Origin of the sequence: Comamonas sp. 17RB (genome assembly GCF_030056555.1) — a bacterium.
Taxonomy (GTDB): domain Bacteria; phylum Pseudomonadota; class Gammaproteobacteria; order Burkholderiales; family Burkholderiaceae_C; genus Comamonas; species Comamonas terrigena.
Genome location: NZ_JASHHY010000001.1, coordinates 287,713 through 345,383, shown reverse-complemented (window position 1 = coordinate 345,383; position 57,671 = coordinate 287,713). Strand labels below are relative to the sequence as shown.

Genomic DNA, 57,671 nt, shown 5'->3' with positions numbered 1-57,671 from the left:
CAGCGGCTCGGTGCTGGGTATCAATGCCGACAACGGCAATCTGGTGTGGAACTTCCAGACCACGCACTACGACGTGTGGGACTATGACGTGGCGTCCCAGCCCAGCCTGCTGGACCTGAAGATCCAGGGTGAGACCGTGCCCGTGCTGGTGCAGCCCACCAAGCGCGGCCAGAACTTTGTGCTGGACCGCCGCACCGGCAAGCCGGTGTTCGACGTTCAGGAGCTGCCGGCGCCGCAGGGCGGGGTGGAAGACCCGTCCCGCCTGTCCAAGACCCAGCCGCATTCCACCGGCATGCCCACGTTCGCCGGCCTGGATGCCGAGGAAACCTATGGCGTGGGCGAGAAGGACATGTGGGGCATGACCATGCTGGACCAGCTGTGGTGCCGCATCCAGTTCAAGAAGGCGCGCTGGGAAGGTCCGATGACCCCGGCCGGCACCGATACCGTGTTCTTCTTCCCCGGCTCGCTGGGGGGATCGAACTGGGGCAGCGTGTCGTTCGACCCGGAACGCCAGATCATGGTGGGCAACTGGAACCGCGTGCCCATGCTGCTCAAGCTGATCGACCGGGAGGAGGCCAACCGGCGCGGCCTGAAGGCAGCCGATGGCTCACCCGGCACCTCGGTGGGTGGCGCCGTGCCCCAGGAAGGCGTGCCGTATGCCGCTGACCTGAAGCCTTTCCTGTCGCCCATGGGTGCGCCGTGCATCGCACCGCCGTTCGCCCTGGTGACGGCCGTGGACCTGAACACCCAGAAGGTGATCTGGGAGCGCCGCAGCGGCACGGCGGAAGACTCCGGCGTGGCCGGTATCCGCACCCGCCTGCCCATCCCCATGGGCGTGCCGGGCCTGGGTGGTTCCATCACCACCAAGGGCGGTCTGGTGTTTGTGGCCGCGTCCGGCGAACAGTCGCTGCGCGCCATGGACCTGAAGACCGGCGATGTGCTGTGGAAAGGCCGTCTGCCTGCCGGCGGCAATGCCACGCCCATGACCTATGTGTCCAGGGACAGCGGCCGCCAGTTTGTGGTGATCGCCGCCGGCGGCCACAACCTGATGCAGACCCAGCCGGGCGACTACCTGGTGGGCTACGCCCTGCCCAAGACCAAGCCCTGATCCCACAGGCCGCGGTCCCTGGCGCACAGCGCGGGTGCCAGGCGCAGGCCTTGCGCCTGACGCTTGTCTCTGTATTTGCCGCCCACCCCGAAGGCCTTTCGCGGTGGGCGGTTTGCTGTGCGCTCCCGCTTTCATCGGCCGTATTCCATGCCGGTGGCTCTCATACGCGTTGGGCCATGGCGAGCCCCTTGGGTGCGCGCCAGCGCGGGAGGATCGGGAGAAGGTCGAGGCGCAGGGGCAGGGCCTGCCACAGAAAAGCCCGCAGGGTGCGGGCTTGGTGGCGATCTACGAGCTATCGCAGCGGTCAACTGCGGCAGTAGTCCTTGGCCGCTTCGTCCACGACGGACAGCAATTGGTTGGCATTGGCCAGAATGAGGCCAGACTCGGCTCCTGAAAAAGCCCCGAACGAGTAGTTGCCAAATGAGATGCGCAATTCAGGGAGTCTGACGTTGAACTGGCCTTCGATGCACTCCGCATTCTCAAAATGAAGCGTGACCGAAATCAGCGGCAGGTTCGGGTAGCTGAACTTGAGAAGGAACGATGCGTAGTCGTGGTTGGATCCAGGGTCGGCCGTGATGACGGTGTCGCTGTATTTGAATGCGCTGGAGCCATCCAGGTTGACGGCCAGTGCTTTCTGGAGATGACCCAAAAGTCCCTTCAAGGTTTTGACGTGGTGTTCCATATGGGCAATCCGCTGGTGGGTGATGACACATCCTATGGCCAATTGCCTTCAGGCTCTACCGCAGGGCAAGCCTGTTGCAAAAAAGCTGCCCAGCGTGGGAGATGGGTCTGCCTCGCCGTGCCGGTTCGGGCTCCGGAGGCGTAGCGGACCACGCCCGCAGTGCCGCCGTAGGTTGCGCGGCGCAGGCGATGGAGCAGGTGACGGAGCAGGCGTGGGTGCTGCCTCTGGTACTGCTTCTGGTGCTGCCGGTGGCGCTATGGCTACGGTGACGGCTGGGACTGCCCGGCCACCAGGGCCTGGGCCAGCAGCGCGATGGAGCGTGGGGCGCAGCCTTCGGCATCGTTGCTGATGGTGACGAAGGCGGGCTGGCCCGCGCCGGTGATGCCGGCGATGGTCGTGGCCAGCACGCCGCGGGTGTGCAGATCTTCGGAGCGGATTTCGTTGAAGGGGTCGTGCTTTTTCTGTGCGTCTGGGTAGCCGTAGGCGCCGAAGCAGCGGTTCAGGCTCCAGCGGCAGACCAGGGGCCCGGGCCACAGCGCGCGCAGCAGGGGCAGCTGGGCTTCGATGGGCGGCATCTTGCCGTGCAGGCCCAGGCAGTAGGTGCAGCCCTGGGCCTTCAGCACGCGGGCCAGTTCCGGGGTCAGCAGCTCGGGGTCGCGCACTTCCACGGCCACAATCACCTGCGGGTGGGCGGCCAGGGCCAGGCGCACGGCGGCCAGCATCTGCGCCAGCCGTTCCAGCAGCGCGCTGCTGCGGCGCAGCCAGTCCCAGGGCAGGGGGCTGAGCTGGAACACCAGCACGCCCAGCTTGCCTGCCAGGCCATCCAGCGCGGGCTGGACGAACTGTTGCACGGCCAGCTCCGGCGCCAGGAAGGCCGGGTTGGGGGACTGGCCCTTGCCGTCTTCGCTGCGCACCTGGGCATCGGTGACCACATTGGGGCACTTGACCAGAAAGCGGAAGTCCGGCGGCACCTGCACGGCCATCTGGGCGTACTGCTCGGTGGTCAGGGGGCGCCAGAAGCTGCGGTCCACGCTGACGGTGCGCAGCAGCGGGTGCTGGCTGTAGGCGGTCAGCCCCTTTTTGGAGAGGGTGCTGGCGTCGTACACGCCGTCCCACACCAGGCCGTCCCAGCCGGGGTAGGACCAGGTGGACACGCCCATGCGCAGAGCCGCAGGCAGCTGCGCCGCCAGGGCGCGCCAGCTTTCCCCGTCCGGGGCGGGCAGCACGCCGCGCGCGGCCTTGCGGGGGGCCGCAGGCGCCGCGGGCGTGGAGGCAGCGGGCGAGGGAGCTGCCGCTGGGAGGGAAGGGGGTGGCGGCGCGGGCGGGGCGCCAAACAAATCGTCTTGCATGCCGTCTTGCTGAAATGGCCTGTGGACTGTAGCGGGATTCACAAGCCCGCAAACAGACTGCCCTCATCCAGCAGGGCATGGGCGATCTCGGGGCGCTGCTCCATGCAGCGGCGCACGGCTTCGGGCAGGGCCTTGCGGGTTTTGCGGCACAGGCCGGGCATGGGCTCGAGCTCGATCTCCAGCCCGCGCAGGCCTTGCGTGCCCTGGCGACCGGGGGCGATGTGCAGCTGCAGGCCCAGCTGGTCGACCATGCGCTGCTGCAGCTGGCGCAGCTCGGCCAGGGTCTGGGCCTGTTCCAGCCGCTCGGCCAGTTTGGCTTCTTCTTCCCGCGTCAGCAGCAGGATGCGGTGGTCACCCTGGCCGGACTCCAGCAGCGCCGCATGCCCGCAGATGCAGGCCCCGGGCGGGCAGGGCACACGCAGGGGGAACAGCTGCAGGGTCTGGAAGGGCGGCCGGGGGGCGGGCATGGCTGCATTCTAGAAAGGCGCGGTAGGCCGTCGATCCGTATTTGCATTCGGTCACAGCCTGGGCGGCGCGGGGACGGCGGTGGGCCCGGATGCTTGTGGCACACTCGTTTGTTTCCCAATTACAGCGCCATGGGGCGCCCGATTGCATGCAAAAGATCATTGGCCAGATTGCCCAGGAACTGAATGTCAAGCCGCAGCAGGTGAGCGCGGCGGTGGAACTGCTCGACGGCGGCGCCACGGTTCCGTTCGTGGCGCGTTACCGCAAGGAGGTCACGGGCGGCCTGGACGATACCCAGCTGCGCACGCTGGACGAACGCCTGACCTATCTGCGCGAGTTGGAAGACCGCCGCGAGACCGTGCTCAAGGCCATCGACGAGCAGGGCAAGCTGACCGATGTGCTGCGTCTGGCCATTGCCCAGGCGCCGACCAAGCAGGAGCTGGAAGACATTTACCTGCCTTTCAAGCAAAAGCGCCGCACCAAGGGCCAGATTGCCAAGGAATTCGGCATCGAGCCGCTGGCCGACAAGCTGTTTGCCGACCCTACGCTGGACCCGCACAAGGAGGCCGAGGCCTTCTGCCAGCCCGCGACCACGCTGGACGATGGCAAGCCGGGCCCTGATTTCTCGACCACCTTCGCGGTGCTGGACGGGGTGCGCGACATCCTGTCCGAGCGCTGGGCCGAAGACCCGACCCTGGTGCAGAAGCTGCGCGAATGGCTGTGGGCGGAAGGTCTGCTGCGCTCCAAGAAGGTGGAGAGCAAGAACGAGGACGACCCCGAGGTCGCCAAGTTCCGCGACTATTTTGACTACGACGAGCCCATTGGCCGCGTGCCCTCGCACCGCGCGCTGGCCGTGTTCCGGGGGCGGGCCCTGGAAGTGCTGGAAGCCAAGCTGGTGCAGCCGCTGGAGCCGGAACCCGGCCAGCCCAGCCTGGCCGAAGGCCGGATTGCCCTGCACCTGGGCTGGAGCCACGCCAAGCGCGCGTCCGACGACCTGCTGCGCAAGTGTGTGGCCTGGACCTGGCGCGTCAAGCTGAGTCTGTCGACCGAGCGCGACCTGTTCAGCCGCCTGCGCGAAGACGCGGAAAAAGTGGCCATCAAGGTGTTTGGCGACAACCTGCGCGATCTGCTGCTGGCCGCCCCGGCCGGGCAGCGCACCGTGATCGGCCTGGACCCGGGCATCCGCACCGGCGTGAAGGTGGCGGTGGTGGACAGCACCGGCAAGCTGGTGGACACCTCCACCATCTACCCGCACGAGCCGCGCCGCGACTGGGACGGTTCGCTGGCGGTGCTGGCGCGCCTGGTGGAAAAGCATGGCGTGAACCTGATTGCCATCGGCAACGGCACGGCCAGCCGCGAAACCGACAAGCTGGCGGCCGATCTGATCAAGATTGCGGCCAAGGCCGACAAGGCCATCGAGAAGGTGGTGGTCAGCGAGGCCGGTGCCTCGGTGTATTCGGCCAGCGAATTTGCGGCGCTGGAGATGCCCGATGTGGACGTGAGTCTGCGCGGTGCGGCCTCGATTGCGCGCCGCCTGCAGGATCCGCTGGCCGAGCTGGTGAAGATCGACCCCAAGAGCATCGGCGTGGGCCAGTACCAGCACGATGTGAACCAGAGCGAGCTGGCCCGCCAGCTGGACGCCGTGGTCGAAGATTGCGTGAACTCCGTGGGCGTGGACCTGAACACCGCGTCGGCCCCGTTGCTGAGCCGTGTCTCGGGCCTGTCGGGCGCGGTCGCCAAGTCCGTGGTGCGCTGGCGCGATGCCAATGGCTCGTTCCAGAACCGCAAGCAGCTGATGGAGGTGGCCGGCCTGGGCGCCAAGACCTTCGAGCAGGCGGCCGGTTTCCTGCGCATCCGCGGTGGCGACAATCCGCTGGACATCACCGGCGTGCACCCCGAAACCTATGCCGTGGTGGAGCAGATCATTGTGGCCACGGGCAAGCCGGTGGACCAGATCATGGGCCGCGCCGAGGTGCTCAAGGGCCTCAAGCCCGAGCAGTTCGCCAGCGAGAAGTTCGGTGCCGTGACCATCAAGGACATCCTGGGCGAACTGGAAAAGCCCGGCCGCGATCCGCGCCCCGACTTTGTGGTGGCCCGCTTCAACGACGGGGTGGAGGACATCAAGGACCTGAAGGAAGGCATGACGCTGGAAGGCACGGTGAGCAACGTGGCCCAGTTCGGCGCCTTTGTGGACCTGGGCGTGCACCAGGACGGCCTGGTCCACGTGAGCCAGATGAGCCACAAGTTCGTGGAGGATGCGCGCGAGGTGGTCAAGACCGGCCAGATCGTCAAGGTCAAGGTGCTGGAAGTGGACGTGGCCCGCAAGCGCATCAGCCTGAGCATGAAGCTGGACGCGGCACCCGCACGCCGCGACGGCCCGCGCGACAACCGCTTTGAAAGCGCCGGCCGTGGCAACAGCTATGGCGGCGGTGGCAACCGCGGCGGCTATGCCCAGCCCCAGCGCGGCAACCAGCCGGAACAGCAGAACGCCATGGCATCGGCGTTTGCCAAGCTGCAGAGCCTGAAGAAATAAGCCCTGCACAGGCACAAGGCGACCACGTAGCCGCAAGGCCTTGTTGCACTAACCAGAAAAAGCGGCCCAGTGGGCCGCTTTTCTCATGGTGCTCAGCACTTCTATCTGATGGGCCTCGGCGTGCTTGGCTGGACCGAAGCCTAGGTCGCCAAGGGCGCAGCGTCGTGGTGCTCTGGTAACGGCAACCCCTCGCACCTCCTTACAAATGCCGCCGAGGTGCTGTGTCTGATCAATGCAGCAAGGCCGCACGCACATTCAGCCCTTTTCCCGCAGGCGTTGTCGCAGCCTCTTGACATAGGTCGAGTCGACGACCTTGTCCGGGGCAAGCCCCAACGCACAGCTCATCAGGATGGCAATGCTGCGGTCAGTGAGGTCGAAGGAGCTGGGCAAGACGCCGTGGTTCCACACGCTCGACTTTTCAAGAGCCTCGAAGAATGCCCTGAAACTGTCAGCTAGTCCGGCGCGGTTCCCTTCGGTGCCGGCTTCAGTCACCGGATCGTGCGGCAGTGGGGTTGCTTGCGCAGCGTCGTCGGCGATAGCTTGAACAATGTTGGCTAACGAAGGCCAGTATTTGAGGTCGAAATCTGCAGTGAGGTTCTCCAGCTGCTTCTTCACCCAACGCTCATAGCTGTAGTTCCTCTCCGCAGCAGCGTGCATCGCGTAGATAGGGTGATAGAGCGTGTCACAGGAGAACCCGGAATGGTTTTTCAGCTCGGTGCGTTCGTCGAGCAGGGCCGCAAGCGCAGTTGCTGCCTCAACGATTTCGCGATTGACTGCGATAAGCCTTGACTTGCCTTTGCGGGCCTCTTGGTTCGCTTCAGGGTTCCAGAACGCACCAACACTCTGCAATTGGTCGAAAAACACCTTCAGCGCTCGTGGGCTGTTGCTGAGCTTGCTGTGCAGTTCTTGATATGCAGCCTCCAACTCAAGGCCGCGTTCCAGGAGTCGATCGATGACCTCGACCTCACTCGGGAGAATCGACTTTTCGATCTTGTTGCTCCGATCGGATTTCAGCAACGCCTCGCAGATTTCGCGAGCGGCTTTGGCTGAAAGAGTGCGTGTTGCCATGGTGGCTCCTGAATGCGATGTCGCAAGAGTACCGAGGTATCAAACGAATGTCGGTACCCGAACATGCGGATTTTTCAAGGCTCTCAGGTACCTCACCATGCCGCGTAGACAGGAGGAGACTATTCCGCATGGCTCAAACAGTTCGCCATGTATTTAAAGCAGAATCGTGGAGAGATCGCGCTCGTGGTCTCGGCTGGCTTGAGCAGATCAGCGGGCCTAACAATAAGTCAGGATGAGACACTGTGGCACGGACAATTTACGACAAACCGACGAGAACGCTGCTGAAGGAGATGCTTGCCGAATGGGACCTCAAGTCGGGTGAGACGTTTTTAGCCCAACGTGCGATTGACTGGTTCGCACACCATTATCCCAAGCTCAAGGCCGGAAGCATTCATGCACATCTTGTGCAGGCATCGACAAACGACCGAAGCCGGCTACACCATCCAGCTACCAACGCGACGGATGACCTGTTGTTCAAGGTTGGGTCGCGGGAATACAGGCGCTTCGAGCCCTCTACAGATCCGGCACCACTACACCAACCGGCCAAGGTCCAGATTGCAAACGCCGACGGCAAAGTGATCTCGGTAACAGAGGAAGATGACGATGCTAGTGTTACAGCCGATACCGCACTGGCCGGATCCTCTCAATTTGCTCTCGAGAAGGATCTTCAGCGCTACTTGGCTGACAACCTTCAGTTGATCGAGCCTGGGCTGATGCTCTTTCAAGACGAGGAGATCACGGGCTTCGAGTATCCCGCTGGCGGCGGTCGGCGGATCGATATTTTGGCCAAGGATAAGGCGGGTGGCTTTGTCGTTCTGGAACTCAAGGTTGAGAAGGGATACGACCGCGTAGTAGGTCAGTTGCTCCGCTATGTCAATTGGGTTCGTAAGGAACTGGCAGAGCCCGGTCAACGTGTACGCGGCATCATCGTGTGCAGGTCTATGTCAGAGGACCTGATCCTCGCGTGTTCGGGCATCAAGGACGTTGAACTGTTTGAATATCGTCTGCAGGTGACCGTGTCAAAGGTGCCGTTGTTTGAACTCTCATGATGGAGCGGGTGATCGGGACGAATTGCCAGGGCAGCTAAAAATGGATTCATATCAGAGCTATTGGGGTTGCTCAGCATTCCTATGGCGCTGGTACACACGCATGTGCCTGACGCTGTCAGCCAATCGGACGCTCACGAGTCAGCCACAACATTAGGCGGAGGCCTTAGGAGTCCGGTGTAGTCGCGGTTTTTCGGCATGTCCCGATGGTTTCAGAGTCATCGGGATCCATGCAGGACATGAGATAGATATTGCGGATGGCGGGCGCGGCGTGTTCAGTTGCGCCACTTGGGGGCGATGTAGTCCCACAGCGGTGTGGGGTCGCGGGTCAGGCTGGTGGGGGCGGTCGGTGCCGTCAGCGGGATGGCGCCGTCCTGGGTGACGTCCATATAGGCGAGCTGCTGCATCCACCCGATATCGATGCCGCCGGCGGGCGTGGGGCGGGAGTAGATCAGGGCCAGCATGCGCTTGGCCGGCTCGCTGCCCATGTCGGAGGCGCGCTTGTACAGTCGGATCGCCTCGGTGTAGTTGGCGGGCACGCCTTCGCCGCGGTGGTAGACCCGGGCCTGCTTGAAGGTCTGCCAGGCACCCCCGGCCTGGCCGGCGTTGCCGGACGGGCGGGATTTGAAGGTGCCTTTCTGGTCGCTGAGCACGTTCAGATTGTGTTTGGCGGCTTCCGAGCCTTTGGCGGCGCTGCGGAACTGTTCCATGGCTTCGTTGGTCTTGCCCTGGGAGGCTAGCTCCATGCCCAGTTCCACCCGGGCGTAGGGGTCACCGGCGTCTGCGGCCTGGCGCAGCAGCTGCCGTTTGCGCCCGGCCGTGTCGATGCCTTCACGCCGGGCGGTGGAGGGGACGGCGGCGTCCAGCGGCGCCACGTCGTCGAGCAACAGCCACTCCAGATAGGTGGCGCGGCCCGGGGCGGTCTTGCGCAGTGCCTGTATCCATTGCCGTGCGGCCTCGGGCTCGGGGCGCTGGCCGCAGCCATCGATGGCGCACCAGGCCAGGCCGGCGGCGGCCAGGGGGTGGCCCAGTGCCTGGGCGCGCTCAAAGCTTTGCTGGGCCTGCACCGGTTGCAGCGGCGTGTGCAGGCCATGCAGCTGCAGCAGCCCCCATTGCCAGGCGGCTTCGCGCAGGGCGCGGGTGTTGGCTTCGGTGCGCTCGCCCTTGGGCAGCGGGGCCGTGGCCTGTGCCTGCAGCTGCTGGATGGCGGTGGACTTGCCGAGCTGGTCGGCTTCCAGCTGCACGGCAGGGCGGCGGCCGCGCAGCTGGTCCGCATCGATGCGGGGCGGCGTCTGCGCTTCCTGGAAGGTGATGGTGGGGCTGGGGGTTTGGCGGGGCTGTGCGAAGGCAGGGCTGCACAGCAGGGCGAGCCCCAGCCCGAGCGGCACGCAGAGCCTGGAGGTGTTCCAGGCCCCGCCGCCGACAGGCTGTCCATGGGCGGTGGGTGGGTGGCGCATGGCGGTCCTTCAGTTGCCCGGGGCGGTGGGGCGCTTGGGCGTGACCTCCCATTGCAGCTGGGCCAGGCCGATGGTGGCGCCGGTGCCGGCGGCTTCACGCATCTGCGTGGCAATCTGCTCCATGCTGGTGATGCCGGGCAGCGGCTGGAAGGCCGGTTTCTGCAGCGATTCCGGCAGTTGCGTGCTGACGTTCTTGTCGCTGGCAAAGCAGCCCACAGTCTCCTGGCCCGGCAGGCCGGCGTCCATCACAAAGCCCGGGGTGGGGCTCATCCAGTCCGGAATGCGCACCGCCTGGTTGCCCGGCACCCAGCCGGATTTGTTGGTGGCATTGGGCAGGATGCGGATGACTTCGTTGCGCGCATTGCGCATGTAGCAGGACAGGTAGGAAGAGCGGGAGACGGTGGCCGACAGGAAGATCTGTTCACCCTGCTCGAAGCCGGAGCGGCCCAGCATGATGTTTTCCACCTGCAGGTCCACTTCGGGCGGCTGGCCCTGCTTGTCGGTGGTGGCTGCGGTGGTGGCGCCGGCCGTTTGGTTGGGTGCCGCTTCCCAGCCTATGCGCTGCAGGTGGCCGTCGGGCGACAGGGTGACGAAATTGCGCAGGCTGCGTTCATAGGTGGGGAAGTCCACCACACCGGTGACGACCATGCGCTCATCGGTCTGAAAGCGCGCCAGGGCTGCGTGCAGGGTGGCGTCGTCGGGGTTCTCGGTGGGCAGATAGCCGCGGCGCAGCAGGGAGCGGCGCACCAGCTGACCCCGGGTGGCCGGGCTGGCGTCTTCATACCATTCGCGCATCTGGCGCATGAATTCCGGGTGGGTCTGCTCCAGGGTCAGGCACTGCCAGTAGGGCACGCGCGCCCATTTGCCCAGCAGCTCGATCATGGCCAGCTCCACCAGGGTGCGGATGGCCGGGCCTGAGCCCTGGGTGTAGTCGCGGCCCACATTGAACTGCACGCCGTAGTTGCCGATGCGGCCCGACAGGTCCAGGCCCTGGCCGCCGCTGCCGATGACGATTTCATTGGCCGAGTCCAGGCCGGGAATGATGGTGCGGCTGCGGAAATCGCCCAGGTGCAGCTCCATGCCGATGACCGAGGAGCGGCGGCTCTGGCTGTAGCCGGTTTCCAGGCGGGAGGCCGAGGTGCCCATGTCGACGTTGTTGGCGATGACCTGCTGGTCCACAAAGGCCACGGCGCCGGACACATACAGGGCGGGGCGCTGCAGGCGGATCTGGTTGTTGTTCAGCAGCAGGGTGGTCAGGTTCTGCACCGTGTCCTGCTGCGCGATGTTGACTTCGTAGTCCACAAAGCGGAAGGCGTTGCTGACGCGGGACATCTGCGACAGTGCCGTGACGATCATCTCCTTGGTGGCCACAGCGATCTTGCCGGAGTAGTCAGGGATGGACTTGCTGGTGATGAGCACGGTGCTCATGCCGGTTTCGCGGAACAGGTGGTCCATGCACATCAGCGAGTCGGAGAAACTGGAGAGCGAGCGCGTGGGGCGCACGACAGGCCGGTTGATTTCGGTGGCCTGCGCGTGGTAGCCCGCATCCTTGGCGGGGTTCATGGGGGCACAGCCCGTCAGCAGGCCTGCTGCGCTGAGCAGGCTGGTGATGGCGAGCAGGCGAGGACGACGCAGGTTCGTGGGTGCGAAGGTGGTGCGCATGATTCCCTCTCGATGTTTTCCATGTGGCGGCCCTGGTGCTCGGGCGCTTCTTGGCTTTTAGCGGCAGATGTTCACCAGGTCGCCGCGCAGCACCACGATCTGCTGCTGTCCGGTGCCGGTGCGGGTGGCGCCTGTGGCATTGGTGTTGCTGCCCACATCCTGGATGCAGGTCTTGCGGTTGGCTTGTGCACTGACGATGCGGTTCACATCGCCATCGGTGTAGATGCCACTGGTCTGGTCGTTGAAGGTCTGCGCTTCATAGCGCGCGATCTTGGCCCGCAGGTGCATGGGCACCCCGTCCGAGTCGCTGCCCAGGCCTTGGGGCTTGGTGTTGCTGCCCATGGGCAGTTGCAGATGCTCCACCGGGTTCTGCAGCTGGATGGTGTCTTCGCCCGGTGCCGCCACGGTGAGACCGGTCACGCCAAGGCCGCCGGCCAGCATGAGGCTGCGCAAAAGAAGGGAAGCAGACATGGGAACCTCCGGGTGGCGATGAGAGGGACAGGCGTGGAGTCAGCCTTCGCCGGCTGGGGACTCCACGCACTGACAGCTGCCTGCCGCAACCGGGGTTGCGGCAGGGACTTGCCTTACTGGCAGGTCTGGCAGCCGTTGTTGGTGGAGATGTTCTGCACCGCCGAGGAGCCGCTGGAAGCGCGGTTCATCACGGCCGAACCCTTCAGTGCCACCACCTGGGTCAGCTGCTTGGCGATGTCGACCTTGCCCACGTTGGTGGCCAGGTTCTGGCGTGCATCGCCGCCCGAGTCCGCCTTGTTGCTGATGTAGGCCAGCTTGCCCGCCGTGACCTGGGTCAGTGCAGCACCCACGTTCACGTTGCCGGTGTTGGACGAAATGTTCTGGCGGGCATCGCCACCGGATTCGGCCTTGTTGCTGACAGCACTCCAGCTCAGCGAAGTCACTTGCACGGTCTTGCCATCCAGGTAGATGGCGGGGCCGGTTTCCTTGTCATCGTCCTTGCCACCACCGGGGTAACCGGGCTTGCCAGCGAAGGCAGAGGCAGCAAGCAGGCTCAGGGAAACGACTGCGATTACTTTTTTCATGGTTGCGCTCCTAGAAGATTTCGTGACGTCCATCCGTTGACTCGCAGAGCCCATCTCTGCGGGTCGGCCTGTGGGTGCTGGTCCGCTTGGTTGGCAACACTTGCTGGCCTGGTTGAAAGTGTCCGTTTGCGTTCTTTGACAACCAATCCCGTAATTTTGGTAAGCGGGTACTACGCCTGCGTGCTCCGGGTAAACGCGCGCATTCCGAGGGAAATGACAGAGGGGTCGAGGCATCTGCTGACAGGCGGGGCCCGGCAAACGCGGTACAAAAATAGGTAGTGACGACATGTAAGCATTGAAAGACAGTGATGGAGGGCGCACCGTGATGCACACCGAACAAGAAGTCCCCTATGTCTCCGACCCTGCAACGCTCCTTAAGGGCAGTGCCGGTGCCGCAGAAAAGTCCCTGTGGCCCGATTTCATGGTGGGCCAGAGCGAGAAGCCGGTGCGTGTGCTGCTGGTGGACGATGACGCCCACATCCGCAGCGTGGTGGGGCGGGAGCTGATGGGCGATCCCCGTGTGCTGCTGGTCGGGCAGGCTTCCAGCGTGAAGGAGGCCCGGCGCCTGATGCGGGCAGAGTCCTTCGATGTGCTGCTGGCCGATCTGAACCTGGACGACGGCACCGGCTTTGACCTGCTGGGGCTGCAGCGTGCGCTGCGCCCGGCGGCGGAGACGGTCATCATCTCGGTGATGGAGGGCGAGGCCGAGCTGCTGCGCGCGATCGAGCAGGGCGCGGCAGGCTATCTGGTCAAGCATTCCTGGTTCGGCAGCTATGTGCAGGCAGTGCTACAGGTGGCCAATGGCGGCGCCTCCATCACGCCGCACCTCGCACGGCGGCTGCTGCAGCGTATGCGCAGCAACTGCGGGGAGCGTGAAACCAAGGCCAGCGTGCCCGAAAAGCTCTCAGAGCGCGAGCGCGACATCCTGCGCCATGTGGCCAATGGCTATACCAGCCAGGAAATCTCGCAGAGGCTGGAGATTGCGCTGCTGACGGTCAACACCCATGTGCGCAACATCTACCGCAAGCTGCAGGTGCGCAGTCGGGCGCAGGCGGTGCGGGCAGCGCTGACGCACGGGCTGCTGTAACGGCAGGGAGCCGGTATGCCGCGGCTTCGCCAGCGCAGTGCGCAGCGCCACCCCGCCTGGATGCTGGGCGCGGGCACGGCGCTGTGGCTGCTGGAGATTGCCGCCATCCTGTACTGGCACCTGGGAGCGGCATCGCCGGATGCCCTGTATGAATGGCAGAACTGGGCCGTGATTGTGGTGCTGCACCTGCTGACCGCCACCTGGTTCGGACTGATGTGGCCCAAGGTGCTGCGCTGGCGCCGCCGCAGCAGCCTGCGGGTCTCGCCCGCAGTGCGCGCCGAGCGCGAACGCATTGCCCAGGACCTGCACGACGGCGCAGGCAGCCACCTGTCCGGGGCGCTGGCGCTGCTGGAGACGCCGCAGCCGAATCTGGCGCAGGTGCGGCGGGCCGTGGAGCACGCCATGTTTGCGCTGCGCGTGGAGATGGAAGCGCTGGACGATGCGGATGCCTCGCTGGTCGAGCGCCTGGCCTCGATGCGCTGGCGTCTGGAGCCCTTGTTGAGCGAGCGCGGCATGGCTATGCAGTGGAACATGCCGCTGGACGAGGCCGACACCAGTCCGCGTGCGGAAAAAGGGCTGCAGCTGGCCTTGCTGGCGCAAGAGGCCATGAGCAATGCCTTGCAGCATTCCAAAGGGACCTCTCTGCGCGTGGAACTGCAGCCCGTGCCCGCCGGTTTCTGGACCCTGGAGGTGGCCGACGACGGCTGCGGCATGGAGGACGCGCCCGTGCCACGCGCTGGCCGCAGCCAGTCCGGGCGGGGCTGGGGGGTAGACGGCATGCGGGCCCGTGCCCAGCGCATAGGGGCGCAGTTTGCGCTGGAGACCAGCCCGGGCCGTGGCACCTGCGTGCGGGTGGTGGTGTCAGCCGACGCCGTTTCTTGATCTGTGGTCAATGAGTTTGTGTAGAAATGTAAAGAGTGCGGCTATGCTTGCCGCAGTCCGCACTTTCCCTTCACTTTTTGCATGCAGACCACCGAAGACCTTGCCTTGCCCTGCCAGCCGCGGGTTGTGGCCTTGCTCCTGAGCGAGCTGCTCAGTGACATGCCCAATCTGCGCCGCGTCAACCAGCTGTTTGGCTGCGACCCGGTGCTGGCCGCCAAGCTGCTGGCGCTGGCCAATTCGCCGGAGTACCAGATGGCAGGCATGGTGCGCGGCATCCCCCAGGCGCTGGCCTTGCTGGGGGTGTCGCAGCTGCGCATGCTGGTGAACGGGGCCCAGAAAGGCATGGCGGTGCGGGTGGTGCAGGGCATGGCGCTGGAGCCGTTCTGGCGGTACAGCCTGATGACGGCCAAGCTGGCGCGCTCCCTGGCGGGCATGGCCCACATGGATGGCAGCGCGGCCTATGCCGCAGGGCTGCTGCACGGCATGGGGCAGCTGATGCTGCACTACACCCAGTCGGTGGCGACCGCGCCGCTGGACGAGACCATGGACATCTGGGACCCGCGCCGCGCGCGCATGGAGGAGCGGCACTGGGGGCACTGCGCCACGCACACCACGGCGGCCCTGCTCAAGCAGTGGCGCCTGCCGCGCGAGCTGGTGGACAGCTTGCAGTGCATGGAAAATCCGCTGGCCTTCGACCAGTTCGAGCCCATGGCCGGCGTGCTGCATCTGGCGGTGTGGCGCATCCGCACCCAGGCCGCCCAGTGGGACGAGCGCAGCACTGCGCTGTCCTTCCCCTCCGAGGTGGGGGTGGCCATGGGGCTGGACATGGACGTGGTGATGCAGCAGGACACTTCCCGCTGGATGCATTCCGGTTTTTGAGCGGCACGCTGTAGTGCTGTCCCTGCCGGAGATGCCTGCGCGTGGGCGGCCGGCCCGCCAGCGAGCGACAGGCAGCCCCGCAGCCCGGGAGCCTGCCGGCATGGCCATCGGCGCCCCGCAGGTGGCAAACCCCTAAAGTGATAGCTGCTGGTGTTGCTGTGGATTGTGTCAACGGCCAAAAAGCCTTGAAATAGCCGGACCACAGTCGGGCAACCGGCTGACAGCTGCGCGCGGCCCGGCGCAGTGCAATTCCAGTGTCACCTTCCTTGTCTGCCGAATCCCCCATGCCCGAGCACGTTCCCCCGCCACCTCCCGCTGCCGACGTCCCCCCGGGGCCGCCCCGGATGGCGCGCGACCTGTCTGCGGCGCGCGCCGCACGCTGGCGCAACGAGGAGACCCTGCCGCACGGTACGGCCCATGCGCTGGGGTCCGTGGCAGCCATGCTACCGGCGCTGCGCCTGCTGGTGGGCCTGCTGATTGCCGCGCTGGTGATTGCGGCCCTGTACTTTGGGCGGGACATCCTGATTCCGCTGGCCCTGGCCGTGCTGCTGGGTTTTCTGCTGGACCCCGCCGTCAGCCGCATCAAGCGCTGGGGTCTGCCGCGCATGGCGGCCACCTTGCTGGTGGTGGCGGTTGCACTGGGCGGGCTGGGGGGGATGGGCGCCTACCTGACCAACCAGGTCAGCGAACTCAGCGCCGACCTGCCCACCTACCAGAGCACCATCCGCAAGAAGCTGCGCAATCTGCGCAACCTGGTCAAGGGACCCAGCATGTGGGACGGGGCGATCAAGACCTATGACACGGTGGAAAAGGAGATCGCCGTGGCCGCCGGCCCGCCGGAGCGGGTGCAGAAGGTGGAGATCCAGCGGCCGGACGGCCGGTCCTGGGAGCAGGTGCTGGGCTGGCTGGCCAAGATCAGCGCCCCGATTGCCACGGCCGGCATTGTGCTGCTGTTCGTGATTCTGATTCTGCTGGACCGCGATGGCCTGCGCGACCGCTTGCTGCGGCTGATGGGGGGCAATCTGCATGTAGCCACGGACGCGCTGGACGAGGCATCCGAGCGCATCGGCAGCTATCTGCGCATGCAGTTCATCGTCAACGTCACCTACGGTTTTCCCATGGCCGTGGGCCTGTGGTTCATCGGCGTGCCGGGGGCGGTGCTGTGGGGCGTGCTGGCCACGGTGATGCGCTTTGTGCCCTATGTGGGGCCCATGATCTCGGCCATCTTCCCGCTGGCGCTGGCCTTTGCCGTGGCCCCGGGCTGGGAGATGCTGCTGTGGACGCTGGGCTTGATCCTGCTGCTGGAGCTCATCAGCAACAACGTCATCGAGCCCTGGCTCTATGGCAGCAGCACCGGCCTGTCCACGCTGTCCATCATTCTGGCCGCCACGTTCTGGACGGCGCTGTGGGGGCCCATCGGCCTGATTCTGTCCACACCGCTCACGGTCTGCCTGCTGGTGCTGGGGCGCTACATTCCGTCGCTGCAGTTCATGGAGGTGCTGCTGGGCAGCGAGCCGGTGCTGGACCTGCCGCACCGCCTGTACCAGCGTCTGCTGGCCGACGATGTGGAAGAGGCCGTGGACCTGGCCGTGGATACCATCGAGGCGGCCGTGCCGGAGCGGCCCCAATCCACCCCGGCCACCCGGGCAGCCGACCGCGCCACGGCGGTGCAGGGCTTTTATGACAGCGGCGGCATTTCCACGCTGCGACTGGTCAGCAACCACTATGCCGATGTCGCCACGGCCGAGCACCGGCTGCGCCTGTCCTCCGGCCTGGACGAGCTGCTGGAGGAGCTGTACGAAGCCTATCCGCCGCCCGCCGCCACGCGCAGCGGCCGCGTGCACTGCGTGGGGGCCCGCTGGGACATGGACGCCCTGGCCGCCCAGATGGCCGCCCACAGCCTGGCGCTGCACGGCTATGCCGCCGGCCATGCCGGCCAGCCGCTGAGCAGTGCCATCGAGCAGGCCGAAACCGCTGGCTGGCAGGATGTGCGCTGGCTGGTGCTGTCCGTGCTGCACCCCCAGCCCCAGGCCCAGGTGCGTTTCATCCTGCGGCGGCTGCGCCGCCTGCACCAGCAGACGCCCCAGATCCAGGTGGTGCTGGCGCTGTGGAACGCCCCCAGCCACCTGCTGGGCGAGGGCACGGCCCAGCGCCTGGGGGTGCAGGCCGTGGTCACCAGCGTGCAGGAGCTGGTGCTGCGCCTGCAGCAGCTGGAAGCCGCCGACGGTGCGGCGCCCGGTGGCCATGTGCCCGCGGCGCTGCCTGACGACGAGGCCGAGCGCCTGCAGGCGCTGCACGCCAGCGGCCTGTTGCAGCATCCGCCGGTGCGCCTGTTCCACGATGCGGCGCAAAAAGCCGCCCATGCCTTTGGCGTGAAGTATGCCCAGGTTTCGCTGGTGGACCGGGACTGGGTGCACACCCCCGGCGGGCTGCTGGTGGCCGACGGCACACCGCCCGAGCAGGCCGGTCTGCCGCGCGACCAGGCCATCTGTTCCTATGTGGTGCACGACCACGCACCGGTGGTGGTGAACGATGTGGCCCGCGACCCCCGCTTTGCCGACAACCCGGTGCTGGCCGCCGCCCAGGTTCGGTTTTATGCCGGGGTGCCGCTGATGGATGGCAAGGGCCGGGTGCTGGGCAGCCTGTGCATCCTGCACGATGCGCTGCGTGGCATCAGCGCGGAAGAGCTGACGCTGCTGGGCATGATGGCGCAGGAGGTGATGGCGGTGGTGCAGGCCGATGCCGCCGCTGCGCCCCCGGCATCACCGCCATCGCCACCGGCCGAGGGTGGGCAGGGCGAGGCGGGAGAACCGGGAGCACCGGGAGAAAAGAGTTAGGGGGGCAGGCGGGCCTGGCAGCGCCGGGGCTGCCAGTGTGATGGCCAGCGCGGGGCCATCCGGCCCCGGCTGGTCCTGCTCTGGTCGATTACATGGAGGTGGCCAGCATGTCCTCGTAATCCTGGGCCGAGGCGATGCGCGGGTTGGTGCCGTGGCAGTGGTCTTTCAGCGCGCCGGCAATCACCTGGGCATACCAGCCGGTCTCCACGCCCATGGCGGCCAGGCCGGCGGGCAGGCCCAGGCGGGCGTTCATGTCGCGGATGGCTTCGGGAATGTCGCTGCCGCTGCGCAGGCTCATGGCGTGGGCCATGCGGTTCAGGCGGTCCTCGCGTTGCACGCTGTCGGCGGCGGCGTTGAAGCGCACCACGGCCGGCAGGAACATGGCGTTGAGTGTGCCATGGTGCAGGCGCGGGTTCACCCCGCCCAGGCTGTGGCTGAGGCTGTGCACGCAGCCCAGGCCTTTCTGGAAGGCCATGGCGCCCTGCATGCTGGCGCTCATCAGCTGGCGGCGGGCTTCGGCGTCCTGGCCGTTGCGGGTGGCGCGTTCGATGTGGGCCCAGCCCCGGGTCAGCCCGTCCAGTGCAATGCCGTCGGCCGGCGGGTTGAACGCGGCGGACATGAAGGTTTCCATGCAGTGGGCAATGGCGTCCATGCCGGTGGCGGCCGTCAGCAGCGGGGGCAGGCCGTAGGTCAGCTCGGGGTCGCAGATGGCGGTCTTGGGCACCAGATGCCAGCTGTGAAAGCCCAGCTTGCGGTGGTCGTCCACGATGATGATGGCGCCGCGCGCCACTTCGCTGCCGGTGCCGCTGGTGGTGGGCACGGCAATCAGCGGGGCCACCTGTTCGGTGATGCGGGGCGAGCCGCCTTCGATGGTGGCGTAGTGGGACAGCGGCCCTGCGTGGGTGGCGGCAATGGCCACGCCCTTGGCGCAGTCGATGGCGCTGCCGCCCCCCACGGCAATCAGGCCGTCGCAGCCCTGGGTCTGGTAGAGGGCGGCGGCGGCGCGCACTGCGGCCTCCGTGGGGTTGCTGGGCGTCTGGTCAAACACGGCGTGGGGCAGGTCGCCCAGCGCATCCACGGCCTTTTGCAGGATGCCGGCGGCCTTGACGCCGGGGTCGGTCACGATCAGCGGCTTGCTGATGCCCACGCGCTCGCATTCCTGGCGCAGCAGCTTCACGGCGCCATAGTCGAACTGGATCTGGGTGACGTAGTTGATGAAAGCCATGTGGGGAATCGCTCCAAAGCAAACCAGGGATGGAAAACGTTTCAATGTAGGGCGGGGCAGGGGCGCTGCCAAGCGCTGTAACCCGCAGGCAGGGCGGCTGACCGTCCGCTGCGCGACAGTGCGCGGCGGCATGGGGCGCTGCTCCCGCCGTGGCAACTCCCGTCTGCCCGCCAGGGCGGTGTTTTTGCTGCATGATGCTCAGCTTTCCCCCTTCTTCAGGGAGGCCGTGCCGCTGCATGCTGCGGTGGCGCTGCCCTCGCTTGACTGCCTTGTCCGCCGTGAACGACGCCACCGACTTCCTGCCCCAGTACCCCCTGACCCCTGCGATGCGCGACGTGTTGCGCCGCATGGCGCGGGCCAATCGCCCGCATATGCACCAGCTCACGCCCCAGCAGGCCCGCGCGGCCTATGAGGCCGGTGCCGGCGTGCTGGAAATTGCCAAGCTGGCGCTGCCGCGGGTGGAGGAACTGCAGATTCCGGCCCGCGACGGCGCCTTGCTGGCCGCCCGCCTGTATGCGCCCCAGGCGCAGGTACAGGGTGTAGGCGAGGGCGAGGGCCCGCCGCTGCCGGTGCTGCTGTATCTGCACGGCGGCGGTTTTACCGTGGGCAGCATCGACACCCACGACCAGCTGTGCCGCAGCCTGGCCCACCAGGCGGGCTGCGCCGTGGTGTCGCTGGACTACCGCCTGGCACCGGAATGGCAGTTTCCCACGGCCAGCAACGACGCCTGGGATGCGCTGCAGTGGCTGGCCGCCCAGGGCGCCGCGCTGGGGCTGGACACTACCCGCATCGCCGTGGGTGGCGACAGCGCCGGCGGCACCTTGGCTGCCAGCAGTGCCATCCTGGCGCGCGATGCGGGCCTGCCGCTGGCGCTGCAGCTGCTGATCTACCCCGGCACCACTGCCCACCAGGACACGGATTCGCACGAGACCTTTGCCCACGGCCTGCTGCTGGAGAAAGAAGGCATTGCCTGGTTCTTCAGCCAGTATGTGCGCAACGACGCCGACCGCTCCGACTGGCGCTTTGCCCCGCTGCTGGCCCCGGATGTGGACGGTGTGGCGCCGGCCTTCATCTGCCTGGCCGAACTGGACCCGCTGGTGGACGAGGGCGTGGCCTATGCCGACAAGCTGCGCATGGCCGGTGTGGCGGTGGATCTGGAGATCTACCGTGGCGTGACGCACGAGTTCATCAAGATGGGCCGCGCCATTCCCGAAGCGCGCCAGGCGCAGGCCGATGCGGCCCGGGCGCTGCAGGCGGCCTTTGCTGCGCCCTGACGCTGGCCCGTCACCCGATTTCCGTTTTTTTCTTTCACCTTTTCCTTGTTGAGAATCGCCATGCAACCCGAAGATTTCCGCTGCAAGCACCGCCTGGTGGTGCGCTGGTCCGAAGTGGACGCGCAAAAAATCGTCTTCAATGCACATTACATGATGTATGCCGACGTGGCCGTCACCGAATACTGGCGCCAGGTGGCCATGCCCTATGACGCCAGCTGGGGTCTGCTGGGCGGCGAGCTGTATGTGAAGAAGGCCGATGTGACCTACCATGCCGCCGCCGTGATGGGCGATGTGCTGGACGTGGGCATACGTTGCGTCAAGCAGGGGAACACCTCGCTGCAGTTCGAGTGCGGCATCTTCCGGGGGCGCCAGCTGCTGAACACGGTGCAGCTGGTCTATGTGTTTGCCGACGCCAGCCGCACGCCCCAGCCCGTGCCCCAGGCGCTGCGCGATCTGCTCACCGCGTTTGAAGCCGGCGAGGAGATGGTGCGCCTGGAGTCGGGCAACTGGAACGACCTGGGCCGCTCTGCCGAGCGACTGCGGGTGGACGTCTTTGTGCGCGAGCAGGGTGTGCCGCCCGAGATCGAAATGGACGAGTACGACCCCATCTGCCGCCATGTGGTGGCGTTCAACCGTCTGAACCAGGCGGTGGGCACCGGTCGCCTGATCGGGGACGGCCCCGGCGTGGGCCGCATCGGCCGCATGGCCGTGGCCCGCGAACTGCGCGGCAGCCGGGTGGGCCGCCAGGTGCTGGACTGCCTGGTCGAAGCTGCCCGTACCCGGGGCGACAGCGAAGTGGTGCTGCACGCCCAGTGCCATGCCCAGAACTTCTATACCCGCGCCGGTTTTGTGCCCGAGGGCGAGGTCTACGCCGAAGCGGGCATCGACCACATCACCATGCGCCGGGTGCTGTAAGCCGGACACCGGCAGACAAGAGGGTGCCCAGGCACGGGGACGACCGGGTGCCAGGGTTTCTGTACAGCTGCACAGCTGCGCAGTGCTTCAGGGGGGGCAGGCCGGGGCTTCAGCCCGACGGGGGTTGCGCGCGCAGCACCAGGCGGCGCAGTGCCATGCCGGCACCCAGCAGCAGCCAGCAGCTGCTGTAGATGCACACGCTCCAGCACAGCAGCAGCCAACCCGGGCCGACCGCCTGCACCACGCCACCCTGGATGAAGGCTTCGCCTTCGCCCAGCGCATAGGCGGCCATCAGCACGGCCAGGCCGTGGGCCAGCAGAAAGTGGCGGATCTGCACAATCCCCTGGTACAGGCTGAAGTGTGTGTCGAAGGTGCTGGCCTGGCCCGGGTGGTTTTCCTGCAGGATGGTGGCGACCTTGCGGCGCGGGAACAGATAGCCCAGGTACCAGAAGCCGGCGAACATGGCCTTCTTCAACTGGGCCAGCGGGGCATCCAGGGTGGGCGCGGGCGCAGCGGTGTCGGTGCCGGTGTCTGCTGACGTTGCGGCAGACGTAGGTGCAGCAGACGTGGGTGCAGACGCAGACGAAAACTCCACGGCCTGCGGACCCTGCCGCCACCAGCGCAGCGTGAGCAGGGCCACCACCAGAGCCGCCAGACCCAGCGAGATGGGGTCCTGCAGGTAATCGTGCTGGGGGAATGGGCTGTCGGTGTACAGGCCGAAGGTGCGCATGGCCAGCAGCGCACAGGCGGTGTGGGCAATCGGCGTGATCTGCGTGATCGGCGTGGCGGGCGTGGTGGGGTGCATGCGCGCTCCTTGGCTGCAGGCGGGGGCAGGCTCAGTCTGCCCTGGCAGCCAGGGTGCGCATGGAGGCGGCGCTTGTCAAAGCGTGTCAGCCAGAATCGGTGGCCCCACGGCCGCCCGGCAGCTGTGGCCGGGTCGGGCGGTGGCCTGGACGGCAGTCGGTGCCGCCCGGCGGTGCGCAGCAAGCCTGCGCCGGGGCTCAGATGTCGGCCAGCAGCTCGTAGGGCAGGGGCTGCAGCGCCAGGGCCACGCCGCCGGCGTTCAGGGCTTCGTCGGTCGAGGCGATCTGCAGCGAGACGATGGCATCGAACCCGCCCGCAGGGGCTGCGGCAGACTGCACCACCATGCCCACGGGCTGTTCGGCATCGCTGGCGGCAAACACTTCGGCACCCACGGTCAGCGGTTGTTCGGCGTGGGCGGTGTAGGCGCGGCGCTTGAGCGTGCCGCGGAACTGGCTGCGGGCCACCACTTCCTGGCCGGGGTAGCAGCCTTTCTTGAAGTTCACGCCGCCCACGGATTCGTAGTTCAGCATCTGCGGCACGAACTGTTCCTGCACCGGCAGGCTCAAGGTGGCGATGCCGCTGGCCACTTCACTCCACAGCCAGGCGGCGCTGTCCAGGGCCGGGCCTGCGGGCAGGGCGCTACCGGCTGGGGCGATCCACAGCGCGCGCGGTGTGTTGCCGGCGGGATAGAGCTGCACCACATGGGCGGCGTCCACGCTGCGCAGCGTCCAGGGCGCCGCGTTGCCGGTGGCCTGGGCTGCGTTGTCGCCGGCCAGGCCGTAGAGCGCATAGTCGGCCGTGGCGTCGCTGAGCTTGCACTTGGCGCGCAGCACAAACATGGACAGGCGCTTGAGCATGGCGGGCAGCAGGTCCAGGCTGCACAGCAGCAGGATTTCTTCCGGCCCGGTCTTGAAGCCGATGAAGCTGGCCAGCATGCGGCCCTTGGCCGAGCAGTAGGCGGCCAGACGGGCGTGCTGGGTGTCCAGCAGAGCGAAGTCCTGGGTCAGCTGGCCGTGCAGAAAGCTGGCGGCGTCGGCACCTTGTGCGCGAATGACGCCCAGGTGGGTGAGGGTGGCAATGCCTTGCAAAGGAGCGGTCATGGGTGAATTATGATCCCCGGTCTACCTACTTTCTGACGGTGAGGGCTTGTGCGTCGATTGCTCCAAGGGCTGCTGTGTCTGATTTTGCTGGCTGTCATGGCCGCCGGTGTGGCCGCATGGTGGCTGGGCCAACCCCTGCCCATGAACGGGCAGACCACGGAGCTGGAGATCGAGCCCGGCACCACGCCGCGCGGCGTGGCCCGCGAGGTGGTCAAAAGCGGTATCCAGACCGATGCCCGCCTGCTGTACGCGTGGTTTCGCCTGTCCGGTCAGGACCGCAAGATCAAGGCGGGCAACTACGAGATCCCGGCGGGCACCACGCCCTACGAGCTGCTGCAGAAGCTGGCACGGGGCGAGGAAAGCCTGCGCGCCATCACCTTTGTCGAAGGCTGGACCTTCCGCCAGATGCGTGCCGCCATGGCCAAAGATGAATTCCTGAAACAGGACACCGCTGCGCTGAGCGAGGCCGACATCATGACCGCCCTGGGCAAGCCCGGCGTGGCCGCCGAGGGGCGCTTCTTCCCCGATACCTATACCTATGCCAAGGGCAGCAGCGGCCTGGCCGTGCTCAAGCGTGCCGCCCACGCCATGGACCGCCGCCTGGACCAGGTCTGGGCGCTGCGCACGGCCGATCTGCCGCTGAAGTCGCCCGACGAGGCGCTGATCCTGGCCAGCATTGTGGAAAAGGAAACCGGCACCGCGGCCGACCGGGGCCAGATTGCGGGCGTGTTCGTGAACCGCCTGCGGGTGGGCATGCTGCTGCAGACCGACCCCACCGTGATCTACGGCATGGGCGAGAAGTTTGATGGCAATCTGCGCCGCAACGACCTGCGTACCGACACGCCGTGGAACACATACACCCGCCCCGGCCTGCCGCCCACGCCGATTGCCATGCCCGGCAAGGCCGCACTGATGGCGGCGGTGCAGCCCGCAGCCACCAAGGCCTTTTACTTTGTGGCGCGCGGCGACGGCAGCAGCCACTTCAGCGCCACGCTGGATGAGCACAACCGCGCCGTCAACCGCTACCAGCGTGGCGGGAACTGAATTTTTCGATGAACCGGTGGCAGGCCCGTGCGGTCTGCTGCCCACAGATTGGCTATTTGCATGACAGCGTCCCAGCTCCCGCAGGGCATTTTTCTCACCTTTGAAGGCATTGATGGGGCCGGCAAGTCCAGCCACATCGAGCGCACGGCCCAGGCTTTCCGCGACAGTGGCCGCAGCGTCACGCTCACGCGCGAGCCCGGCGGCACGCCGCTGGCCGAAAAGCTGCGTGCCCTGCTGCTGCACGATGCCATGGACCCGCTGACCGAGGCCCTGGTGGCCTTTGCCGCCCGCCGCGACCACCTGGTGCAGGTGATCGAGCCGGCGTTGGCCCGGGGCGATGTGGTGATCAGCGACCGTTTCACCGATGCCACTTTTGCCTACCAGGGCGCGGGGCGCGGCTTTGACTGGGACAAGCTTTCCCAACTGGAACAACTGGTGCAGGCGGTGCCGGCGCTGGAAGGCCTGGGGGCGCAGCCGGAAGCGGCCGTCCGCCAGCCGGACCTGACCATCTGGTTTGACCTGCCGGCGGCCGTGGCCGCCGAGCGCCTGACCACGGCCCGTGTGCCGGATAAGTTCGAGGCCCAGCCCGGCGCGTTCTTTGCCGCCGTGGCCGGTGGCTACGCCCGCCGCGCGGACGCGGCACCGCAGCGCTTTGCCCGCATTGACGCCAACACCAGCCGTGAGGCCGTGTGGCAGCAGGTGGCCGATGTGCTGCAGGCCAAAGGCTGGCTGCAGCCGGGAGTGCTGGCATGAGTGCAGAAACCCCTGTGGTGCAGGACGGCATGCAGCTGGCCCCCTGGCTGGCCAGCCAGCGCAATGAGCTGCTGGCCCAGCGCGGCCATGCCTGGCTGCTGCAAGGGCCTTCGGGCCTGGGTCAGTTCCCGCTGGGCATGTCCCTGGTGCGGGCTTGGCTGTGCGACCAGCCTGGAGAGCAGGGCGCCTGCGGCCACTGCGGCAGCTGCCACGCCATTGATGTGCACACCCACGCCGACCTGTGCGTGCTGATGCCCGAGACCGCCATGCTGGCCCTGGGCTGGCCGCTACCGGAAAAGGCCCAGGCCGAGATCGACGACAAGAAGCGCAAGCCCAGCAAGGACATCCGGGTGGATGCCATGCGCGATGCGGTGGAGTTCTGCCAACGCACCAGTGCGCGCGGCAAAGGCAAGGCCGTGCTGGTCTATCCGGCCGAGCGGATGAATGCCATCACCGCCAATGCGCTGCTGAAGACGCTGGAGGAGCCGCCCGGTGACGTGCGCTTTGTGCTGGCCACCGAAGCAGTGCACCAGTTGCTGCCCACCATCCGCAGCCGCTGCCTGTCGCACACCATGCGCTGGCCGCAGGAGGCCGATATGTTGACCTGGCTGCAGCAACAGGGTCTGGCCGAAGATGCGGCCCGTGCCTGGCTGCGTGCCGCAGGAGGCCGGCCGGAAGATGCACTGGCCCTGTCGCGCAGCGGGCGCGATGTGGCGGCCTGGGCCCGCCTGCCCAAGGCGGTGGCCGCTGGCGACGTGACGGCCCTGGCCGATATGCCGCCGCCCGTGGTGGTGGAAAGCCTGCAGAAGCTGTGCCACGACCTGATGAGCGTGGCCAGCGGTGCGCAGCCGCGCTATTTTCAGCCGCAGGACCTGCCCAAGGCGCCGTCGCAGATGGTTTTGGCGCGCTGGGCCAAATCGCTGGCGCAGGAGGCGCGCACGGCCGAGCACCCCTTCAATGCCGGCCTGATGCTGGAAGCGCTGGTGGCGCAGGCCCGCAGCGTATTGCACGCGCGAAACTGAGCCCTGTAGCGGGCCGCTGGTGCCCTGGAGGCTGACCGGGCCGATTGCGGGGTGGTGTTGGTGTCTGGGCTGTGCATGGGCTGGTGCCTGGGGCTGTCCGCCAACCCCTGGCGCCCGGTACCACCACGGGGCTGTGCCGCGGCGCATCGCATGCGGGCAGGGGCACAAGGGCGATGCCTGCCGAGTTGTGGCAAGGGGCGGCCTGCGGCGCGCCTGCAGGCACACCGCATCTCGGTGGAAAATAGCGTTTTTCCCGTGGCCGCCGTCCCGGGCCTGCTTTCTGTTGGAACCCCATGTTTACCGATTCGCACTGCCACCTGAGCTTTCCCGAACTGCAAGCCAAGCTGCCCGAGATTCTGTCCGCCATGCAGCAGGCCCAGGTCACGCGGGCGCTGTGCATTTCCTGCACCATGGAAGAGTTTCCCGATGTGCATGCCCTGGCCCTGGGGCACGACAACCTGTGGTGCACGGTGGGCGTGCACCCGGACACCGAGGACATGACCGAGCCCAGCGTGCAGGACCTGGTGGAGCGCGCGGCACTGCCCCGCGTGGTCGGCATTGGCGAAACCGGGCTGGACTACTACGGCATGGAAGACCGCAAGGGCGGCCGCACGATTGCCGATCTGGAATGGCAGCGCGAGCGGTTTCGCACCCACATCCGCGCGGCCCAGGCCTGCCGCAAGCCGCTGGTCATCCACACCCGTGCGTCGTCGGTCGACACCCTGGCCATCCTGAAGGAAGAGGGGGAAGATGGCTCGGCCACCCAGGCAGGCGGCGTGTTCCACTGCTTCACCGAAAGCATGGAAGTCGCCAAGGCCGCGCTGGATATTGGCTATTACATCTCGTTCTCTGGCATTCTCACGTTCAAGAACGCGCAGGATCTGCGCGATGTTGCCGCCTACATCCCGCTGGACCGCATGCTGATCGAAACCGACAGTCCTTATCTGGCCCCCGTGCCGTACCGGGGCAAGACCAACAACCCGTCCTATGTGCCCTATGTGGCGCAGCAGGTGGCGCAGTTGCGCGGCATCAGCGCTGAAGAGGTGGGCCGTATCACCAGCGCCAACTTTGACCGGCTGTTTGCCGGCGTGGTGGCATGATGCGCCGCCGCCAGGCGCTGCAGCGCATGGCAGCCCGGCTGGCAGGTGGCATGCTGGTGGCAGTGCCCATGCTGCCGGCACGGGCCGATGCGACCAGCGAGTTCTTCACCGCCGTGGTGCGCGACCAGTACCGCGACGTGATGACCATGCTGCTGCGCGGCTTCAACCCCAACACCCCGGACGAACGCGGCCGCACCGGCCTGACGTTGGCCATGCGCCAGGAATCGTGGCGCGTGGTGGACACCCTGCTGCTGGCGCCGGGAATCGATCTGAACCTGGCCAACCGCCAGGGTGAGACCCCGCTGATGATGGCTGCCATCAAGGGCAATCTGGAGCTGGTGCAGAAGCTGGCCGAGCGCGGCGCCGACATCAACCGCGAAGGCTGGGCCCCGCTGCATTACGCCGCTTCGGCCGGGCTGGAGCACAGTGTGGCGATTGCACGCTACCTGCTGGAGCACAGCGCCTACATCGACGCCGCCTCGCCCAACGGCAGCACGCCGCTGATGCTGGCAGCCCAGTATTCCAGCGAGGCCATGGTCAAGCTGCTGCTGGAAGAGGGCGCCGACGTGAGCCTGCGCAACCAGCAGAACCAGACGGCGGTGGACTTTGCCCGCCGCTCCGACCGCGATTTCATGGTGAAACTGCTGTCTACGGCTGTGCGTGCCAACCGGCCGGCCAAGGGCAAGTGGTAAGGCGTTGGGTCGCCTGAAGCTGCGCCGGTTCCACAGGCTCGGCAGTCTCCACAGGCCCGGTGACCGCGCAGGGCCGTGGCCACGCAGCCGCCAGGCGGTGGCTTGCAGCGTCGCCGGCAACGACTCCTTTCATTTGCCACTTTCCAGACGCCCCCACCTAGCCCCCACTGCGCGGGCATTGTCTTTGGGTGTCCATCACGGGCACCAGCCCAGGCTGCCAGGACTTTCAAGGCTGCCCGCTGCATAGAATGGCTGCATCACTGACTTTTAAAGTGCTCAAGGTGCTATGACTCTGCTGACTTCCGAGGTGCATGCTGCGGCAAAGGCATCGGTTCTGTGCTGGCTGGCCACGGTGAATACCGATGGCCAGCCGAATGTCTCTCCCAAAGAAATCTGGACGCCGGTGGATGACCGCCATGTGGTGGTGGCGCACATTGCATCGCCGGTGTCGGTGCGCAATTTGCAAGCCAATCCCCGTGCCTGCCTGTCTTTTGTGGATGTCTTTGCACAAAAGGGCTTCAAGCTCCAGGGAACCTGCAGCGTGCTGCACCCGCAGGATGCCGACTTTGGGCGCTGGGCGGCGCCCTTGTATCCGCTGCTCGGGCCGCGTTTTCCACTGCACGCCGTACTGCTGATGGATGTGGATGCGGTGCAGCCCATCGTGGCGCCCAGCTACCGCCTGTTTCCCGCCACCACCACCGAGGCAGGCCAGATCGCCAGCGCCATGCAGCGCTACGGTGTGCAGCCGCAGTGAACCCAGGCCTGGCCCTGGTCCGCTTCGGCTGATCGGCGTCCAAGACCACGCCACGTTTTCGATTCCCCCATGCAAAAACCCCTGACGGTTTGCACCGGCAGGGGTTGAGCATTGCGCGCAGCGCAGCGCGCTGTAGCTTTAGAACGCCCAGCGCAGCTTTACGCTGGCAGAGTGGTCGCGCTGGCCGCTGCCCATCTCACCCTGGTAGCCCAGTACCAAAGCGGCGCTGCGCGACAGGGCCACATCAGCCTCCAGACCCAGCACAGCGGTATTGCGCGCCAGCGGGGTACCGGCCACGGTGAAGTTCTGGCTGCCTTCAAACGCCATGGTCTTCTTGCCCGTCACATCGCCAAAGGCATGGCGCCAGCCCACGGTGGCACGCAGGCGGCCTTCCTTGCCGGCCAGCTGGAAGTCGCTGTGCACGCGCATGCCCAAGGTGGTGCTGGCCAGGTCGTCGGTGCTGCTACGGCCCTTCAGGGCTGCAAAGCCGCCGTGCTCCTGGAAGCTGCCGGTGCGCTGTTGGCCCAGGCTCACGCCTGCAAAGGGCTCAAACCCCACCTTGTCGTACTGGCCAATGGCGTAACCCACTTCGGCAAACAGCTGCGCCGTGTGGGCGCTGTAGTCGGCCTTCAGGGTCTGGCCCAGGCTGCTCACGCGGCGCGTGGTCTCGATGTCGTGCCAGGTATAGGCCAGACCACCCAGCACGTTGATACGCGGGCCCGTGCCGGTGCCAAAGCTCTTGCCGCCGTAGACGGCTGCACTGTAGCTGTTCACGTCCGACTCGGAGGAACGGTCAGCCACCCTGCCGTCGGCATTGGTGTAACCCACAGAGCCACCCAGGCGCCAGCCGCTGGTGCCCACTTCCTGGTCCATGCCCAGGAACAGGCCCGTGGTGCGTTGCTTCAGCTGGGCGGCATTGCCGTCACCGTCATAACGCTGCCAGTGGCCCACCACCTCGGCCCATGCGGGCAGGGCCTTGGATGACGGCCAGGCCGATGCCGGCAGTGCTCCATCGCTCTGCGCCACTGGTGCACCGGCACGGAAGCCCGCCGTCATGTTGTTGCGCAGATGCTGGCCGCTGATGCCGGGGGCAAAAGCGCCCAGGCCCACCAGGCTGCTGCCCACGCTGGCCTGCACTTCGCCGGACAGGCTGGCCAGCACCGCCGCAGGTGTGCCTGCTGGCAGCTTCTCCACAAACTGGTAGAGCGCATGGCTGCTGGGCAGGCTGCTGATGGCGTTGGCGGCGGAAGACTGGTTGCGTGTTTCTGCCAGATCGGCAAATTCCATCTGTCCGCCGCCATTACCCCCTGTTCCACCGTTGCCTCCGCCACTGGATTTGCGCTGCAGTTGCAGTGTCACTTCGTTGGCAGAGTAACCCAGGCTGGTGTCCAGATAGGCAAAGTTGGAGATGGCGGAGCCAAACGTCCCCTCGATCTGGCTGGCTTGCAGAATGGCGTAGGTCTTGCCTACCTGGAAGTCGGTGGCGGCATTGGATTCATTGCCCACATGCAGCACACTGCCTGCCAGTGTGGCCTTGCCTGCCACTTTGAGCAGGCTGCTGGCAGAGGAATTGGGATCTGCCTGCACCTGGTACAGGGCGCCTTGTTCCAGCACCAGATCGCCAGCGACACGCAATGTGCCGTAGGCAGAGGACGCATCCCCCGCAGCAATGGTGGCGCCGCTTTGCACGGTCACCACCGAGCCTGTGCTGCCCACGTTGCCGGTACCTGCCAGGGTGGCGCCGCTGGCCACCGTCACGGTACCTCCCAGCTTGGCGGTGCTGCCCAGCAGCAGGCCGCCATTGGCAACCAGGGTGCTGCCGGTGTAGTTGCTGCTGTTGCCCGTCAGGGTCAATACGCCGGCGCCTGTCTTGGTCAGGCTGCCGCTGCCGCTGATTTTCTGTGCCAGGGTGGCATCGCTGGCCTGCTTCAGTTCCAGCGCAGCGTTGTTGGTGATGGCGCCGCTGGCCAGGTTGGCTACGGAGGCGACCAGGCCACCTGCGCTGATAATGGTCTCACCTGTCGCCGTGTTGGTGCCTGTCAAGGTCAGCGTGCCGGCGCCGGTCTTGGTGAAGGAGCCGTTGCCGCTGATGGTCTGGGTCAAGGTGTCATCGCTGGCTTGGTTCAGCTCCAGCGCTGCATTGTTGGTGATGGCGCCGCTGCCCAGATTAGTCACCGAAGCTACCAACTTACCGCCATCAATGGTGGTGGTACCGCTGTAATTGTTGGTTCCGTTTAACGTCAACGTGCCCGCGCCGGTTTTGAGCAAGCTGCCTGTGCCTGTCAAAGTGCTGCTCAAGGTGAAGCTGTGTGCGGCATCGGCAATGTCAATGCCTCCACCCGTGCTGCCAAGCACCCAGTTGCGGCTGCCATTGCCTGAAAAAGCCGTGCCAGTGACTTGCACGTTGCCTCCATCAAGGGTTAGCGCACCGGAGGTGTTCCCCAGGTTGTTGTCGCTGCTGACAGACAACGTGCCTGCTGCTACGGTGGTGCCACCGCTGTACGTGTTGCTGCTGTTCAGCACCAAAGTGCCTGCACCGGTTTTCTTCAGACCGTCGGTGCCTGCCAACACGTTGTCAATGGTCGCAGTCCATGTGCTGCTTGGGCCGCTGCCATCTCCCACGCGCACCTCTACCGGATCTGCATGGCCTGCATCCGCCACCAGGGTCAGTGCATCACCATTTAACCGATAGCCATCACTGGCAAATTGCAGGCCGGTGGCTTTGACGGCACCAGCAGTGCTATCCAAGGTGACCGTACCGGAAGCGCCACCAAAAATAGCAAAGCCTGGCTGGGGCGACATGGCTGCGGTGATGCTCCCTGTGGCATCGGTCCACGCCGCCGCCGTGTTGCTCCAGGTGCCCGAACCTCCACCCATGGCAGTGCTGGATGCCTGCCCATTGGCGTTCCAAAAACCGAGAGTTAAGCCCTGCGTGTTGATCAAATTGATTTTCTTGTCGGCAGTCAGAGACTGGATGGTGACGTCCGCCGGTGTGGCGGCGAAGCCGCCATTGCTCATCGTTAACGTCCCGCCATAGTCAAACAAGCGATACAGCCCTGGGCCGAAGCCGCCAGCATCTGTCACGCTAAGCGACACGCCATTCAGTGCCAAATTGCCTGTCACACTCACACTGGTGCCTTGACCAAGGGTCTGGTAATTGACGCCAGGAGTATCCAGTGCAACCGCCAGGGTGCTGCCCTGGTCCATGGTCAGGGAGCCGACGGTCAAGCTGCCGGTGCCATTGCTGGAACCAGGAGTCAAGGTGCCGCCGCTGTTCACGGTGACACTGCCAGACAAACTTCCGCTCCCTCCTAGCGTCGCATTGTTGGCGACGGTGACTTGGCTACTGGTCAAGTTGGCACCGGATGCGATGTCCAGGCGCCCGGCGCTGACGCTGGTGACGCCGCCGATAACACTGGTGCCGGTGAGTGTCAGGTTGCCGGTGCCGATCTTCTGCAGCGTGCCGTCGCCCGATATGGCGCCGCCGAAGGTGGAGCTGCTGTTGAGGCTGCCGACATTCAGGGTGCCGCCGCTGCCGATGACCAGGCTGCCGGTGCCGCTGAGGGCGTCGATGGTTTCGCTGCCCGCCAGGCTGACGGTGCCGTTGCTGCCGATATTCAGGCTCGGATTGGTGCCCAGGCTGCCCGGAATCGACGAGACGAGTTGGCCCTTGACCACATCGAACAGGCCGCTGAACGAGTTCGGCGATATAGCCATCAGCGCCAGGTCCGCGGTGCCGTCCTTGACCAGCGTTCCGCTGCCGGACAGCACGCTCTGCAGCGCGTAGGCCTGGTTGGCGACCAGTTGCAAGGTCGCGCCCGAATTGATGGCGACCGGCTGGAGGTTGGTCTGCTGCATCTCGACCACCAGGCTGCTGTTGCCGGTGACCGTCAGGCCGCCGTTGCCCAGCACACCCGAATTGAGCATCGTCACGCTGCCCGCATTGAGCTCGATCCCGCCCGAAAAGCTGTTGTTGCCGCCCAGAATGAGATTGCCGTTGCCGGTCTTGATCAGCTTGTTGCTTGAGCTCCCGGTGATGTTGCCGAGCAGGCGCAGATCGTTGTTGCCGCCCACGGTCAGGGTGCTGTTGAGCGCAACATCTTTGAGGAAGGTGACAAATTGGTTGCTGGTCAGGGTGGAGGCCCCGGTTACCGTCAAGTTGCCGGAGCCGATTGCGCTGTTGCTGCCGAGCGTCAGCGTACCGGCGCTCAACGTGGTGCCGCCGCTGTAGGTGTTGGCGCCGGTCAGGACCAGCGTGCCCGAGCCGTCCTTGTTGAGCACGGCGCTGGCGCCCTGAAGCGTGCCGTTCAGGGTCAGCGTGCTGCTGCCACCGAAATTCACGGTGCCAGTCATGAGGATGCTGTTGTTCAGGATCGAGGTGGCTGCGGAGTTGATCCGGGTACCGTTTGCCGCGGCCACGCTGCCGCTGCCCAGCGCCTGGTTGCTGCCGATCGCCAGGGTGCCGGCCGTCAGCGTGGTGCCGCCGCTGTAGGTATTGCTGCGCGTCAGCACCAAGGTGCCCGAGCCATCCTTGTTAAGCAAGGCACCGCTGCCCTGGACCAGCCCGCTCAGGGTCAGCGAACTGGTGCCGCCGAAATTCACGGTCCCCGCCAGGTTGAAGGTGTTGCTCAGGGCCGAGGTGGCTGCGGAGTCGATCCGGGTACCGGTGGCCGCGGAGACAGTGCCGGTACCCAGCGCCTGGTTGCTGCCGATGATGAGCGAGCCGCCACTGAGGGTGGTGCCGCCAATATAGGTGTTGACGCCGTTCAGGCGCAGGGACGAAGCACCGGTCTTGACCAGCGGAGAATTGATCTCCCCGTCGATTGTGCCCGAGAGGGTGAATGCCGTGGTGTCGCTGCTGAACGTCAGGCCGCCGGCGGCGATGTCGTACGAATAACCCAGGTAGAAATTGTTGGCGAAGTTCATCGTCGCCGCAGAACTGGCGATCGTACCGCCATAGCCGCCGATAAGGCCGTTACCGATAAAGCCGCTGTTGTCAGTCTGCAGCGTGCCACCCTGCAGGACGGCCTGGATGCCGCCGACCAGAGCGCCTTGCACGGTCCAGGTCCCGCCGAGGAGATTCAGGTAGCCGAAATTGGTGTAGGAGCTCAGGTTGATGTTGCCGACGCCCGTACTGGTGCCCGTGCCACCGTTCAGGGTGTTCTGCAGGTACAGCGTATTGTCGCCGCCGGCCCCGCCATCGACGATGCCGGCGGCGGCGAACTGCAGGCCGTTGATCGACTGGGCCGCGCCGCTGCCGCCGCCGCTGACGACTGACGAACCGGTGACGGCCCTGAACTCATTATTGCCACGACCCTGGCCCAACGACACGCCACCGGTAATGGTGCCCTGGTTGATAAAGATGTTGCCCTCGCCTGAACCTTCGAAGGCAACCCGCCCGGTGATGGTGCCGGTGTTGGTGAAAGTCACCTGGCTACCGCCGTAGACCCCAACCACTGGCAGGTCGGACTCGGTTTCTGTAGCGCCAGAGAGCAGGGTCGACAGGATCCGGCCGTAGTTGTTGATGTTCGTGCGCCCGCCAGAGCCATTGTTGATGTCCAGCGCCGCACCGGTGAGGTTGGTCATGCCGATGCCGAGGAAGCCGCTGTAACCGACGATCTGACCATTGTTGCCAGTGCCGGAGTTGTTGGTGATTGTCAGGCTCGAGGCGGTGGGGCTGGTTATCTTGACCGCCGTCATGCGGACCGGTGGCGGACCGTAGTAGCCCAGGTCGATGTTGCCGTTGTTGATGAAGGTGTTGTTGGTACCCGTAATGGCCAGCGTCGGGAAGGTGATGTCGTTCCTCGTCAGCAGTGCGCCGATGCCCACCGTGACCTCCAGCGAGTTGGCGTTCAGCGCTACGTCCAGGCTGGTGCCGGTACAGTTCACCGCCGCTCCGTCGGCAGGATTCCCCGGGGTGCAGGCTGCATGGGCGAATGTACTGCCAAAGGCCAAGGACAGCGCCAGCATGCCGGCATGCAAGGCCGGTACGGCGCTGCTGCGGGTGCGTTTTGAAGCGCGGCTGCTTTTGCTGCGACCGCGAGCGATCTCGCTGACGGCCTGCCATGTGCCGGTGATGCTGTTGAACACGACGCGGTAAATCTGGTTCATGGAGTGGTTTCGCTATCCAGCGGTATCGAGGAGGGGGCGGTGCACTCATGACTACGCTGGCATTGGGTACAGCTAGCAGCCTGGTGGTGCGGCGAAGAGGTAGGACGAACGAAGCCGCAGTTCCCCTGTTGGGTCGACTTTGTAAGTGATTTCTTACAAAGTCGCAGCCTAGCGACAAACGGGGTGCCTGGCTATCCCTGAGTTCAGGTATTTTTTGCTTGCACAAGCCGATGCGCTGCAGTGCTGGAAATGGGAGCTGTTGCAATACATGGCGGCACCTTGCGGTGCTTGGCGGTACCTGGTGCTATGTATTTTGAGAAAGCTGCAATGGCATTGCCATGGACGAGCCGGGGTGCGGACGCGCGCGGTTGCACCGGATGGTGGCGCGGTGGAGGACTGCCAGGCAGTGGGGCAGGCCCGTGCTGCCGGGTGGGGCATGCGCAAAGGGCGTGGCGTGCGCGGCTGGGCGTGCGGCAGGAATAGGGCGAAGGCAGCACCCAGGCGTGTGCCGTGTGCTGGCACCGGGTTCAGCGGCCACAACGCTGCATGCTGCAAGCCTGCGTTCAGGCCCTGCACGCAGGGCTGTGCGGTGAGCGCCAGGGCCAGGGAAGGCCTACACTGCGCCCCGCTCAAGGTTTTGGGTTCACCTTCGGTAACAGACCGGCAATTCGGGCATCATTAGGGGTTTGCATAGGACATGCCTATATAACGGTTGTGTCTTATTACTTGATTTTTCGATAGTTGGCGTTCTTATAACGGAGCGCTACATTTCGCTACTTCCTTCTTGAACCCTGTGCTGCAAGCGCGTGCGGATGTGCTTGCGGCCGCCTGGCTGACTCCATGATCGACATTCGGGATCTGTCCCTGACCTACCAAGGCCCCAAGGGGCCGGTCGAAGCCCTCCAACACATCAACCTGCATATCGAGCAGGGCGAGATCTTCGGCATCATTGGCCGCAGCGGCGCGGGCAAAAGCTCGCTGGTGCGCTGCATCAATTTGCTCAACCGTCCCACCAGCGGCCAGATGGTCGTGGGCGGCCGCGATCTGCTGACGCTCAGCGACAGCGCACTGCGCGAAGCACGCCGTGAAATCGGCATGGTGTTCCAGCATTTCAATCTGCTGTCTTCGCGCACGGTGTATGACAACGCTGCGCTGCCGCTGGAGCTGGCGGGCATGTCCAAGGCCGACATCCAGAAGCGCATCGATCCGCTGCTGAAGCTGGTGGGCCTGGACCAGTTGGCAGACCGTTACCCGGCACAAATCTCGGGCGGTCAGAAGCAGCGCGTGGGCATTGCGCGCGCACTGGCGTCCAACCCCAAGGTGCTGTTGTCCGACGAAGCCACCAGCGCGCTGGACCCGGAAACCACCCGTTCCATCCTGGATCTGCTGCGCAAGGTGAACCGCGAGCTGGGCGTGACGGTGGTGCTGATCACCCACCAGATGCAGGTTATCAAGCAGATTGCCGACCGCGTGGCGGTGATCGACGCCGGCCGCATTGCCGAGCTGGGCTCGGTGATCGATGTGTTCACCCAGCCGCAGCAGGCGATCACCAAGAGCCTGATCGACGAGATCGTGCCCCAGGAGCTGCCTGCCAGCGTGATGCAGCGCGTGCAGGCTCTGTCGGCGCGCCTGACGGCGGGCACCAGCGGCCAGTTGCTGCGCCTGTCGTATGCAGGCGAGAGTGCTTATGAACCCATTCTGTCGCACCTGATTCGCACGCTGGGGCTGGACCTGTCGATCCTGCATGGCCAGATCGATGAAATCCAGGAGCAGACCTTTGGTTCGCTGGCGGTGTATGCCAGCGGCGAGGCGGTGAAGATTGAATCGGCCATCAGCCATCTGCGCAGCAGCGGTGTGGTGGTGCAGGTGGTGCCCGTGGCGGCGTCGGTGAAGGGGTAAGCGATGTTCGAGAACTTTTCGGAAATGATGATCGAGTTGTTCATCGACTCGCTGTGGGAGACGCTGATCATGGTCGGCATCTCGGGGATTCTGGGCGGCCTGATCGGTATTCCGCTGGGCGTGTTCCTGCGCCTGACCGACAAGGGCGGCGTGCTGCAGAACACGGCGCTGAACAGCACCGTGGGCTGGATCGTGAATGCCGTGCGTTCCACGCCGTTCATCATTTTGCTGGTGGCCATCATCCCGTTCACCCGTTTCATCACGGGTTCGTCCATCGGTACCTGGGCGGCCGTGGTGCCGCTGACGATTGCTGCTGCCCCGTTCATTGCCCGTCTGGTGGAAACCGCGCTGCGTGAAGTGGACGGCGGCCTGGTGGAAGCGGCCCAGTCCATGGGCGCGTCGACCAGCCAGATCGTCTGGAAGGTGCTGCTGCCCGAAGCCATGCCCGGCATCGTGGCCGGCCTGACCATCAGCTTTGTGTCGCTGACCGGCTACTCCGCCATGGCGGGCGCCATTGGCGGCGGCGGCCTGGGTGACCTGGGCATCCGTTACGGCTACCAGCGTTTCCTGCCGGACATCATGCTGGCGGTGGTGATCATCCTGATCTTCTTTGTGCAAGCCATCCAGAGCCTGGGTGACTGGGCGGTGCGCCGCATCAGCCACAAGTGATCTGGCGCAGGGCTGGCGCGTGAGCGGGCCTGCCATGCACACAAGCCGCAGCTGCACCGTGCCGCTGCGGCTTTTTTCTTGGTCGTGGATACGGTATGTGCGGATGTGCCGGTGTGTTGGCTGGTGGCGATCGCCATCCAGTGCCGCGGTGCCAGCAGGCAGGCATGGTGCAGCTTGTGCCACATCAAGCGCCGCGCGGCCCCGGCGCGGCATGCTGGACCATTGTTGAAAAAAGAGAGCAAGCCATGCAAGAACCATCGAACATTGCCGCAGGACTGACCGCCCCCGCTGCGCTGCGCAGCGCCGTTACTGCCCTGGGGGTGGACTGGCAACACCGGCCGCTGGAGCCCGAGCCTGGTCTGGCGGCCTTGCTGGCCCAGCCGGCGCTGGATGAAGGCGCCAAGGCCACGGTGGTGCAGGCGCTGGGCGCCGGGCTGATCGATGTGTGCATTGCCCATGGTTACCAGAGCATGGACCTGGTGGTGCTGCACCCGGACACCCCGGGCCTGGAGGAAGCACTGGCACGTTTTGACCGCCCGCACACCCATGCCGACGACGAGGTGCGCTACATCGTGGATGGCGCCGGGCTGTTCGGCTTCTTTGATGCCCAGGGGCGCGAACACACGGTGCGGGTGGGGCCGGGCGACTATCTGCGTGTGCCCGCCGGTGCGGAGCACCGCTTCACGTTGACGGCGGCGCGCCGCATCAAGGCGCTGCGCCTGTTTACCGACAGCGCAGGCTGGGTGGCGCAGTACACCGCACGCGAAGCCGGGCCGATGGCCACGGGCGCCTGATACGGCTTGTGTAGGGGAGGCGGGCGTGTGGGCGGAGCAGGGATGGGGTGGTCCCGGCGGACGTTCAGGCTCTGGCGGCTGCAGCCGCATTCCGGGTAGGGCTGCCATGCCGGCGGCTTCTGGCTGTCTGCGGGGGGCTGTCGGAAGACAAACGCTGCCCACACGCAGCCCACTAAACCATTTGGCAGGGCTGTGCAGTAGCACGGCATGCATGTCGAGTAACTGACAGGGCGTTGGTTGCGGGCGACGGCCGCCCGTCGTGGCGAGAAGTAGAATGCAAACCGTTCTCATTGCTAATACTTGTATTGGCAATGCCAGTTTTGCTCTTTTCACCACCATGCACACCACCACTTTCAGCCGACATCCGTCTTCGGCTGTCACGGCTTGCGTTTCGCGCCCGTTTTCTGCTTCTTCCCGTCTGTTGTCCCGCCCCACGGCCGTCGCGCTGGCCGCCGCGTGCTGTGTCAACTGGGCCATGGCCCAAACGGCAGACAACCCGCCTGAGACGGCCGCGGAGAACGCCGGTGTGGTGACCCGGACGATGCCGGAAGTGCAGGTGCAGGCCGAGCGCATGGAAGCCCGTGTCTATGACCGTGCGGAAATGGATGCCACTGCAGGGGGCAACCGTGATCTGACATCGCTGATTTCGGACAATCCGGCAGTCACACTGAACCCCTCCATGAGCGGCAATGGCAACCGGGGCTCGCTGGCGCCGGAGTCTTTTTCCATCCATGGCGAAAGCCCCTTCCAGAACCAGTTTCTGATTGACGGGATCAGCGGCACGAATGTGATCAACCCCCAGGAAGGGGCTCTGGGGCTGCAGGTGGGACGGGTCCCGGGCTTTTCACAGGCCTACAACATCGACACGGAACTGCTCGACGAGGTGCGGGTGTTCGACAATCGCATTCCGGTGGAATACGGCAGCTTTCAGGGCGGTGTGATCGATGCGCGCATCAGGACGCCCAAGGGGACCAATACCGTCAAGATCAAGCGCAGCTTCAACAGCTCCAACCTGACACAGCAGGAGATGCCTGAAGGCGTGGTGGAGGATTGGGAAAATGGCGAGCCAGGCTATTCGTCGGTGTGGAAGAAGCATTTCACCAGCATGCAAGGTGATTTCCGGCTGACGCAAGACAGCAATGCCTTGGTGTCGTTCTCGCGCCGCGAATCGCAAATTCAGCGCCAGTCCAAGGTGCTGGACCGTTCGGTGGCCGTCCCCAACGGCAAGGCATACACCCTGGACATGCACGACGAGAAAGACCAGGTAGACGATCTGCTGGCCAAACTGCACACCAACTGGGGTGGTGGCACGACCAGCAATTTGCTGTTGAAGTACTCCAACCGCCAAGAGGATCTGGTGTCGAACTCCTACGCCGACACTGCCTGGACCAATCGCCAAAAAGCCATGGGCCTGGGGCTGGAAGTGTTCCAGCAACTCGACAACGGCAAGTTGACGGCCACATTGGGTGTGGATCAACTGAACGCAGCGCGTGAATCCAGTGCCGACGCTTTCACCGTGCAGCTGTTTGCGGACAAGAGCCTGTCTTCCTATACCTGGGGCGGGTTTGGCAAGGAGTCGCTGGAGCAGCGCCAGTACACCGGCAAGCTGCGCATGGACTGGAACACCTTTGCCAACGGTGCGGTACGCCACAAGGTGTATGGCGGTGTCGACCTGACCAGCACCGATGCCAGCTTTGTGCGCCACCAGGATTCCTACACCTACAACCAGACGCTCCTGGCCAATGGCCAGCAGTCCATCACGACAGAGAATCGGTACCAGGCGGGTACTGTCGGCGTGGGATACAACGACTTGGCCTTGTACCTGTCTGACACCATGCAGCTGGGCAATGTGGCGCTGCTTGCCAGCGCGCGCGTGGAGCGCGACACCCTGCTGGGCAACACCAATGTGGCTCCCCGCATGGGCCTGGACTGGGACGTGCTGGGTAACGGACAGACGCAGCTGGGCATGGGCTGGTCGCGCTATTACGGCCTGAACTTGATGGGCTATGCACTGGAGCAGGGCAAGAGCGAGCTGCTGAGCTATGTGATCCAGAAGGGCGTGGTGGTCAACAAACCCGGGACCATGGTGAACCACTCGTATGAAGGCTTGCAGACACCGTACTCGGATGAGTGGGCCTTCAGCTGGACCCAGCAGCTGAGTCCCATGTGGGAAGCCGGCCTGTCTTATGTGCGGCGAGCCAGCCGCGACGGGGTGACGACGGAGGGCAACTCGACCACCGGTTACTTCTACACCAATGGGGGATCAGGCCAGGCCGAGACGGCCACGTTCAGCCTGCGCACGCTCAAACCATGGAAGGCCGCAGGAGCGGACTGGACGGCACGGATGGCCTTCAGCTGGAAGGACTCGTACCGCAACCACGACAGCACCCTGGGCTGGGAAGCCGAAGGCTTGGCGGCCGACGACATTGTGGAAGTCAATGGGGTGCAGATGCAGCGCAAGGACAAGCCGTACAGCGCTTTCACTCAGCCGCGTGAGCTGATGCTGGGCACCACCGCGCGCTGGAGCATGGCGGGGGTGACCTGGGGCAATCGCATCAAGTGGAAGAGCAGCCGCTCTGGCGTGGCCTACCTGGGTACCAGCAAGGGCGTGGAGCGCTATGCCACACAGCGCCTGCCTTCTTATGTGACGTGGGACAGCACGCTCAGCTACCAGCCTGCCATGCTCAAAGGCCTGACCTTGAGTCTGGACGTCTTGAACCTGCTCAACAGGCAGGTGCCCATCGCCATTGCCAATGCTGCTGCGGCGAATAATGTGCGCTACCAGACCGGCCGTGAAATCTGGCTGGCGGCGGCCTACGAGTTCTGAGCGCTTTCACTTTGGCCTTCACCGTCGGTGGCCTGGGCGCCGCTGCATTCCAGGCGTGGACGAGGAGGTCCACGCTTTCTCCGTTTTTTTGATTGCTCCGATATGACTTTCCGTCTAGCCACAAGGGGTGCCCGGCGGTTGCGTGCTGTGATGACAGCGGCAGCCTGGCTGGGGGCACTGCCTTTCGCCATGGCCCAGACCGGCTCCATAGCCGCCGACGCCACCACCAAGGCCGCGCAGGGCGCACGTTCGGGCAGTGCCGTGGCGCGCCTGCTGGAGGTGGTGGACAACCAGTCCTTTGCCTGCGGCACGGCCCAGGGCTGGGATGCTGCGTGCCTGCGCGCCCGCTACCAGGGCCAGCCGACCGCCTGGCCGCGCCCGGTGGTGGATGCCGGCAAGGATTGGCAGGAAATGGCCGCTGTGCCGCCAGTGGCACCACCGGCCGATGGCGGTGCCGCTGCGCAGCTGGCGCTGGGCACGGCGCTGTTCTTTGACCCGGGCCTGTCCCGCAAGGGCGGCGTGTCCTGCGCCAGTTGCCACCAGGCGGACAAGTCGTTCACCGACGGCTTGGCGCTGAGCGTGGGCGAAGACAAGATGATGGGCCGCCGCCGCGCCCAGCCGCTGTTTGCCGCGCCTTTTGCCAAGCAACTGTTCTGGGACGGGCGCGCGCCGTCGCTGGAGGCGCAGTCCAAGGGGTCCATCACCAATGTGTTCGAGATGAACAACACGTTGGAAGCGGCCGTGGCCCATGTCAATGCCCAGCCGCAGTACCGCGAGCTGTTTGCCAAGGCATCGGGGCGCCACCAGCTGACCGAGGACGATATGGTGGCCGCCATTGCCACCTATGTGCGCACTGTGCGCCCGCCGCAGACCGTGGCGGACCAGGTGGTGGCCGGGAACACGGCCGTGCTCAGCGACCAGCAGTTGCTGGGTCTGCACCTGTTTCGCACCAAGGCACGGTGCATGAACTGCCACAGCGGCCCCATGCTGACCGACCATGAGTTCCACGATCTGGGTCTGTCGTTCTACAGCCGCCGCAACCAGGACCTGGGCCGCTTTGAGGCCACGCGCAACAAGGACGATCTGGGCAAGTTCCGCACCCCCAGCCTGCGCGGCGTGGCCCATGCCGGGCCGTGGATGCACAACGGCCTGTTCCCCGACCTGCCCGGGCTGATCCGCCTGTACAACGGCGGCATGGGCGTGGTGGCAGGCGATCCCCAGCGCGATCCCTATGTGCCGGCCAAGTCGGCGCACATCAAGGCGCTGCAGTTGAATGCGGCGGAGATCGATGCGCTGGTGGAGTGGCTCAAGCTGCTGTAGAAACCGGGGCGTACAAAACCGCCACCATAAAAAAGCCGGATGCCTTGCGGGATCCGGCTTTTGTTTAGGGTGGAGCGTTTGCGTGGCGCAAGCTGCAAGCTGAACCTGGGTGGGCGCAGTGCAACCGCTGGTGGCACTGCGCTGGCTTTACGCCGTGGTCGGTAGCGGAATCCAGTGGTTGTCCATCACGCGGCCTTGGGTGGTCCCCAGGGCGGGGGCGGGCTGGGGGCTGGCGGCATCCGCCAGGCGCGTGGCGGCGGCTTCGCCTGCCGTCCACAGCCCGGCGGGGGACGGTGCGGGCAGCAGCGGGGATACGCTGTGGTTGGCCACCGGGTACACGCCTTGCAGCGGGCGGCTGCCGTGCCATTGCACGGGCTCGCCGGCGCGTGCCGGGGGCTGCCACCAGGTGAGCTGGTCCGCACGCGGGCAACTGACGGCAAAGTGCTGGCCGTCGCAGCCGATGTCGCCGCCGTAGCCGGCCAGCGCCGTGCCGGCAGGCAAGGGCTGTACCTGCAGCTGCTGGCCGTCGAACAGGGCCAGCACCGGCGCCTGGGCGCGGGTGCTGGGGTCGTCATGCTCGGCCTGCAGCGCAATGCCCAGCCAGCGGCGTGCGGGCTGCCACGCCACTTGCGGGCCCCAGCACAGGTGGCGCAGGCTCAGCCGGGTGTCGGCCAGGCGCCACTGGCCGTCCAGCGCGCCCTGGGCGGCAGGCTGCAGGCGCACGATGGAGGAGTCCATCTGCGTGAGCTGCAGCTTGCGTCGGCCGGTCTCGATCTGGCTGGGAATGCCGCCGTTGGCGACGACCAGGCTGCCGTCGGCATCCAGCAGCAACTGGTGCGGGTCCATGCCGTGCGTGGGCCATTCGGCGGTTTTTTCCAGCGATGCGGCATCGCGCACGCCGATCAGGCCCTGGCCGGTTTCCAGGTCGGTTTCGGTGGTGTAGAGCTGGCGGCCGTCCCTGCTGTGGATCACGTGGCCAGTGAAGGCGCGGTCTGGCTCGATCCAGCCCCATTGCGGCGCCGATCCTGCGCGCAGGCGCAGCAGCCAGTCACCGGGGCGGCGGCTGGTGAAGACCACGGCGCCGTCAGCTTCCACCGTCATGCCATGGGCGCGGGTGGGAATGCGTTCGGACTGCAGCACCTGCAGCGGCGCACCATCCAGCGTGAGCTGCACGATGCCGGCAAACAGATCGTGGCCTTGCATCCAGGCGGCGGCCAAGCGCTGCGGGCCGGCCGGCCCAGACTGGGCCGCGGCTGCGGCGGAGTCTGCCCAGGCGGACAGCGGCGCCAATCCGTTCAGGCCGGCCAGGCCGCCGAAACCGGTGAGGCCCACCGCCTGCAGCCACTGGCGCCGGGTGGGGGAGGAAGACGGCATGCTCAGTCCCCGTCGCCGTCGGAAAAGCCGATGCTCAGCTGCAGCAGCGAGGCGATGTCGGCTTCCACCCAGCGCTTGAGGCCGCTGAGTGCGGTGGAGAGCTTTTGCACGCTCTCCAGATCGGTGCTGTTGAGTGCGGCAAACGCGCTGTCCACTTCCTGCACGGCCTTGGCAAAGCGGCCGGCGGTGAGGGGGCGGTAGTGGGCGGCCACCAGACCGGCAATGCTGACCTGGTTCTCGGGCGCGCCGGCCGGGGCCACGGCCAGATCGCGCAGGCCGGACCACTGGGCGCGCCAGCTGGCCAGGGTGCTGTCGCTGTCCATGCGGATCAGCTGGGGCTTTTTCTTGCCGGAGGTGGTGCTGGCGCTGCGCAGCGGCTTTTCCATGCGTTCCCAGCGCAGTTGCTCCAGGCCGCCAATCCACTGGTTCAGGAATTCCTCGGTGACGCGCAGATCGGGCTTGGCCGCTGCGGTAGCCTGGAACGCGGTGCGCAGGCCCTGGATTTCATCGGTGACCGAGGCGGCTGCCATCACCGCATAGCTGCAGCTGGGGCTGCCGGGTGGGGCCGGCTGGGTCCACAGCAGGTGTTCCAGCGCGGGAAAGCCTTTGCCGGGGCTGCCGATGCGTTCCATGTCGGCCAGGGTTTTGGGGGTCTGCTGGATGGCTTCGGCCAGGCGGGCCGGGCGCAGCGGCTGGAAGTTGACCATGCGGTCGGTGCGGCGTTCCACCAGCGGGCCCATGTTGACGGCGGCCACGCGCTGCCAGGCGTCGGCAGCCTGCTGGAAGCGCTGGCGGGCATCGCCCAGCAGGGCGGCATCGGTCTTGCCGGGGCGCTGGCCGCAGTAGGCCTGCAAGCTGGCTTGCAGCGCCTGCGCCGCGCCCAGGGCCTGGGTGGTCTGGGGCAGATACCACTGGCTGTAGAGCTGATGGCCGATGGTGGCCAGGTCGTCCACTTCCAGCGCATGGCTGGGGGCCGCGGCCCAGAAGCCCAGGCTGGCGGCGATGGCGAGCGCCGCACGGCGCAGGCGGGAGGGAGGGGTCAGGCAGGCGGGCATTACAGGGACTCCACAAATTTCACCAGGGCGGCACGGTCCTCGGCGCTGAACTGCAGCACGCGGTCGCGGGCATCCTGGGCTTCGCCACCATGCCAGAGCACGGCTTCGAGCACGCCACGGGCGCGGCCGTCGTGCAGCAGGCGCTGGTGGTTGTTCACGGCATCCAGCAGCCCGATGCCCCACAGCGGCGGCGTGCGCCACTGGCGGCCGTTGGCGCGGAAGTCGGGCCGGCCATCGGCCAGGGCGTCACCCATGTCGTGCAGCAGCATATCGGTATAGGGCGTGATGGTCTGCCCGGACACGGCCTTGCTGCTGAGCGTGGGGAACAGCGGTGCATCGGTGCGGTAGCTGGGGCGGTGGCACTGGGCGCACTGGGCGGCGTGGAACAGCTTTTCGCCCTGCAGCACCTGGGCGTCCTTGGTGTTGCGGCGGGCCGGCGGGGCCAGTGTGCTCTGGTAGAAGATCACGTCGTTGATGGCGTGCTCTTCGATCTCCACCCCGGCGCCGCCCTTGCCGTGCGGGGCTTGCAGGCAGTCGGTCTGGGTGGGGGTGCAGGTCTGCTGGGGGAAGTGCGGCGAGGTGATGCCGATGTCGCCCTGGAAGGCGCCACCCGTCTGGTGCGCCAGGCTGGCCACATTGGCCTTCCAGCCGAAGCGGCCCAGCATCATGCGCTGGCCATAGGCGTCCCACACATAGTTGGGCTGGCCCTTGATGGGCCCCTCGGTCAGGGCCTGTGCCTGGGCGTTGGCCAAGATTTCGGAGGCGGGAATGGCTTCCAGCAGGCCCAGGCCGATGACCTGGGGGGCAATCCGGGGGCTGACCATGGTGTCGGCGGCCATGGGGCCGTAGGCCAGATCGTGCAGCTCGTAGACCGGGCGCTCCAGCTGGTAGGGCGTGCCGTCGGCGAACTGGCCGTTGATGTGTTCATAGCGGATGCGCACCGCGCCTTCGCCCTTCACACCGCTGATGCCCATGGTGTTGAACTGGTCGCCGTAGACCGGCTCGTGCTTGGGGCCGCCATGCGCGTCGGTGCCGGGCACGGACAGGCGCATCAGCAGGCCGGCAAACGGTTGCGGGGCCAGGGGGTTGTGGAAGTCGGGGGGCTGGGCGCGCCCGTCCTGCACATGGCAGCCGCCGCAGGAGCGGGCCAGGAAGTGCGGGCCCAGTCCGTCGCGCGCGGTGGTGGAGGCCGGGGCCTGCACCCAGTTGCGCTTGAAGAAGGAGTTGCCGATGACAAAGCGCGTGCGCTCTTCATCGCTCAGATTGGCCAGGGGCAACGAGAACGCGTTGCGGCCGGTGGCGAAGACGGTGGTGGTGCCGCCGGGCAGGGCATCGGCCGGAGCCGGGGCGAACAGGTCTGGCGGCGGGGTGGCGGCGGCTGCTACAGGGGGTGCATCCTGCGACTGCAGGGAGCAGCCCGCCAGCAGCGCAGCACAGGCCGCGGCGGTGAGGGACAGACAGCGAAACATCATGGGGCGAATGCAAAACCGCTGCCCGTACCGGCGGGCGGCCCAGGCAGCGGTGGTGGATGGGTGTTCTTATTCGGGTTCGACCAGGTTCAGCTGTTCAATGCCCACGGCGTGTGCGGCATCGACCAGCGACTTGCTCTGGGCCACCAGGCTGTCGATGGTGGACTGGATGGTGGCGCGGGCGGCGCTGTCGCGCGCACCCTGGATGGCCTGGTCGAACGGTGCCGGAATGGATTCGGCCGCCTTCACGGACTGGGCGATCTGGCGCGTGGTCTGCTCGGCCACGCCGCGGTCGTGCTGGGCCACCCAGTCGCGCAGGCCGGGGCCTTGCAGGACCTTGCCGTCCAGGCGCTTGTAGCTGCCCAGCCACACGTTCTGGATGCCCATGGCGTTGGTCACGGCATCGCGGTGGGTGTTGTCGGAGAAGCAGGAGTGTTCGTCTTCCTGGTCGCGGCTGGCCATGGCCACTTCCAGGCGTTCGCCGGCCAGTTCGCCGCGCGACAGCGAACCCAGGCCCACAAAGATGCGGCGCACGGCGTCGCTGCTGTTCTTTTCGAAGTCGGCGCGGAAGTTGCCGGCCACGCCGGGCTTCCATTGGGCGGCCACGGACTGCAGGTCCTTGATCAGCAGCGCGGTGACGGTGCGCAGGTAGGCGCGGCGGCGGTCGGCGTTGGGGGCCTTGCCGTCGACAAAGTCGGTGTAGGGGCGGTCGCCGGGGCCGGTGGCGCTGAGGTCCTGGCCCCAGAGCATGAATTCGATGGCGTGCCAGCCGGTGGAGATGTTTTCCTCGCCGTCGTGCTCGTTCAGCTCGGCCAGGCGCTCGGCGGTGATGGCTTCCTTGCGGTTGTTGATCAGGCCGGCCTTGGGTTGGCCTTGCACGTAATCCACATAGGACTCGTCCATGGGCCAGGCGTTGATTCGGCCTTCGGGGCCGTTTTCGTCGTCGATGGGGCCGCCGTAGAAGCGGAAGGCCTCGGTCTGGCCGTAGTACTCACGGGCGTGCAGCCAGGCCTTGCGTGCGGTGGCCAGCGTGGCGGCCGAGGGCTTGGCCAGGAAGGCGTCGATGGCCTTTTGCATCTGCTGGGCCGAACGGATGCTGTCTTCGTACGTGGCCGACACCAGCGTACTGTAGTGCGCCACCACCTGGTTCACGCTGAGTTGCACTTGGGTTTGGGGGGCTGCTGGAGCCTGGGCGTGCGCAATGTGGGTGGCACCCAGGGCAATCAGTCCGGCGAACAGATAGTGGTTCATGTCAGAAATAGGTAGTAGCGTAAGAAAAAGATACATTCTAATGGCATTGAGAATGTGTCCTATTTGCGAAATCGGCACGCAGTCCTGGGGTATCGCCTTGCATGTGTCGGCATCGGGCACGAAAAAGCCTCCGGTGCCGAAGGCAGCGGAGGCTGGAGCGGAAGGCGCGCAGTCCGGGCCGCAGGCCCGGGCGGTTGCACTTACTTGGTGCCGAAAATACGGTCGCCGGCGTCACCCAGACCGGGCAGGATGTAGCCGTGGTCGTTGAGCTGGCGGTCCACGGCGGCGGTGTAGATGTCCACATCGGGGTGGGCGGCCTGCATGGTCTTGATGCCTTCCGGCGCGGCCAGCAGGCACATGAACTTGATGGACTTGGGGGCGCACTTGTCCTTGAGCTGCTGCACGGCGGCGGCGGCGGAGTTGCCGGTGGCCAGCATGGGGTCCACCACGATCACGTCGCGCTCGCCCATGTTGTCGGGCATCTTGAAGTAGTACTCGACGGGCTGCAGGGTTTCGGGGTCACGGTACAGGCCGATGTGGCCGATGCGGGCGCCGGGCACCACGTTCAGCATGCCGTCCAGGAAACCGTTGCCGGCGCGCAGGATGGAGACCAGGGCCAGCTTCTTGCCGTCGATGACCTTGCCGACCATCTTTTCCATCGGCGTTTCGATTTCCAGGTCCTGCAGCGGGAAGTCGCGGGTGATTTCGTAGGCCATCAGCGTGGACAGCTCGCCCAGCATGCGGCGGAAGCTGTTGGTCGACGCTTCCTTGCGGCGCATCAGGGTCAGTTTGTGTTGGACCAGCGGGTGGTCGATGAGGTGCACTTGGCTCATGGAATGGCTTCTTGTCTGTGTGTCGGTGAAATCGGGTGGGCGCGGTACACGCGGTACATGCCGTATATGCAATACCTGCGGTACGCGCCGTCGGCAGGCAGTGTACTGCGGCCTTGCCGGCGGGTGGCGGGCTCGGTTTTTCTGTCCACGGCCCGCACAAGGCTGCTGGCCGGGCTGTTTGCGCTGGCGCAAGGAGCGTGCCAGTGCCGCGGGCCGGCGGGCACGTGGCCTGCCAGGGGCAGAGGGGCACGGCATGGCCGTGGTGTGGCCGCCGGAAAAGAACAAGCTCCCGAAGGAGCTTGTGGTCTGTGCCCTGCCGGCAGCCCATGGGGGCAGCGGCGGATGGGCCGGGGCAGGGTGTCAGTCCGCCAGGAAGCGGGCGTAGCGCTTGAGGTCCACATTGCCGCCGCTGACGATCACGCCCACGCGCTTGCCGCCCAGGGAGATGCCGCCGTTGCAGGCGCCGGCAAAGGCCAGGGCGCCGGTGGGCTCGACCACGATCTTCATGCGTTCGGCAAAAAAGCGCATGGTCTGCATCAGCTGCAGGTCGGAGACGGTGACGATTTCCTCCACCCCCTGCTGGATGATGGGGAAGTTCAGCTTGCCCAGCGCCGGGGCCTGCGCACCGTCGGCGATGGTGGTGGGGTAGGGGATCTCCACGATCTCGCCCTTGCGCAGCGATTGCTGGCCGTCGTTGGCGTTTTCCGGCTCCACACCGATCACCTGGCAGTTGGGCGCCAGTGCCTGTGCGGCCAGCACGCTGCCGGCCAGCAGGCCGCCGCCGCCCAGGCAGACAAACAGGTAGTCCAGGTTGGGCACCTGCTCCAGCAGTTCCTTGGCCACGGTGCCCTGGCCGGCAATCACGTCGGCGTGGTCGCTGGGGGGCACCAGGGTCATGCCGCGCTCCAGTGCCAGCTTGCGGCTGATGGCCAGGCGGTCTTCGGTGCGCGGGTTGTAGGTCACCACCTGGGCGCCGTACTCGCGCGTGGCGGCCATCTTGCTGGCGGCCGCGTCCTCGGGCATGACGATCAGCGCCGGCATGTCCAGCAGGCGGGCCGACAGGGCGATGGCCTGGGCGTGGTTGCCTGCAGAGAAGGTGAGGACGCCGGCCTTGCGCTGCTCGGGCGTGAAGCGCGCCAGCGTGTTGAAGGCGCCGCGGAACTTGAAGGAGCCGGAGCGCTGCAGGTTCTCGCACTTGAAAAAGAACTGCGCCCGGTACTGGCGATCGGCCGTGCCGCAACGCAGCACGGGTGTGGTGTGGGCCACGTTTTTCAGACGCTCGGCAGCGTCTGCCACATCGTCAAACGTCGGCAGGGGCAAGGTGACCACGCTCATGTCGGCCTTTCAGGCTGTATCTGGATGTTGCAGTTACAGAGATGATAGCTGCGAAAGCGCATTCGCCAAGGGCAGGCGCGTACAGGGAAACCGCAGGTGTGCTCTGCAGCAGGGGAGTCGAGAATGGGAATGGCCTGTGGCGGCGCGAACGCGGCACAGGCCATTCGGGGGCGTACTGTGGTGCGTACGGAGGCGCTGCAGCGCAGCCGCCCCGGGCTCAGCGGCTCTTGCCGCCGAAGATGCCGCCCAGCACGCCGCGCAGGATCTGGCGGCCCAGCTGGGTGCCCATGGTGCGGGCGGTGGACTTGACCACGGTCTGCACAATCCCGTCCTTCTTGCCGCCGCGCGGGCCGGTGGTGCCGAAGAGCAGGTCGTTGAGCTCGCCCATCATGCCGCTGTCCGCCGGGGCCGTGCCGGCACCGGCAGCGCCTGCCGCACCGGCGGCGCCGGGCTTGCCCGGGGTGGCAGTGGCGGATTCGGCGCGGCTGCGCAGCACTTCATAGGCGGATTCGCGGTCCACCGCCTTTTCGTAGACGCCGGCCACCAGCGATTGCTGCATCAGCTGCTGGCGCTGGGCGGCGGTGATGGGGCCGATCTGGCTGCCGGGCGGCACCACATACACGCGCTGGGTGATGGAGGGGCGGCCTTTTTCGTCCAGAAAGCTGATCAGGGCTTCGCCCACGGCCAGTTCGGTGATGGCGGCTTCGATGTCCAGCCCCGGGTTGGGGCGCATGGTGGTGGCCGTGGCCTTGACGGCCTTCTGGTCGCGCGGGGTGAAGGCGCGCAGCGCGTGCTGCACGCGGTTGCCCAGCTGGGCCAGCACGCTGTCGGGAATGTCCAGCGGGTTCTGGGTGACAAAGTACACGCCCACGCCCTTGGAGCGCACCAGGCGCACCACCAGCTCGATGCGCTCCAGCAGCACCTTGGGCGCGTCGTTGAACAGCAGGTGGGCCTCGTCGAAGAAGAAGACCAGCTTGGGTTTGTCGGGGTCGCCGATTTCGGGCAGCTGCTCGAACAGCTCGGACAGCATCCACAGCAGGAAGGTGGAGTACAGGCGGGGCGAGTTCATCAGCTTGTCGGCTGCCAGGATGTTGACCACGCCGTGGCCCCGGGCGTCGGTCTGCATCAGGTCTTCGATGTTGAGCATGGGCTCGCCGAAGAACTGGTCGCCGCCTTCGCTTGCGATCTGCAGCAGGCCGCGCTGGATGGCGCCCACGCTGGCGGCGCTGATGTTGCCGTACTCGGTGGTGAACTGCTTGGCGTTGTCGCCCACATGCTGGAGCATGGCGCGCAGGTCCTTGAGGTCCAGCAGCAGCATGCCGCTGTCGTCGGCGATCTTGAAGACGATGTTCAGCACGCCCATCTGCGTGTCGTTCAGGTTCAGCATGCGGCCCAGCAGCAGCGGGCCCATGTCGGACACGGTAGCGCGCACCGGGTGGCCCTGCTGGCCGAACACGTCCCACAGGGTGGCGGCGCAGGCCGTGGGGGCGGGCAGGGCGATGCCGCGGTCCTTCAGCGAGGCGGCCAGCTTGTCGCCGATGCTGCCGGTCTGGCTGATGCCGCCCAGATCGCCCTTGATGTCGGCCATGAACACCGGCACGCCGGCCTGGGCAAAGCTTTCGGCCATCTTCTGCAGGGTGACCGTCTTGCCCGTGCCCGTTGCGCCGGTGATCAGGCCGTGGCGGTTGGCCAGGCCGGGGAGGATGTCACAGTGGATATCACCATGCTGGGCAATCAGGAGGGGGGCTGCCATATCTGCCATATGCGGGTTTCCTCGTGGGGTGAGGCATCAAAAGTAAAATCGGACTCGATAGATTAAATCAAGACCAAAGGATTTCCTGTGGCAGGACATAGCAAATGGGCCAACATCCAGCACCGCAAGGGTCGCCAGGATGAGAAACGCGGCAAGATCTGGACGCGCATCATCCGCGAAATCATGGTGGCAGCCCGCCAGGGAGGGGGCGATCTGACGGCCAACCCGCGCCTGCGTCTGGCCGTGGACAAGGCCAAGGCTGCCAATATGCCGGCCGACAACATCAAGCGCAACATCGACAAGGCCACCGGCAATCTGGAAGGGGTGACCTACGAAGAAATCCGTTACGAAGGCTACGGCATTGGCGGCGCGGCCATCATCGTGGACACGATGACCGACAATCGGGTGCGTACTGTGGCGGATGTGCGTCACGCTTTCAGCAAATACGGCGGCAACATGGGCACCGAGGGATCGGTGGCCTTCCAATTCAAGCACTGCGGACAGATCATCTTTGCACCCGGCCTGGACGAGGACAAAGTGATGGAAGCGGCGCTGGAGGCCGGTGCCGAAGACGTGATCACCGACGAGGACGGCGCCATCGAGGTGCTGACCGCGCCGAGTGAATTTGAAGCCGTGCGCAACGCTTTGGAGGCTGAGGGATTCAAGCCCGAAGTGGCCGAAGTGACCATGCGCGCAGAAAACACCATTGAGCTGGCTGGCGAAGACGCCGAGCGCATGCAAAAGCTCCTGGACATGATCGAAGACCTGGATGACGTTCAAGACGTCTATCACAACGCAGAACTATGAAAATACTGGTGATTGGCGGCGGTGGCCGTGAGCACGCGCTGGCGTGGAAGTTGGCGCAGTCGCCCAAGGCGAGCAAGGTGTACGTGGCCCCCGGCAACGGCGGCACGGCGCTGAGCAACAAGTTCGAGAACGTACCCATCACCGATGTGGAACAGCTGCGGACCTGGGCCATCGACAACAAGATTGCACTGACGGTGGTGGGCCCCGAGGCCCCGCTGGCCGCCGGTGTCGTGGATGAATTCCGCGCCCACGGCCTGAAGGTGTTTGGCCCCACCAAGGCGGCTGCCCAGCTGGAAAGCTCCAAGGCCTTCTCCAAGGCCTTCATGCGCCGCCATGGCATTCCGACGGCGGATTACGACACCTTCACCGACCCGGTGGCAGCCCACGCCTTTGTGGACCGCCTGGGTGCGCCCATCGTCATCAAGGCCGACGGCCTGGCGGCCGGCAAGGGTGTGGTCGTGGCCATGTCGCTGCAGGAAGCCCACGATGCGGTGGACTTCATGCTGGTGGACAACAAATACGGTGTGCAGCACAACGACGGCGGCGCGCGCGTGGTGATCGAAGAGTTCCTCGCCGGCGAGGAAGCCTCGTTCATCGTGATGTGCGACGGCAAGAACGTGGTCGCCATGGCCACCAGCCAGGACCACAAGCGCCTGAAGGACGGCGACGAAGGTCCGAACACCGGTGGCATGGGCGCCTATTCGCCCGCCCCCGTGGTCACGGCCGATGTGCACGCCCGTGCCATGCGCGAAATCATTCTGCCCACCATCCGTGGCATGGAAAAGGACGGCGTGCCGTTCACCGGTTTCCTGTACGCCGGTCTGATGATCGACGGCAACGGCCACCCCAAGACGCTGGAATTCAACACCCGCATGGGCGACCCCGAGACCCAGCCCATCCTGATGCGCCTCAAGAGCGATCTGGTGGAGGTCATGCTGGCGGCCGTGGACGGCAAGCTGGACCAGGTGGAACTGGAATGGGACCGCCGCACCGCCCTGGGCGTGGTGATGGCGGCCTACGGCTACCCCGAAGCGCCGCGCAAGGGCGACGCCATCAGTGGCCTGCCCGCCGATGCGGACGACGCCATGGTCTTCCACGCCGGCACGGTGCTGGACGCCGACGGCCAGGTGCGCACCAGCGGCGGCCGGGTGCTGTGCGTGACGGTGCTGGCCGACAGCGTCAAGCAGGCCCAGCAGAAGGTCTATGACGTGGCCCGTGGCATCCATTTCGATGGTGCCCAGTACCGCCGTGACATTGGCTTTCGCGCCGTGAAGAACTGAAGGGCGGGCCCATGACGACTGCGAGCATGGCGGCCACGCCCGAGAACGTGCGTGCCTACCTGGAGGACCTGCAGTCCCGCATCACCTCCGCCCTGGAAGGGGTGGAGGGGGAGGACGGGGCCCGTTTTCTGGCCGATGCCTGGCGCAAGGGCCCGGAAGAACGCCTGCAGGGCGACGGTGTCACCCGGATCCTGGAAGGTGGCCGCGTGTTCGAGCGCGCGGGTTGCGGCTTTTCCCATGTGAAAGGCCCGCAGCTGCCGCCTTCGGCCACCCAGCACCGCCCGGAGCTGGCCGGGGCGCCGTTCGAGGCCATGGGCGTGTCGCTGGTGTTCCACCCGCGCAACCCCTATGTGCCGACGGTGCACATGAATGTGCGCATGATTGCGGCCGGCCATGCAGGCCAGCCCAAGACCTGCTGGTTTGGCGGCGGCATGGACCTGACGCCGGTCTACGGCTTTGAAGAGGATGCGGTGCACTTTCACCGTGCCTGCCATGCGGCGCTGCAGCCTTTTGGCGAGCAGCTCTACCCGCGCTTCAAGACCTGGTGCGACGAGTACTTCTACCTGAAGCACCGCGGTGAGCAGCGCGGCATCGGCGGCATCTTCTTTGATGACTTTTCCGAGCTGGGCCAGGACCAGAGCTTTGCCATGCTGCGTGCGGTGGGCGATGCCTTTCTGGGTGCCTACCTGCCCATCGTGGAACGCCGCCAGGGCATGGCCCATGGCGCGCAGCAGGTGGAGTTCCAGCGCTACCGCCGCGGGCGTTATGTGGAATTCAACCTGGTCTGGGACCGGGGCACGCATTTCGGCCTGCAGTCGGGCGGGCGCACTGAATCCATCCTGCTGTCCATGCCTTCGCATGCCAGCTGGAGCTACCAGCGCGAAGATGCACCGGGCACGCCCGAGCATGCGCTGGCGCATGAATTCTTGGTCCGTCGGGACTGGATTTGATCTGCCTGCAACGCTGTTATTGCCGGAAAACTATAATTTCGATAGCTGCCAGTCCGTGATGGACTGGTGAATACCTTCAAAAAACCTTTGAGTCCGGATGGTGGGCGTGGCAAGAACCACCCCATGGCATGTACGGCGCTGCCGCGCTATATTGACCGGAACGCAACCACATACTGCCTGATGAGCTCCACCACCCAATCGGAATCCGCTGCCAAGAAGGACGTGACCAAACTCCAGCGAGCCATCGTTGATGGCCTGGAAGACGTCAAGGCGCAAGACATTCAGGTCTTCAATACCGAGCACCTCTCGCCGCTGTTCGAGCGCGTGATCGTGGCCGCCGGTACCTCCAACCGCCAGACCAAGGCCCTGGCTTCCAGCGTGCGCGAATCGGTCAAGAAGGCCGGTTTCCCCGTGCCACGCCAGGAAGGCGAAGACAACGGCGAGTGGATCATTGTGGATTGCGGCCAGGCCGTGGTGCACATCATGCAGCCGGCCATCCGCCAGTACTACCGTCTGGAAGAAATCTGGGGCGACAAGCCCGTGCGCCTGAAGCTGGGCGCGGCCAAGCCGGTCGCACGCTCGGAAGCCGACGCGCCGGCCAAGAAGGCCGTGGCCGCCAAGAAGCCCGGCAAGCCCAAGGCTGCCGCCGCTGCCGAGGCCAAGCCCGCAGCGAAGAAGCCTGCCGCCAAGAAGACCGTGGCTGCCAAGAAGCCGGCTGCCGGTGCTGCTGGCGCCAAGCCTGCGGCCAAGAAGCCCGCCGCCAAGAAGGCGGCTGCGCCCATCAAGACCGTGGTGGTCAAGCCCAGCACGCCGCGCACCGCCAAGACCACTGCCAAGCCTGCCGCCAAGCGCGCACCCCGCGCCAAGGCATGAAGCTGCTGATCGTGGCCGTAGGCCAGCATGTGCCCGATTGGGCGCAGACGGCCTACGACGATTACGCCAAGCGTTTTCCGCCGGAGCTGAAGGTCGAGCTCAAGGCCGTCAAGACCGAGCCCCGCGGCTCGAAGACGGTGGAGACGCTGTATGCGGCCGAGCGCAAGCGCATCGAGGCCGCGATTCCGCGCGGCACCCGCATCGTGGTGCTGGACGAACGCGGCACCAACCTGACCACCAAGGCGCTGGCCCAGCGCCTGCAGCACTGGCAGCTGGAGGGCGACGATGTGGCCCTGGTGATCGGCGGCCCGGACGGGCTGGACCCGGCCTTCAAGCAGGGCGCCCACGAGAAGATCCGCCTGTCGGACCTGACCCTGCCGCATGCCATGGTGCGTGTGCTGCTGATCGAGCAGCTCTACCGCGCCTGGTCGGTCAATGCCGGCCACCCTTACCACCGCGAATAAGCCTGGCCGCCGGCCCAGGCCGCGCCCCCTGCGATCCCAGCCCTGTTTCGGTGCGCCGAGCCAGGGCTTTTTGTTTTGCACCGCTGTGGTGCATTAACGCGGATGCGTGGGCCGGTAAATAGGCGTAAGCGCGATCTCGGGTTGGCGCCATGGAGCGCAAAGCGCTTGCTCCCGTACCCTCTAAGCATATGCAGACCATCGACTTGTCGCACATGGCCTGCTTGTTGCTTAATGCTTGTTACTGAATGATGCAAATCGCCGGCGGTCCTACAGGGCCCTGGTGCATGACACGCGAGGGAGAACCAATCCATGCAATGGCTCAACAAGCTTTCCATCCGTGCGCGCCTGTATATGGGCACGCTGTTTTCTCTGGTCATGCTGCTGCTGGTGGGCGGGCTGGGCTATGTGGCGCTGGAGACCACGCACCGCCAGGTGCAGGAGGTGTTCAGCAGCAAGGTGCAGGTGCTCAGCGACATGGAAGAGGTGCGCAACCGCCTGGGCGAGCTGCGCCTGATGGAGAAGAACATCATCATCAGCGCCAACAACACCACCCAGGTGCAGGATCTGCGGGGGCGCTGGAACATGGGCATGACGGCGCTGCGCGCACGCCTGGAAGAGCTGCAGAAGTCGCCGACCACGCCGTCGGACATGTCGCTGAACCTGGAGTCCGGCGTGACCTACCTGAACGACTACGCCAAGGCCATGGATGAGCTCTTCGGCAAGGTGGAGGATGCGCTGCTGGACAGCATGGCCGCCGCTGCCTATGCCGAGAGCCAGCGCAGCACCATCGAAGGCATGGATTCCGTGCTGACCACCACGGCCGAGAACGCCCGCACCGACATGGAGTTCACCCGCCGGGCCGTCGAAGACGCTGCCAAGCAGATGAGCTTCTGGCTGGGCGGCCTGCTGCTGCTGGCCGTGGCCGTGCTGCTGCCCACCACCTATTTCGGCGTGCGCAACATCACGCGGGCGCTGGCCGATGCCCAGGCACTGGCCCAGCGCATTGCCGAGGGCGACCTGACGCAGGACGTGCAGGTGCGCCAGCGGGACGAGCTGGGCAAGCTGATGCTGTCCATGGACCGCATGCAGCAGTCGCTGCGGACTTTGGTGCAGCAGGTGCAGGATTCTTCCGGCCAGGTGTCGGTGGCCAGTGGCGAGATCGCCGGCGGCAACGTCAACCTGAGCGAGCGCACCGAGCAGACCGCCAGCCACCTGGAGCAGACCGCACGGGCCATGGAAAACCTGGGCCTGGAGGTGCGCCACAGCGCCCAGGCCAGCGCCCATGCCCGCGACCAGGCCAACAGCGCGGCCAGCGTGGCGGCGCAGGGCGGGCAGGCCGTGGACAGCGTGGTGCAGACCATGGCGGAAATCACCGCCAGCGCCCGCCGCATTGGCGATATCACCGGCACCATCGATGCGATTGCCTTCCAGACCAATATCCTGGCGCTGAACGCTGCTGTGGAGGCGGCGCGTGCCGGGGAGCAGGGCCGGGGCTTTGCCGTGGTGGCGGGCGAAGTGCGGGTGCTGGCCCAGCGCAGTGCAGAGGCGGCCAAGCAGATCAAGCAGCTGACCGGCGAATCGGTGCGCTGCGCCGACAGCGGCAGCGCACAGGTGGAGCGTGCCGGCCAGACCATGCAGGCCATTGTCTCCAGCGTGGAGCGCGTGGCCACGACGATTGCCGAAGTCTCCCATGCCTGCGAGGTGCAGGACCGCCAGATCGGCGAGGTGTCCACCTCCGTGGCCGAGCTGGAGCAGATGACCCAGCAGAACGCAGCCCTGGTGGAGGAGTCTGCCGCCGCCTCGTCGGCCCTGCG

45 protein-coding genes (2 of these 45 only partly in view) are annotated in these 57,671 nt (G+C 65.9%); 26 read left to right on the top strand and 19 right to left on the bottom strand.

Features of this window, described 5'->3' with window-relative positions:
* Positions 1-1,108 carry the 3' end of a membrane-bound PQQ-dependent dehydrogenase, glucose/quinate/shikimate family gene (locus QM470_RS01430; protein WP_283337871.1) on the top strand. Its footprint begins 1,334 nt before the window's first position, so only the last 1,108 of its 2,442 coding nucleotides appear in the window; its start codon lies beyond the left edge, outside the window; the stop codon is at positions 1,106-1,108.
* Positions 1,109-1,412: 304 nt separating this feature from the next.
* Here the strand turns inward: QM470_RS01430 and QM470_RS01425 are convergent, their stop codons facing one another.
* From QM470_RS01425 to QM470_RS01415, 3 genes are all read right to left on the bottom strand, one after another.
* Positions 1,413-1,790, bottom strand: a complete 378-nt coding sequence (locus QM470_RS01425) for a hypothetical protein (protein WP_283337870.1) — start codon at positions 1,788-1,790, stop codon at positions 1,413-1,415.
* A gap of 260 nt (positions 1,791-2,050) precedes the next feature.
* Positions 2,051-3,139: a DUF72 domain-containing protein gene (locus QM470_RS01420; protein ID WP_283337869.1), complete on the bottom strand. Its 1,089-nt coding sequence runs from the start codon at positions 3,137-3,139 to the stop codon at positions 2,051-2,053.
* Between the two features lie 38 nt (positions 3,140-3,177).
* Positions 3,178-3,606 carry a hypothetical protein gene (locus QM470_RS01415; RefSeq protein ID WP_283337868.1) on the bottom strand — a complete coding sequence of 143 codons (429 nt, stop codon included), beginning with the start codon at positions 3,604-3,606 and terminating at the stop codon, positions 3,178-3,180.
* Between the two features lie 146 nt (positions 3,607-3,752).
* Between QM470_RS01415 and QM470_RS01410 the strand changes: the two genes are divergently transcribed.
* On the top strand, positions 3,753-6,137 hold the full coding sequence (locus QM470_RS01410) for a Tex family protein (protein WP_283337867.1): 2,385 nt from the start codon (positions 3,753-3,755) through the stop codon (positions 6,135-6,137).
* 255 nt (positions 6,138-6,392) lie between these two features.
* Here the strand turns inward: QM470_RS01410 and QM470_RS01405 are convergent, their stop codons facing one another.
* Positions 6,393-7,205 (bottom strand): hypothetical protein, encoded by an 813-nt coding sequence (locus QM470_RS01405; protein WP_283337866.1) that lies wholly within the window; start codon positions 7,203-7,205, stop codon positions 6,393-6,395.
* A 242-nt stretch (positions 7,206-7,447) separates the two neighbouring features.
* On the opposite strand from QM470_RS01405, the gene QM470_RS01400 reads away from it, so the two are divergent.
* Complete coding sequence (locus QM470_RS01400; protein ID WP_283337865.1) at positions 7,448-8,254, top strand: endonuclease NucS domain-containing protein; 807 nt, start codon at positions 7,448-7,450, stop codon at positions 8,252-8,254.
* 272 nt (positions 8,255-8,526) lie between these two features.
* Here the strand turns inward: QM470_RS01400 and QM470_RS01395 are convergent, their stop codons facing one another.
* The 4 genes from QM470_RS01395 to QM470_RS01380 all read right to left on the bottom strand — a co-directional run bounded on the left by QM470_RS01395 (position 8,527) and on the right by QM470_RS01380 (position 12,425).
* A complete protein-coding gene (locus QM470_RS01395; protein WP_283337864.1) occupies positions 8,527-9,708 on the bottom strand; it encodes a tetratricopeptide repeat protein in 1,182 nt (393 codons plus the stop codon).
* Positions 9,709-9,717: 9 nt separating this feature from the next.
* Positions 9,718-11,370, bottom strand: a complete 1,653-nt coding sequence (locus QM470_RS01390; RefSeq protein ID WP_283337863.1) for a DUF4384 domain-containing protein — start codon at positions 11,368-11,370, stop codon at positions 9,718-9,720.
* A 57-nt stretch (positions 11,371-11,427) separates the two neighbouring features.
* A complete protein-coding gene (locus QM470_RS01385; protein WP_283337862.1) occupies positions 11,428-11,841 on the bottom strand; it encodes a hypothetical protein in 414 nt (137 codons plus the stop codon).
* 113 nt (positions 11,842-11,954) lie between these two features.
* A complete protein-coding gene (locus QM470_RS01380; protein WP_283337861.1) occupies positions 11,955-12,425 on the bottom strand; it encodes a hypothetical protein in 471 nt (156 codons plus the stop codon).
* A 325-nt stretch (positions 12,426-12,750) separates the two neighbouring features.
* Here QM470_RS01380 and QM470_RS01375 point away from each other — a divergent pair, with 325 nt between their 5' ends.
* The 4 genes from QM470_RS01375 to QM470_RS01360 all read left to right on the top strand — a co-directional run bounded on the left by QM470_RS01375 (position 12,751) and on the right by QM470_RS01360 (position 18,110).
* Complete coding sequence (locus QM470_RS01375) at positions 12,751-13,512, top strand: LuxR C-terminal-related transcriptional regulator (RefSeq protein WP_502846789.1); 762 nt, start codon at positions 12,751-12,753, stop codon at positions 13,510-13,512.
* Positions 13,513-13,527: 15 nt separating this feature from the next.
* A complete protein-coding gene (locus QM470_RS01370) occupies positions 13,528-14,394 on the top strand; it encodes a sensor histidine kinase (RefSeq protein ID WP_283337860.1) in 867 nt (288 codons plus the stop codon).
* Positions 14,395-14,475: 81 nt separating this feature from the next.
* The gene (locus tag QM470_RS01365) at positions 14,476-15,273 is read left to right on the top strand and encodes an HDOD domain-containing protein (RefSeq protein WP_283337859.1); all 798 of its coding nucleotides are present in this window, start codon (positions 14,476-14,478) and stop codon (positions 15,271-15,273) included.
* A gap of 284 nt (positions 15,274-15,557) precedes the next feature.
* Entirely contained in the window at positions 15,558-18,110 is a 2,553-nt protein-coding gene (locus QM470_RS01360; protein ID WP_502846788.1) for an AI-2E family transporter, read from the top strand.
* An 88-nt stretch (positions 18,111-18,198) separates the two neighbouring features.
* Here the strand turns inward: QM470_RS01360 and gbd are convergent, their stop codons facing one another.
* Entirely contained in the window at positions 18,199-19,335 is a 1,137-nt protein-coding gene (gene gbd, locus QM470_RS01355; protein WP_283337858.1) for a 4-hydroxybutyrate dehydrogenase, read from the bottom strand.
* Positions 19,336-19,661: 326 nt separating this feature from the next.
* Here gbd and QM470_RS01350 point away from each other — a divergent pair, with 326 nt between their 5' ends.
* On the top strand, positions 19,662-20,609 hold the full coding sequence (locus QM470_RS01350) for an alpha/beta hydrolase (RefSeq protein WP_283338194.1): 948 nt from the start codon (positions 19,662-19,664) through the stop codon (positions 20,607-20,609).
* 60 nt (positions 20,610-20,669) lie between these two features.
* Positions 20,670-21,524, top strand: coding sequence for a GNAT family N-acetyltransferase (locus QM470_RS01345; protein WP_283337857.1), 855 nt, complete (start codon positions 20,670-20,672; stop codon positions 21,522-21,524).
* A gap of 109 nt (positions 21,525-21,633) precedes the next feature.
* Here the strand turns inward: QM470_RS01345 and QM470_RS01340 are convergent, their stop codons facing one another.
* Together QM470_RS01340 and ygfZ are read right to left on the bottom strand one after the other, a co-directional pair.
* Entirely contained in the window at positions 21,634-22,329 is a 696-nt protein-coding gene (locus QM470_RS01340; protein ID WP_283337856.1) for a hypothetical protein, read from the bottom strand.
* A gap of 196 nt (positions 22,330-22,525) precedes the next feature.
* Positions 22,526-23,428 (bottom strand): CAF17-like 4Fe-4S cluster assembly/insertion protein YgfZ, encoded by a 903-nt coding sequence (ygfZ, locus tag QM470_RS01335; protein ID WP_283337855.1) that lies wholly within the window; start codon positions 23,426-23,428, stop codon positions 22,526-22,528.
* Between the two features lie 48 nt (positions 23,429-23,476).
* Between ygfZ and mltG the strand changes: the two genes are divergently transcribed.
* The 6 genes from mltG (at position 23,477) to QM470_RS01305 (ending at position 28,793) form a co-directional block, all read left to right on the top strand.
* Complete coding sequence (gene mltG / locus QM470_RS01330) at positions 23,477-24,472, top strand: endolytic transglycosylase MltG (RefSeq protein WP_283337854.1); 996 nt, start codon at positions 23,477-23,479, stop codon at positions 24,470-24,472.
* A gap of 60 nt (positions 24,473-24,532) precedes the next feature.
* Positions 24,533-25,225, top strand: a complete 693-nt coding sequence (tmk, locus tag QM470_RS01325) for a dTMP kinase (protein WP_283337853.1) — start codon at positions 24,533-24,535, stop codon at positions 25,223-25,225.
* Positions 25,222-26,247 carry a DNA polymerase III delta subunit-related protein gene (locus QM470_RS01320; RefSeq protein ID WP_283337852.1) on the top strand — a complete coding sequence of 342 codons (1,026 nt, stop codon included), beginning with the start codon at positions 25,222-25,224 and terminating at the stop codon, positions 26,245-26,247. Before tmk ends, QM470_RS01320 begins: the two co-directional genes overlap by 4 nt.
* Before the next feature lie 293 nt (positions 26,248-26,540).
* Positions 26,541-27,347 carry a TatD family hydrolase gene (locus QM470_RS01315; RefSeq protein ID WP_283337851.1) on the top strand — a complete coding sequence of 269 codons (807 nt, stop codon included), beginning with the start codon at positions 26,541-26,543 and terminating at the stop codon, positions 27,345-27,347.
* The gene (locus tag QM470_RS01310) at positions 27,344-28,039 is read left to right on the top strand and encodes an ankyrin repeat domain-containing protein (protein WP_283337850.1); all 696 of its coding nucleotides are present in this window, start codon (positions 27,344-27,346) and stop codon (positions 28,037-28,039) included. Before QM470_RS01315 ends, QM470_RS01310 begins: the two co-directional genes overlap by 4 nt.
* A gap of 286 nt (positions 28,040-28,325) precedes the next feature.
* Positions 28,326-28,793: a pyridoxamine 5'-phosphate oxidase family protein gene (locus QM470_RS01305; RefSeq protein WP_283337849.1), complete on the top strand. Its 468-nt coding sequence runs from the start codon at positions 28,326-28,328 to the stop codon at positions 28,791-28,793.
* 138 nt (positions 28,794-28,931) lie between these two features.
* Here the strand turns inward: QM470_RS01305 and QM470_RS01300 are convergent, their stop codons facing one another.
* Positions 28,932-34,904, bottom strand: coding sequence for an autotransporter domain-containing protein (locus QM470_RS01300; protein WP_283337848.1), 5,973 nt, complete (start codon positions 34,902-34,904; stop codon positions 28,932-28,934).
* An 840-nt stretch (positions 34,905-35,744) separates the two neighbouring features.
* Here QM470_RS01300 and QM470_RS01295 point away from each other — a divergent pair.
* From QM470_RS01295 to QM470_RS01275, 5 genes are all read left to right on the top strand, one after another.
* A complete protein-coding gene (locus QM470_RS01295) occupies positions 35,745-36,803 on the top strand; it encodes a methionine ABC transporter ATP-binding protein (protein WP_283337847.1) in 1,059 nt (352 codons plus the stop codon).
* Positions 36,804-36,806: 3 nt separating this feature from the next.
* Positions 36,807-37,472 (top strand): methionine ABC transporter permease, encoded by a 666-nt coding sequence (locus QM470_RS01290; protein WP_283337846.1) that lies wholly within the window; start codon positions 36,807-36,809, stop codon positions 37,470-37,472.
* A 245-nt stretch (positions 37,473-37,717) separates the two neighbouring features.
* Positions 37,718-38,266: a cupin domain-containing protein gene (locus QM470_RS01285; RefSeq protein ID WP_283337845.1), complete on the top strand. Its 549-nt coding sequence runs from the start codon at positions 37,718-37,720 to the stop codon at positions 38,264-38,266.
* A 475-nt stretch (positions 38,267-38,741) separates the two neighbouring features.
* Positions 38,742-41,093, top strand: a complete 2,352-nt coding sequence (locus QM470_RS01280; protein ID WP_283337844.1) for a TonB-dependent receptor — start codon at positions 38,742-38,744, stop codon at positions 41,091-41,093.
* Between the two features lie 150 nt (positions 41,094-41,243).
* Positions 41,244-42,413 (top strand): cytochrome-c peroxidase, encoded by a 1,170-nt coding sequence (locus QM470_RS01275; protein ID WP_283337843.1) that lies wholly within the window; start codon positions 41,244-41,246, stop codon positions 42,411-42,413.
* Between the two features lie 147 nt (positions 42,414-42,560).
* Here QM470_RS01275 and QM470_RS01270 read toward each other — a convergent pair whose 3' ends face one another.
* The 7 genes from QM470_RS01270 to QM470_RS01240 all read right to left on the bottom strand — a co-directional run bounded on the left by QM470_RS01270 (position 42,561) and on the right by QM470_RS01240 (position 51,483).
* Positions 42,561-43,787 (bottom strand): DUF1513 domain-containing protein, encoded by a 1,227-nt coding sequence (locus tag QM470_RS01270; RefSeq protein WP_283337842.1) that lies wholly within the window; start codon positions 43,785-43,787, stop codon positions 42,561-42,563.
* Between the two features lie 2 nt (positions 43,788-43,789).
* Positions 43,790-44,842, bottom strand: a complete 1,053-nt coding sequence (locus tag QM470_RS01265) for an imelysin family protein (protein ID WP_283337841.1) — start codon at positions 44,840-44,842, stop codon at positions 43,790-43,792.
* On the bottom strand, positions 44,842-46,314 hold the full coding sequence (locus QM470_RS01260; protein WP_283337840.1) for a di-heme oxidoreductase family protein: 1,473 nt from the start codon (positions 46,312-46,314) through the stop codon (positions 44,842-44,844). Before QM470_RS01260 ends, QM470_RS01265 begins: the two co-directional genes overlap by 1 nt.
* 66 nt (positions 46,315-46,380) lie before the next feature.
* Entirely contained in the window at positions 46,381-47,562 is a 1,182-nt protein-coding gene (locus QM470_RS01255; protein WP_283337839.1) for an imelysin family protein, read from the bottom strand.
* A 200-nt stretch (positions 47,563-47,762) separates the two neighbouring features.
* Complete coding sequence (gene upp, locus QM470_RS01250) at positions 47,763-48,395, bottom strand: uracil phosphoribosyltransferase (RefSeq protein WP_066532548.1); 633 nt, start codon at positions 48,393-48,395, stop codon at positions 47,763-47,765.
* 360 nt (positions 48,396-48,755) lie between these two features.
* Positions 48,756-49,730, bottom strand: coding sequence for a threo-3-hydroxy-L-aspartate ammonia-lyase (locus tag QM470_RS01245; protein ID WP_283337838.1), 975 nt, complete (start codon positions 49,728-49,730; stop codon positions 48,756-48,758).
* A gap of 217 nt (positions 49,731-49,947) precedes the next feature.
* Entirely contained in the window at positions 49,948-51,483 is a 1,536-nt protein-coding gene (locus QM470_RS01240) for a helicase HerA-like C-terminal domain-containing protein (protein WP_283337837.1), read from the bottom strand.
* An 87-nt stretch (positions 51,484-51,570) separates the two neighbouring features.
* On the opposite strand from QM470_RS01240, the gene QM470_RS01235 reads away from it, so the two are divergent.
* The 6 genes from QM470_RS01235 to QM470_RS01210 form a co-directional block, all read left to right on the top strand.
* Positions 51,571-52,290, top strand: a complete 720-nt coding sequence (locus QM470_RS01235; protein ID WP_283337836.1) for a YebC/PmpR family DNA-binding transcriptional regulator — start codon at positions 51,571-51,573, stop codon at positions 52,288-52,290.
* The gene (purD, locus tag QM470_RS01230; protein ID WP_066532540.1) at positions 52,287-53,570 is read left to right on the top strand and encodes a phosphoribosylamine--glycine ligase; all 1,284 of its coding nucleotides are present in this window, start codon (positions 52,287-52,289) and stop codon (positions 53,568-53,570) included. Before QM470_RS01235 ends, purD begins: the two co-directional genes overlap by 4 nt.
* An 11-nt stretch (positions 53,571-53,581) precedes the next feature.
* The gene (gene hemF / locus QM470_RS01225) at positions 53,582-54,520 is read left to right on the top strand and encodes an oxygen-dependent coproporphyrinogen oxidase (protein ID WP_283337835.1); all 939 of its coding nucleotides are present in this window, start codon (positions 53,582-53,584) and stop codon (positions 54,518-54,520) included.
* A gap of 180 nt (positions 54,521-54,700) precedes the next feature.
* On the top strand, positions 54,701-55,393 hold the full coding sequence (gene rsfS / locus QM470_RS01220) for a ribosome silencing factor (RefSeq protein ID WP_280010754.1): 693 nt from the start codon (positions 54,701-54,703) through the stop codon (positions 55,391-55,393).
* The gene (rlmH, locus tag QM470_RS01215) at positions 55,390-55,857 is read left to right on the top strand and encodes a 23S rRNA (pseudouridine(1915)-N(3))-methyltransferase RlmH (RefSeq protein WP_066532532.1); all 468 of its coding nucleotides are present in this window, start codon (positions 55,390-55,392) and stop codon (positions 55,855-55,857) included. Before rsfS ends, rlmH begins: the two co-directional genes overlap by 4 nt.
* A 309-nt stretch (positions 55,858-56,166) precedes the next feature.
* Positions 56,167-57,671: the 5' portion of a methyl-accepting chemotaxis protein gene (locus QM470_RS01210; RefSeq protein ID WP_283337834.1), read on the top strand. It continues 220 nt past the right edge of the window; only the first 1,505 of its 1,725 coding nucleotides appear in the window; its start codon is at positions 56,167-56,169; its stop codon lies beyond the right edge, outside the window.

What these genes read in the sequence shown, in the direction of transcription:
- QM470_RS01405 (WP_283337866.1), bottom strand. Translation starts at nt 7,205, where the DNA reads ATGGCAACACGCACTCTTTCAGCCAAAGCCGCTCGCGAAATCTGCGAG.
- QM470_RS01395 (WP_283337864.1), bottom strand. Translation starts at nt 9,708, where the DNA reads ATGCGCCACCCACCCACCGCCCATGGACAGCCTGTCGGCGGCGGGGCC.
- rsfS (WP_280010754.1), top strand. Translation starts at nt 54,701, where the DNA reads ATGAGCTCCACCACCCAATCGGAATCCGCTGCCAAGAAGGACGTGACC.
- QM470_RS01265 (WP_283337841.1), bottom strand. Translation starts at nt 44,842, where the DNA reads ATGCCCGCCTGCCTGACCCCTCCCTCCCGCCTGCGCCGTGCGGCGCTC.
- ygfZ (WP_283337855.1), bottom strand. Translation starts at nt 23,428, where the DNA reads ATGACCGCTCCTTTGCAAGGCATTGCCACCCTCACCCACCTGGGCGTC.
- QM470_RS01240 (WP_283337837.1), bottom strand. Translation starts at nt 51,483, where the DNA reads ATGGCAGCCCCCCTCCTGATTGCCCAGCATGGTGATATCCACTGTGAC.
- gbd (WP_283337858.1), bottom strand. Translation starts at nt 19,335, where the DNA reads ATGGCTTTCATCAACTACGTCACCCAGATCCAGTTCGACTATGGCGCC.
- hemF (WP_283337835.1), top strand. Translation starts at nt 53,582, where the DNA reads ATGACGACTGCGAGCATGGCGGCCACGCCCGAGAACGTGCGTGCCTAC.
- QM470_RS01255 (WP_283337839.1), bottom strand. Translation starts at nt 47,562, where the DNA reads ATGAACCACTATCTGTTCGCCGGACTGATTGCCCTGGGTGCCACCCAC.
- rlmH (WP_066532532.1), top strand. Translation starts at nt 55,390, where the DNA reads ATGAAGCTGCTGATCGTGGCCGTAGGCCAGCATGTGCCCGATTGGGCG.
- QM470_RS01345 (WP_283337857.1), top strand. Translation starts at nt 20,670, where the DNA reads ATGCAACCCGAAGATTTCCGCTGCAAGCACCGCCTGGTGGTGCGCTGG.
- QM470_RS01285 (WP_283337845.1), top strand. Translation starts at nt 37,718, where the DNA reads ATGCAAGAACCATCGAACATTGCCGCAGGACTGACCGCCCCCGCTGCG.
- QM470_RS01310 (WP_283337850.1), top strand. Translation starts at nt 27,344, where the DNA reads ATGATGCGCCGCCGCCAGGCGCTGCAGCGCATGGCAGCCCGGCTGGCA.
- QM470_RS01350 (WP_283338194.1), top strand. Translation starts at nt 19,662, where the DNA reads ATGCGCGACGTGTTGCGCCGCATGGCGCGGGCCAATCGCCCGCATATG.
- QM470_RS01270 (WP_283337842.1), bottom strand. Translation starts at nt 43,787, where the DNA reads ATGCCGTCTTCCTCCCCCACCCGGCGCCAGTGGCTGCAGGCGGTGGGC.
- QM470_RS01365 (WP_283337859.1), top strand. Translation starts at nt 14,476, where the DNA reads ATGCAGACCACCGAAGACCTTGCCTTGCCCTGCCAGCCGCGGGTTGTG.
- QM470_RS01390 (WP_283337863.1), bottom strand. Translation starts at nt 11,370, where the DNA reads ATGCGCACCACCTTCGCACCCACGAACCTGCGTCGTCCTCGCCTGCTC.
- QM470_RS01275 (WP_283337843.1), top strand. Translation starts at nt 41,244, where the DNA reads ATGACAGCGGCAGCCTGGCTGGGGGCACTGCCTTTCGCCATGGCCCAG.
- QM470_RS01290 (WP_283337846.1), top strand. Translation starts at nt 36,807, where the DNA reads ATGTTCGAGAACTTTTCGGAAATGATGATCGAGTTGTTCATCGACTCG.
- tmk (WP_283337853.1), top strand. Translation starts at nt 24,533, where the DNA reads ATGACAGCGTCCCAGCTCCCGCAGGGCATTTTTCTCACCTTTGAAGGC.
- QM470_RS01415 (WP_283337868.1), bottom strand. Translation starts at nt 3,606, where the DNA reads ATGCCCGCCCCCCGGCCGCCCTTCCAGACCCTGCAGCTGTTCCCCCTG.
- upp (WP_066532548.1), bottom strand. Translation starts at nt 48,395, where the DNA reads ATGAGCCAAGTGCACCTCATCGACCACCCGCTGGTCCAACACAAACTG.
- QM470_RS01375 (WP_502846789.1), top strand. Translation starts at nt 12,751, where the DNA reads ATGCACACCGAACAAGAAGTCCCCTATGTCTCCGACCCTGCAACGCTC.
- QM470_RS01340 (WP_283337856.1), bottom strand. Translation starts at nt 22,329, where the DNA reads ATGCACCCCACCACGCCCGCCACGCCGATCACGCAGATCACGCCGATT.
- QM470_RS01315 (WP_283337851.1), top strand. Translation starts at nt 26,541, where the DNA reads ATGTTTACCGATTCGCACTGCCACCTGAGCTTTCCCGAACTGCAAGCC.
- QM470_RS01380 (WP_283337861.1), bottom strand. Translation starts at nt 12,425, where the DNA reads ATGAAAAAAGTAATCGCAGTCGTTTCCCTGAGCCTGCTTGCTGCCTCT.
- QM470_RS01245 (WP_283337838.1), bottom strand. Translation starts at nt 49,730, where the DNA reads ATGAGCGTGGTCACCTTGCCCCTGCCGACGTTTGACGATGTGGCAGAC.
- QM470_RS01280 (WP_283337844.1), top strand. Translation starts at nt 38,742, where the DNA reads ATGGCCCAAACGGCAGACAACCCGCCTGAGACGGCCGCGGAGAACGCC.
- QM470_RS01320 (WP_283337852.1), top strand. Translation starts at nt 25,222, where the DNA reads ATGAGTGCAGAAACCCCTGTGGTGCAGGACGGCATGCAGCTGGCCCCC.
- QM470_RS01295 (WP_283337847.1), top strand. Translation starts at nt 35,745, where the DNA reads ATGATCGACATTCGGGATCTGTCCCTGACCTACCAAGGCCCCAAGGGG.
- QM470_RS01425 (WP_283337870.1), bottom strand. Translation starts at nt 1,790, where the DNA reads ATGGAACACCACGTCAAAACCTTGAAGGGACTTTTGGGTCATCTCCAG.
- QM470_RS01420 (WP_283337869.1), bottom strand. Translation starts at nt 3,139, where the DNA reads ATGCAAGACGATTTGTTTGGCGCCCCGCCCGCGCCGCCACCCCCTTCC.
- QM470_RS01360 (WP_502846788.1), top strand. Translation starts at nt 15,558, where the DNA reads ATGCCCGAGCACGTTCCCCCGCCACCTCCCGCTGCCGACGTCCCCCCG.
- QM470_RS01385 (WP_283337862.1), bottom strand. Translation starts at nt 11,841, where the DNA reads ATGTCTGCTTCCCTTCTTTTGCGCAGCCTCATGCTGGCCGGCGGCCTT.
- QM470_RS01260 (WP_283337840.1), bottom strand. Translation starts at nt 46,314, where the DNA reads ATGATGTTTCGCTGTCTGTCCCTCACCGCCGCGGCCTGTGCTGCGCTG.
- purD (WP_066532540.1), top strand. Translation starts at nt 52,287, where the DNA reads ATGAAAATACTGGTGATTGGCGGCGGTGGCCGTGAGCACGCGCTGGCG.
- QM470_RS01370 (WP_283337860.1), top strand. Translation starts at nt 13,528, where the DNA reads ATGCCGCGGCTTCGCCAGCGCAGTGCGCAGCGCCACCCCGCCTGGATG.
- QM470_RS01410 (WP_283337867.1), top strand. Translation starts at nt 3,753, where the DNA reads ATGCAAAAGATCATTGGCCAGATTGCCCAGGAACTGAATGTCAAGCCG.
- QM470_RS01300 (WP_283337848.1), bottom strand. Translation starts at nt 34,904, where the DNA reads ATGAACCAGATTTACCGCGTCGTGTTCAACAGCATCACCGGCACATGG.
- QM470_RS01305 (WP_283337849.1), top strand. Translation starts at nt 28,326, where the DNA reads ATGACTCTGCTGACTTCCGAGGTGCATGCTGCGGCAAAGGCATCGGTT.